Origin of the sequence: Kaistella pullorum, assembly GCF_014837035.1 — a bacterium.
Lineage (GTDB): Bacteria > Bacteroidota > Bacteroidia > Flavobacteriales > Weeksellaceae > Kaistella > Kaistella rhinocerotis.
In genome coordinates, this window is sequence record NZ_JACSPS010000002.1 from 1 (window position 1) to 56724 (window position 56724).

Here is a 56724-nt window from a genome sequence, read left to right on the forward strand (position 1 = left end):
TTCGCTAATACTTCTTTTTGTTATATTTAGAAAGACCAGTTATCATAATCCCCGCCAACAGAAATACCCAACCGTTAACTGCAAGCATTAAAAAACAGAACCTACAAACCATCTGAACTTTATCAAATATGCAAGGGATTGGAAGAACACTTGAAGACCAAAAGAATGAATTTAAACGAGGGAAATTATTAGCAACACCAATTGCGGGTTTGATCGCCTGGTCAGCAGTGGCAATTTCAGGAATGTTTTTTAGTGATCAAATTACTGTTTGGGTTTTGTTCATTTCAACAGGATCGATTGTGTATTTAGGAATGGGAATCTCGAAACTTACTGGAGAAGATTTCCTCGATAAGAGCAAACCGAAAAATACTTTTAATACTCTATTCTTCTATACTGCTGCCCAAGCAATACTAGTGTATTCAATTGCAATTCCGTTTTTTATTGAAAATTATACATCTTTACCGTTAACCGTTGGAATTTTGACTGGTTTAATGTGGTTGCCCTTAAGTTGGATCATTGACCATTGGATTGGAATATTTCATTCGTTAGTTCGAACAATATCTGTTCTAACACTTTGGTATTTGTTCCCCGAAGAAAGATTTGTTTTTATTCCATTGGCAATTGTAGTGATCTATGTTATTTCAATTATCATTTTATCAAATCGATATAAAAAAGAAAAATTGAACCAATAGCGGAGTCGAAAATTATGCCTGCAGTTAACTATGGCTATAAAAATTGCTGGTTTCCAACTCTTTAAGACAATACTCAGGTGATTGAAAGTTTGCGATGTTTTACTATCTTTCCGGTTCAATGCCGCAACTTCTCATAGCCGAAACCGTTACCGCCCATACTACCTTCCGCCGGTCCAAGATCCGTTTTTGTAATTAATTCAGCATTGGAAATCCGGGCTTTTTCCGAGAGCATGACAACGGGTTCCGGCATTTCGTGATCACTAAGTCGCTCCGGTATTATGTTCCTCGCGCGTACGGGCGGTAACATCGAAGTAATTCCGTTAAACTTTTGTTTGCATGGTTTTAAACTATATCGTAATATTGCAATATTATAAACACGAACGATGGGAGCCACAAAGACAGATCATTTTACAGACAGCCAAAACCAAATTGCCAAAATGGCTAAAGCGCTCGGCCATCCCGCAAGAATCGCCATAATAGAATATCTGATGAAGGTCAACCAATGCATCTGCGGCGACATCGTAAACGAACTCCCTCTGGCGCAGCCTACCGTTTCGCAACATTTAAAGGAACTCAAAAACGCCGGAATCATCAAAGGAAGCATCGAAGGTAATTCAATCTGCTATTGTATCGATGAAAATGCCGTGAGCCTGCTGAATTCTTATTTTTCGAATATACTGCAAACCGTCATAAAAGGGAACTGCTGCTGATTCATTGTCTGGAATATTTCTTACTACAATTATTAAAACTAAATAAGATGAAACTGTCAGACGTAAAACAGATCTTGCCGACATTGCAAAATGTTGAATTTCAACTCGAAAACGGAACTTTTGTTCCCGAGCATTTCCACGTCACTGAAGTGGGGATTCTCCTTAAGAATTTCATCGATTGTGGAGGTGTGATCCGCTCCGAAAAAGTGGTCAACTTCCAATTGTGGAACGCCGACGATTTTGAACACCGTTTGAAGCCGGGCAAACTGCTCCACATCATACAGCTGTCGCAGGAAAAACTGGGTATTGAAGAAGATTTGGAAATTGAAGTCGAATACCAGGATCAGACAATAGGTAAATATGACCTCGATTTCAATGGTGAAACTTTTGTACTTAAAAACAAAACCACCGCCTGTCTGGCCCAGGACTCCTGCGGAATCCCGGCTGGGAAACCGAAGAAAAACTTAGCCGAATTGACGGTGAATACAGGTACTTGCGAGCCGGGTAGTGGCTGTTGCTAAATCTTAGGAGATGCAGCCAAAACTAAAATTTCTGGACAGATACCTGACTTTATGGATTTTCCTCGCCATAGCACTCGGTGTAGGCTTGGGTTATCTGTTTCCAAATATAGCCGGAGTGATGGACGGTTTTACGGTTGGTACAACCAATATTCCGCTCGCCATCGGGTTGGTATTGATGATGTATCCGCCGCTTGCAAAAGTAGATTATTCACTGTTGCCCAATGCCTTGAAAGACCGGAAAGTAATAGGGATCACACTCGTTTTAAACTGGGCGATCGGCACGGTGCTTATGTTTGCGCTGGCCGTTTTGTTTTTACGCAACGAACCTGAATATATGTCGGGTCTGATACTGATCGGCCTGGCCAGATGTATTGCAATGGTGATCGTCTGGAGCGATTTGGCCCAAGCCAACAGAGAGTACACTGCATTGTTGGTGGCACTGAACAGTGTCTTTCAAATCTTAACCTACAGTTTTTTCGTTTGGCTCTTTATTAATGTATTGCCGGCCCAGCTCGGAATCGCCAATTTCAATATCCGCGTCCCGATGAAAGATGTTACCCAAAGCGTTCTGATCTATTTAGGCGTTCCGTTTTTAGCCGGTTTTCTCAGCCGTTATTTCCTGGTAAGATCAAAAGGAATTGAGTGGTATAACAGAAAATTTGTGCCAAAGATTTCGCCCATCACTTTATACGCGCTGCTGTTTACTATTGTACTGATGTTCAGTTTGAAAGGCGATAAGATATTGGAGTTGCCGCTGGATGTGGTGAAAATCGCAATACCGTTGATCATCTACTTTGTAGTGATGTTTTTCGTGAGTTTCTTTATCAGCCTCTATCTGAAAGTGCCATACGATAAAAACGCATCCATTGCATTTACCGCCACCGGCAATAATTTCGAGTTAGCCATCGCCGTGGCTATAGCCGTTTTCGGAATTCATTCTCCGCAGGCCTTTGTGGGCGTAATCGGGCCTTTAATTGAAGTGCCGGTTCTTATTTTGCTGGTTAGGATGAGTTTATTTTTAAAACAAAAATATTACAGCGTATGAAAAAAAATGTACTGGTGCTTTGCACTGGAAACAGTTGCAGAAGCCAGATCGCGGAGGGATATTTGCGGCATTTTGCAGGAGAGAAAGCCAATGTTTTCAGTGCAGGGATTGAAACGCACGGTGTAAATCCAAAAGCCATTGCAACGATGGAAGAGGACGGAATCGATATTTCGAACCACACCTCCAACCATATTGACGAGTACCGCAACATCGATTTCGATTTTGTAATCACTGTGTGCGACAATGCCAAAGAGCGGTGCCCATTCTTCCCATCGGAAGCGCAAAAACTTCACCATAATTTCCCGGATCCCGCCAAGGCGGCAGGCACGCCGGAAGAAGTGACAGACCAGTTCAGGCAGGTCCGGGAGCAGATCAAAGCTTACTGTAAAACATTTGTCGAACGCCAGCTTTAAACGGCGGAAAGACGAAGACACCTGTTTCAGTTAAAAAAATGAACACAAAACAGGGTGCGACCGCTGTATTTGCTTCTGTTTTTCCTTACCTGCAGAATTTACTCTAATTGCAGTTTTATATTGTTCTTTTAACTAAATTAGGACATGCGGAAAATGTATCATTAAATACACTTCGACGCTATATTTTTTTTAGACATTGCGCATAATGCAGGTCTTCATTGGCTGTGAAATTTATTTGATTTTTAAAGCTATGGCGCACAACATCCCCCAACACCTTACCGGACTTTCAAATGAGGAGGTTCTGGCTTCTCAAAAGAAATACGGCTACAACAGAATTCATTCAGCCCCAAAAAGTTCCTGGTTCAGCTTACTTCTCGATATTCTAAAAGAACCGATGTTGCTGCTGCTTATTGCCGTCGCCATTATTTACCTCATTGTGGGAGATTATGGCGAAGCTGCTTTTATGCTCGCTGCAATCGTGGCGGTGTCGGGGATTTCCTTTTATCAGGACAACCGCAGCAAGAAAGCACTGGAAGCGCTCGAAAAACTCAATGAGCCTTTAAGTACCGTCATCCGGAGTTCTAAAATGATACAGATTCCCACACATGAAATTGCCGTCGGTGATCTGTGCATCACCGAAGAGGGCAAAATGATCAGTGCCGACGGCCAAATTGTTCACAGCAATGATTTTTCGGTAAATGAGGCATCGCTGACTGGTGAAACGTTTTCAGTTTTTAAAAGTCTGGAAACCGAGGACAGGAATGTGTACAGCGGAACGCTGGTGGTTTCGGGGCTGGCTGTTTTTGAAGTGCAGAATATCGGCGACTCTACAAAATTAGGTAAGATAGGAGAGTCAATTCAGTCTATTCAGGAAGATCAGTCGCCATTGCACGCCCAAATCACCAAATTCGTTAAAGGCATGGCAGTCATTGGAATCGTGGTGTTCATCATGGTTTGGGGTTACAGTTTTTGGCAGAGCGGTGATATTATCGAAAGTCTCCTGGTTGGTCTTACGCTGGCGATGTCAATTTTACCCGAAGAGATTCCGGTTGCATTCACCACATTTATGGCTTTGGGAGCCTGGAAACTCATGCGCGAAGGCATCATCATCAAACGAAGCACAGTAGTGGAAACTTTGGGAAGTACCACCGTGATCTGTACCGATAAAACCGGCACGATCACCGAAAATTCGATGCAACTGAAAGCGCTGTATGACTTTCGGACGCACCGTCTTTATGAGGACGGCCAGTTCAATGATCCTGTGCTGGCAGAACTGATACAATTTGCGATGTGGAGCAGTGAGCCTGTACCGTTCGACCCAATGGAAAAATCCCTGCACAAGATTTACGAACAGACCCAGAACACAGATGTTCGGCAAAATTTCCGAATGATCCATGAATATCCGCTGGAAGGCAAGCCGCCGATGATGACGCACATATTTGAAAATAAAAAAAACAAAGAACGTCTCATTGCAGCCAAAGGAGCGCCTGAAGCGCTTTTGGGTGTGTCAGATTTGTCGGAAAACGAAAAAACACAGTTACGTGCGCAAATTAAACAACTCGGCAAGCAGGGTTACCGGCTTTTAGGCGTAGCCAAATCGAATTTTGAAAGAAATGATTTCCCCGAAAAACAGCAGGATTTTAACTTTGAGTTTTTAGGTTTTACTGTGTTTTATGATCCGCCAAAAGCCGGAATTGAGGATGTTTTTAGGCAAATCTATGATGCGGGCATCAAAGTAAAAGTGATTACCGGTGACAGCGAAGAAACTACAAATGCCATTGCGCTACAAGCCGGAATTATCAACAGTTCACCCGCAGTGAATGGCGCGGAAATCGTAGATCATACTGAACAGGAACTTACTGAACTTTCCAGGAAAACCACGCTTTTTACACGGATGTTTCCGGAAGCCAAACTGAAGATGGTCAACGCTTTAAAGAAAGATGACGCAGTAGTGGCCATGCTCGGCGACGGCGTGAACGATGCGCCGGCACTTAAAGCCGCTCATATTGGTGTGGCGATGGGAAACAAAGGAACCGAAATTGCGAAGGCCGCCGCTTCCCTGGTCATTATCAACGACGACCTTAATAAACTGGTGACCGGCATTGCGGCGGGTAGAAGGATTTACAGCAACATAAAAAAAGCCATTCAATACATCATCTCCATTCATATACCGATTATCCTTACGGTTTCTCTGCCATTGTTTTTAGGATGGATTTATCCGCAAATCTTCACTCCTGTTCATGTCATTTTCCTTGAATTGATCATGGGTCCTACCTGTTCCATCGTGTACGAGAATGAGCCGATGGAAAAAGAAACAATGAAACAGAATCCCCGCCGAATGACCGAAACTTTCCTGAACTGGAAGGAATTGAGCATCAGTATCATACAGGGTTTAATGATTACCGGCGGAATTCTTGTTATCTATCAGTTTACGATGCAGCAGGGTGGTGACGAAGCTACCACACGCGCAATGGTTTTTACGACGCTGATATTTGCAAACATTTTGTTGAGTTTAACGAACCGGTCATTCAAATACAGTATTTTTGAGACACTGAAATACAGGAACAATCTCTTCCCGATCGTCATCAGTGTTACTTTACTGTTGCTGGCTGCAATACTTTACATACCTTCTTTTGCGGCGTTTTTCCGATTGGTTGGATTGTCTTTGCGGGAATTGCTGACTGCATTTCTGGTAGCCGCGGTTTCCGTTCTGTGGTTTGAAATCTACAAATGGGTGAAGCGGAGAAGTTCCATTGACAATGCGCCTTCACAAACCAAAAGACAAATTTTCCAGTCTTAAGTTCAGCAAAAGAGCGACCGGAAAAATATCAGAAACAGAGCATTTGAATCTGCAGAATTAAAAAATCCAGCGGTGAAACAGGTAACTGATTCCAGGATATCTTTGTATTTTTAATGATTGGCAAAGCGGTCTTCTCAGCTAGCGGTAACCGGCAACATATAAAATATATTATAAAATGAAAGCTGTATTGATTTTTACTTTCCTTGCTGCTGCTTCCCTCATTTTTGGGCAGACTGAGAAAGATAAGACGAGTTTGGGAACAAACCCCAATTACGACAATGAATTAGCCAAGAGAATGGGCGCGGACGATTATGGAATGAAAAATTACTTCCTGGTTATTCTGAAAACTGGCGCCAACACATCCGCGGATAAAGCGCTTGTTGCTGAAAGTTTCAAAGGCCACATGACCAACATCAACCGCCTCGTGGCCGAGGACAAATTGATTGTGGCAGGACCTTTCGGTAAAAATGAGAAAAATTACCGGGGCATTTTTATCTTAAATAATTTAAAGACGCGGGAAGAGGCAACGCAATTGTTACAAACCGATCCGGCGGTAAAAAACGGACTGTTGGACTACGAAATTTTCCCTTGGTACGGCTCTGCCGCGCTCCCTCAGTACCTGCCTTTTTCCGATAAAATATGGAAGTCAAAACCTTAAGCCATGGATAAAGCTACACAAACGATGATCGAAAACCTGTATAAAAATACAGGCAAAACTTTGGCGCAATGGATTGAGACCGTAAAGGCTCAAAACATCGCGAAGCACGGTGAAATCATTAAATATCTGAAAGAAAATCACGCTTTCACGCACGGATTTGCCAATCTTGTGGCGCATAAAGCCAATGAAACTGATGCCGGTTCGGCCGAAAATCAGGATGAACTGATCACCAGGCAATACAGCGGAAAAGAACATTTCAAACCGGTTTACGACAGGCTTCTGTCGGAGATTAAAGCATTTGGCAACGATATCGAGGTTGCGCCAAAAAACGCTTATGTAAGTTTGAGGCGGAAGAAACAGTTCGCAATTCTGAACCCTGCCACAAAGACTCGCTTCGAAATTGGCCTCAACCTGAAAGGACAGGAGACGACCGGAAAACTGGAAGCTGAAAAACCCAATGCAATGTGTTCGCATAAATTAAGCATTTCCGGCCTGCAGGATATTGACGAGGAAGTAATCGGCTGGCTTAAAAAGGCATATGACGCTGCCGGCTGAAAGGTTTTATCACTACGCCAATTGCAGATCGTTATTCTACTTCATTTTAAATCTTACCGAAAACATTTTAAGGAAGACTCGGCGCGCAAATTTCAAGGGGTTTCTCTGTCCGGATTGTGGATGGCAAGTGCAATAAAATCGCGAGCGTCAGCGGCATTTTCTCTCCAAAATTCTGCGAAAACCCTTATCTTTAGCCTGATATAATTATTAAAACATCAACACCAATGGTCGGAATCATCATGGGGAGCCAAAGCGACCTGAAAATAATGGAGCAGGCAGCTGATTTCCTGAAATCGCTTGACATTTCTTACGAACTTACGGTGGTTTCCGCGCACCGCACGCCAAAACGTATGCTGGAGTATGCCGAAACCGCGAAAAACCGCGGGATCAGCGTGATCATCGCCGGAGCAGGTGGTGCCGCACACTTGCCGGGAATGGTCGCAAGCTGTACGACATTGCCGGTGATTGGTGTACCGATTTTATCCTCAAATTCCATCGACGGATGGGATTCCGTACTGTCTATTTTGCAAATGCCGTCGGGGATTCCTGTTGCAACGGTTGCGCTGAACGGCGCTGCGAATGCCGGGATTCTAGCCGCTAAAATAATCGGTACTTTTGATGACGGTGTTGCGCATAAACTGCAGCAGTATCAGAATTCTCTGGAGCAAAAAGTTTTGGGTACGGTGGATGAAATAAAAAACAGCCATCCAAACGCTTTCGACCGCTAAAACCAATTATTTAAGCCAAAGAAAAGCTGCCGGAAACTCGCCCCGCCAGTACATTTCGTTGTGTTTGCCGTCCTCATCTGAGCGGTTGTAAATGTTTTTTGCCTTCACACTCCTAGATTTCAGCGCGTCGATTATTTTCTGCGTCTGCGCCACCATTTCAGCAGATTCGTTCTTACCCTGTACGAAATAATATTTTTGGTGACGTAGGTTCTGTTTTGAATTTTTAATGAAATTTTCAAGTTCAGACTCATTGAACCAAAATGCGTTGCTGAACGCCAAAATTTTTCCAAAAGTCCCAGGGTGTTTTACGCCGCCATATACCGAAATCAATGCTCCGAGCGAACTGCCGCCTAAAATCGTGTGCTTGCGTCCCGGTTTCGTGCGGAAGTTTCCGTCAATGTAAGGTTTCAGCGTTTCGACAATGAACCGCATATATTCTTCGCCGTGGCCGCCACCGTATTTTTCGTTTTTGAATGGTGAAAGTTCATCCATCCGCTTTTCGCCGCCATTATCGATGCCAACGACAATTGCCGATTTTCCGGTTTCTCCGTAAATTTTATCAAGCGCCTCGTCTATCTGCCATTCTCCGGCAAACGAAGTTTTGTCGTCAAACAGATTTTGGCCGTCATGCATATACAGGACCGGATATTTTTTTCGGGATGAAACGTAATCGGGCGGAAGGTAAATCCAGATTCGCCGGGTTGTGTTTAGCTGCGGTGCCGAAAAGTTTTCACTTAAAATTTTCACATTAGCCGACCGCGTACTCTGTTTTTCGGGTTCTGAACCTGCTGCCTGTCCGTGGACCTGAATCTGGATGGAAAGCAACAGAAGTAAAATCGAAAGCCTTTTCATTTGGTTAATAAATTTATTTACGCAAAAAGTCCATCAGGTCCATGTAGTTTTTCTGGTTGACGCCGTGTCCGTTCATGTATTCGCGAAAACTGAAAAAACAGCTAAGGTCGTATAACAGATCCGCGGCTTTCCGGCCCCATTCGAGCGGCACTGTTGCATCATCAGTTCCGTGTGAAATGAAGAAGCGCAAATGCTCGAGCTTCTTCTTGTCTTTCACCATGTTGGGCATTATCTTTTCTTCGGGATATGCGCTGAGACAGGCCACTTTGTTAAACAACTCAGGATATTCTAGCGCGAGTGCATAAGATATGATGCCGCCCTGTGAAAAGCCGATGAGGTGCGTCTGGTTGTCCGTAAGACCGTACCGGTTGCTGACACTCATGATATTGGCCAAAATATTTTCTAATGATTGCCTCGCCTGCGGTACATCTACGCGGTTTTCCACATTCATCAGGTCAATATCATACCACGAATAGCCACCATAATGCGAGTTGTGGGGCGCACGGAAGCTGACGATGAGCCAGTCTTCCGGAATTGTGGGCGCAAATGAAAAAAGGTCTTCTTCATTGCTTCCGTAACCGTGAAGCAGGACAAGTAGGGTAGTAGAAGGCGTGATTGTTTCGGGCTCGCGAACGAGATATTGTAATTCCATACGCAAATATATTGCAATTTTCCGGGTCAGGGCGCTTTAAAGGAATGTGCGACATCCTATGAGAGGAATGGCAGCGGCGGCCTGTCACTTATAGATTTGTTTATTTTTAATGCCTTCAGATCACGCTGATCACGCAGATTTCTTGCGCATTGGTGTCTCTGCAGCATATCCAAAGATACGACTTGGGACCATTGTGTAATTCTTTCTGTACTTTGTAGTTAAATAAAAAAACCGGATCAAAAATCCGGTTTTATTTTTTAAACTTCCCTTTTTACCACCGCGACCGGCTTCAGTTTGATCAGTTTCATTTTGTCTAAAAGCAACATGATCAGATACGTAACGTCAATCTCATGCCATCTTACGCCTCCAAAATTCGCTCTTCCACCGTATTTGTGATGATTGTTGTGATAGCCTTCGCCCATCATCAGCCAATCAAAACGGAACAGGTTTTTTGAAGTATCTGAAACTTTAAAGTTTACATAACCATAGATATGTCCGAACCAGTTGATGATCACGCCATGAATTGGCGCCATCATATAAGCAACCGGAAGCAGGATCCACTGCCACCACGCCGTGGCGAAAAAGTAAAAGAAAGCGGTATACGCGATTGCCCAGCCAATTCTGGAACCCCAGGAACTCGCGAACTTATCAAAAGCTTCCCACTGCGGAACATTTTTGGTGAATTTCTCTTCGATGATTACCTTTTGCTTGTTGATCTGCTGGTAAATGCTTTTTGTGCGCCACATCATAGTGAACAGATTGTGGTCGTACTTCGGTGAGTGCGGATCTTTCTCGGTATCTGCGTAGGCATGATGCATGCGGTGCATTACACCGTAGCCGTAGGCCGAAAGATAATTGGATCCCTGTGTAACCCACGTTAGTACATAACACAGTTTTTCGCCGAATTTCGACATTTTGAAAGTTTGGTGCGCTGCGTAGCGGTGCAGAAAAAAAGTCTGGAAAAAAAGCCCTGAATACCAGAGCACAATGATGAAAATGATAACTGCCATTAAAATAAATTAGGTGTAAAATTACAACTTTAAAAGTTAAACAGCTGTTTACAAGTGTGGCTATAGGCCTGAAACTATATGCTAGTAATAACAAAAAATCCGGCTTGGAGCCGGATTGTTGTAGTTTAAACAGCCTTTACGATGAAGTAATTTTTCTTTCCTTTTTGAAGCAACAGGAACTTGCCGTCGATCAGATCAGATTCCTTTATCTGAAAAGTGTCGTTTATTTTTTCTTTATTTATGGATATCGAGTTGCTTTGAAGCTCTCGTCTCGCCTCGCCCTTTGATTTAAGAAAACCGGATTTTTCTGATATCAGATCAATCACACCGCCTTCCAGCACTTCTATTTTCGCGATTTCCTTCTGTGGAACACCTTCAAAGACCTCCAGGAATGTTGCTTCATCCAGATTCACCAAATCTTCAGCTGTGGAACGACCGAACAGTATTTCCGAAGCCTTCACGGCTTTTTCAAATTCTTCGCGGTTATGAACCCAAACGGTTACTTCTTCAGCCAGTTTTTTCTGTAGTTTACGCTCGTGCGGTGCCGTTTTATGTTCTGCGATTAACGTTTCGATTTCTTCTTTAGTCAGGAAGGTGTAGAATTTAATAAAACGTTCAGCATCTTCATCCGTAGCATTCACCCAAAACTGGTAGAATTTGTACGGCGACGTCTTTTTCGGATCGAGCCAGTAGTTTTCGCCGCTTTCAGATTTGCCGAATTTTGAACCGTCTGCTTTTGTGATCAGCGGGACAGTGAGCGCGAAGGCCTCGCCCTGGACTTTTCTGCGGATCAGTTCGGTGCCGGTGGTGATATTTCCCCACTGGTCGCTGCCGCCCATCTGCAGTTTCACGTTTTTCGCACGGTAAAGATGCAGGAAATCGTAACCCTGCAACAGCTGGTAACTGAATTCGGTAAAACTCATGCCTTCTGCACCGCCTTCACCGGTGATCCTTTTCTTCACCGATTCTTTGGCCATCATGTAGTTCACCGTGATGTTTTTGCCGATATCGCGGATGAATTCGAGGAAAGAAAACTCTTTCATCCAGTCGTAATTGTTTACCAGTTCCGCGCTGTTGGCTTCGCTGCCGTCAAACTTCAGGAACTTCGTAAGCTGACCTTTAAGACAGGAAACATAATGATTCAGCGTTTCTTCGTCAAGTGCGTTTCTTTCGGTAGATTTTCCGGACGGATCGCCGATCATGCCGGTAGCACCTCCCACCAAAGCAATTGGTTTGTGGCCGTGCTGCTGAAAATGCGCCAGAATCTTGATCTGAACCAAACTCCCGATATGAAGCGAATCTGCCGTAGGATCAAACCCGATATAGGCTGTTGTCAATTCTTTGTTCAGCTGTTCATCGGTTCCGGGCATCATGTCTGCGTACAGACCGCGCCATTTCAGTTCTTCAATAAAGGGATTCATTTTCAGTAAAATTTTAAGCCGCAAAGATAGGGTTTTTGGATAATTTTTTCAGGAGCTTTATCCGGCTCTCCGCTGTATCTTTCTTGGTGGCTTCGGCGGCCTCAGCCACCAAAAAAGGATGCCGCTTCGATCCGGGCTAGGTTTTCGCGCGGTCTCCGCAGTTTGTTATTAGTACAACTTTTATTTTTATCGCGATCTGTGTTTTTACCGTGGACCCGCGCCCCGACCTGAGTGGAGCTCTCCGCCGGCACGGCGGAAGCGGGAACGGAGGGCATAAACGAAAGTAAAGCGAATGCTTTAGTTGAAGTTTACGAACGTAGTTCAGGGAGCCTAAAAATTAAAAAATGGGCCTTAAATTTTAAAAGCCTAATTTTGCACCCCGAAATTCAGGTCGAGAGTTTTAACCGTTGAATTTACGATACTTAAACCAAACAACAGAACGATATATGAAAAGAATTGGCGAACACAGAAAACTTCTTGGCGTCGACAAAACCGCCACGCTGAAAGACCTGAAAACCATCTACCGCAACACCATGAAGGATGCACATCCCGATAAATTCGTGAATGATGAAGCCGGAAAGCTGGAAGCTGAGGAGAAAAGCAAATCGGTGATTGAAGCGTATCATTTCCTCGTCAGCATTAACCCCGAGACACAAGAGAAATATAAGGAAGAATACACGGAAACCACGACCAAATCGAATATTCAGGATTTCGATTATGAAAAGCAGATCCTCAAAATCCAACATCTGAACGGTAAAATGTTCGAATACATCGGCGTGCCGCGGAATACCTACATTAAAATGGTTAACGCAGATTCGCCAAGCCGTTTTGCGCGACGCCATATTTACGGAAACTTCACCTACCGCAAGGCCGGCGAAGCGATGGTTGATTAAGATACAAACAAAGAAATGCCCCGCATCTGCGGGGCATTTCTTTTTTAAGGCCGTGTTACTTGCTGAAATATTTTCCGATCCCGGCAGAGTCGAAAGTGTATTTGTTTTCTGTTTGGGTTTTATCGAGTTTTTTATTGGCTGCTAATGCCCACAATATAAGTTCTTTGCAGAAACTGCGGTCACCGTCACCGAGGTCGGCGGTATTTTCGTCAATCAGCACATCCAGCGGTTTTACTTCATTCAATTTGCCGTTGAGTTCATCATCGCTATCGTTATAATTGAGTTCGAGTTGGTTGTCATCAAACCATTTGATAAGATCGGTGTACGGCGTTTTTATGCTTTCTTTCTCGAGCTTTGGGATCCGCGGGAAAATCTGTTCGAACTGTGTCATAACTGCTTGATCGATAAGCAACTTCGCCACGTGGTCGGCGCCTTCCTGCTCACCTTCATACACGAGTTCAATCTTACCGGTAATCGAGGGAATCACGGACATAAAATCCATCAGACGTATCGAGGTTTTCTCCGAATCTGTTTCAAGCAACCTTAATTTTGCAGCTGCGACCAGATTTTCCATCGCACTGATGGTAAGTCGTGCACTCACGCCGCTTTTGGCATCTACAAATTCGCTGTCACGTGCAGAAAATGCGATTTCCTCGAGAAGGTCTCTGGCCATATCTGGAATCGAAATCTTAGCACTGTCACCGGCCGAAATGTTGGCTTCCTGCTCGGTGATCTGCCGGGCGAGCGGAATGGTTTTCGGGTAGTGCGTGAAAATCTGCGAACCGATTCTATCCTTCAGCGGTGTCACGATGCTTCCGCGGTTGGTATAATCTTCCGGATTCGCGGTGAATACAAACTGGATGTCAAGCGGCATCCTCAACTGGAAGCCGCGGATCTGTATGTCGCCTTCCTGCAGAATATTGAACAGTGAAACCTGGATCCTGGCCTGCAAATCGGGCAACTCATTCAATACGAAAATACAGCGGTTTGCCCGCGGAATCATGCCGTAATGCAATACACGCTCATCGGAATAAGGAAGTTTGAGCGTAGCTGCTTTTATCGGGTCGATATCACCGATCAGATCAGCTACATTAACGTCCGGTGTGGCGAGTTTTTCAAAGAAACGGTCGCTGCGGTGAACCCACGAAATGGGTGTGTCATCACCTTTTTCTGCAATCAGGTCACGCGCATATTTGGAGATCGGCTGAAAGGGACTGTCATTGATTTCTGAACCTTTTACAATGGGCATGTATTCATCCAAAAGGCTCACCATGCTGCGCGCGATACGGGTTTTTGCCTGTCCGCGAAGTCCCAGAAGATTGATGTGATGTCCCGCCAGCAGAGCTTTTTTAAGCTGAGGAATCACGGTGTCTTCATAGCCCCAAAGTCCTTCGAAAATGGGTTCTTTGGCCTTAATTTTAGCAATCAGGTTCTGCTGAATCTCTTCTGAAATCGTCTTGTGTGCATAGCCTGATTCTTTAAGTTGTCTGAATGTAGTATCGTTTATCATTTTGTTTGTTGATGGTTGTTTGTTGATGGTTGGTGTTTGCTGGTTGAAGGTTTGGATGTTTTTGCACTAATGAGTAGCGAAACCAAAACATGGCTATTTTACTTTTGCCTTGGCTCTTATAATAAACTTAAATTCTCCTGATCCAGTTCCTTTCGTAATCCTCGAAAATCATTTCGCCAAGATTTGAAAGTCCGGTGAGGAAAGCTTTTCCTTTGTTCTGCGCCGTGAAAGCTTCCACAAACCGTCGGAGATAAGGATCCTGCGCGATCATAAATGTAGTGATAGGAATCTTCAGTTTCCGTGCCTGCGCGGCTTTGTTCAGACATTGGGCGACAATCATCTCGTCTAATCCGACACTGTTCATGTAAAATTCGCCGGTAGGCAGTTTGATGCAGCTCGGTTTGCCGTCCGTTATCATGAAAATCTGTTTATTTGTGTTCCGCTTGCGCCGCAAAATATCCATCGCGAGTTCCAGTCCGGCTACCGTATTGGTGTGATAGGGCCCAACCTGCAGATAGGGTAGGTCTTTGATTTTAATCGGCCAGGCTTCATTTCCGAACACGATAATATCAATTGAATCTTTCGGATATTTCCGCTTGATGAGTTCTACAAGGGCCATCGCAACTTTTTTTGCAGGCGTGATGCGGTCTTCGCCGTATAAAATCATCGAGTGGCTGATGTCAATCATCAACACGGTGCTCATCTGCGCTTTGTGGCGGGTTTCCTCCACGATCAAATCGTCTTCGGTCATGCGCAAGTCACTGATTCCGTTATTTATCTGCGCATTTTTCAGACTTTCAGTCATGTTCACAGCGGTTAGGTCGTCGCCAAACTGGAAGTTTCTGTTTTCGCCGTCACGTTCGTCGCCAATTCCGGTTTTGGAAGTGCGGTGATTGCCGATGCCGGTTTTTTTGAGTTTGCCAAAAATCTGATCGAGCGCAAATTCGCGCAAGGCCTTCTCAAGCTTTGGCGTCAGCAAGTTTTTACCTTTTCCTTCGCCTGTGTTGCCGTCTTCGGAGTCTTTTTCTTCTTTAATGTAGCCGCGTTTTTTCAGGTCTTCAATGAAATCTTCAAGCGAATAATCTTCATTAAAAATGTCATACTCCTTATCGAGCATTTCAAGCCACTCGAAAGCTTCATCCAGATCGCCGGAAGTGTGCGTCAAAAGATCTTTGAAGACATCAAAAATACGGTCGAAAGGCGAGATGTCTTCCGGTGTATGTTTTTTGAAAGTGAAACCCTGTCTGAAATTTATTAATCCGTCACTCATATTTCCTGCAGTTTGCAGCGACAAGTTATGGAAATTTCAAGCCAAAGGTGTGGTGGCAAAATAGATTATTCTAATCAGCCTGATAAGGTTTGAATAAAATGAAAAAATGTTTTTATTTCTCGCGCCACCTGTTTTCTCTCCAGCTTTTTTGCTCATTTTTATCGAGGAAAGTCCAGGCGATAATTCGGCTCGATTTGTTACCCGTGCCCATCTGAATTGTCTTCACATGGAAAATCTCCGCTTCGCCGAGCAGTTTATAGATTTTTTTAAGGTTTGATTCTTTTGAAATTAAAGTCGAAAACCAAAAACAGTTCTTGCCGAAATCTTTGCTTTCCGAAATCATGTTGCGGATGAACGCGATCTCCCCACCCGGATAGATCAGTTCATTAGTAACCCCTGAAAAATTCAGTTCGGTTTTAACCGTTTTTTTACCAGTGAGGTTGCGGATCTTACGCAGGCTTCCTTTTTCTGCATCTTCGGCTGACGCGTGAAAGGGCGGATTGCACATGGTGAAATCAATATGCTCATTTTGATTGATGACTCCTTTAAAGATGTTTTTTGCATCCTTCTGAAGCCTGATTTCGGCTTTGTCTTTCAGTTGATCATTCGCCGCGATATTGTCCTGTGCAGATTCAACCGATTTTGGATCAATGTCCGAGCCAATGAAGCTCCAGCCATATTCGGCGATTCCAAGAATAGGATAAATGCAGTTGGCGCCAACGCCTACATCGAGAACGGTAATGTTTGCCGCATTTGGAGGTGTGCCGAAATTGCTTTGTGTAAGCAAATCTGCCATCTGATGCAGGTAATCTGCACGACCCGGAATTGGCGGGCAAAGATTCTCATCCGGAAAATGCCAGCTTTTTATGCCGTAATATTGGTTCAAAATGGCCTTGTTGAGCAGTTTTACCGCTTGTGGATTGGCGAAGTCGACAGAATCTATGCCGTGTTTGTTGGGTTTGATGTGCAGGGCCAAATCCGGTTCAGTAGCGATAAGTGCCTTCAGATCATAAGGTTCGCGGTTTTTGTTTCGTGGGTGAAGACGTGTTTTCTCAGGCGTATTTTTGTTAGCGGACATTTTTAAATATTTAATAGGCAAAGATGCGGCAAAATAAACGGGAAAGCGTTTCTTTTCTCCAATGTTGATTAGCTTATTTCGAGTTATGCAGCACCACATACTCCCACGGCGCCATCTTTAAGGATGTAGTTTTTGGGATTTTCTGTTCTTTTCCGCTAAAGAGATTCGTATACGTGCCTTCATCGAAATGCGTGTCGATGTTTACCTGCGCTGGATCTTTGCTCATATTCAGAATTGCGATAACCTTATCCCCATTTTTTTCACGAACAAACGAAATGACCTGATCCATCTTATCATTCATGATCCTGACCATTTCACCGCCATGTTGGCCGTTCCAAAGTGCCTGGTGTTTATGCTTTAAAGTGAAAAGTGCCGTATAAAGTTTCGCGATTTCATGTTCTTTCCAATCGATGGGATCGCGTTCGAAAAATTGCAGCGAGCGGTCTAGTCCGGCTTCCTGACCACTGTAAACAAGCGGCATACCGTCCATTAAAGCAGAAAAAACGATGGAAGCATTCAAAGCAGCGCCAAAATTGGTGAATTGAGTTCCTTCCCACGAATTTTTGTCGTGATTGTCGATGAAATTCATTCGGATTCCTTCTTTTGGAAAGATAGAGACATGTTCTGCGATGTAGGCTTCACCGAGGGACTTTACACTTTTACCGCTTATGGCAATTTGATGAAGGATGTTCCACAATGTCCAGTTATAAGTTGCGTCGAACGCCTTTCGGTGAAGTTCTTTGTCTTCCGCTTCCGCCAGCATGAAAACAGGTTTTATAGCGTCAAGTTCTGTGCGCACATTTTCCCAGAAATCGATAGGGACAAAACTGGCTACGTCACATCGATAACCGTCAATGTCATATTCTTTCACCCAAAACTTTAAAGCATCCGTCATGTATTTCCGCAAACCAGGCTGGCTGTAATCAAAGTCGATGATATCATCATAATCCCGCCACGGCGTGGACTGGAATTTGCCGTCACGGGATTTCGTGTACCATTCCGGATGTTTTTTAACCAATTCATTATCCCAGCTGCTGTGATTCGCCACCCAATCAAGGATCACGTACATGCCGTGCGCGTGGATGGCTTTTACCAAACTGCGGAAATCGGCTTCTGTACCGAATTCAGGATTGATGCCCAAATAATCTTTCACAGAATAGTAACTGCCGAGACTGCCTTTGCGGTTTACCTCGCCGATGGGTTGCACAGGCATCAGCCAAATAATATCGATGCCCATTTTCTTCAGGCGGGGAAGTTGTTTTTCGACAGCTTTAAAACTACCTTCCGGAGAAAACTGACGAATATTCAGTTCGTAAAGTGTAGCATTTTTAACCCACTCCGGACTTTTCATTTCGACGTAGGGTTTGGGTTGATAAGCTGATGTGGTTTGTTGGGATTTCATAGTGAGGTGAAAGAGAAAGAATAGCAGGATGAGCGCACGTATCATTTGGTTCGCATTTTTTAATTCATTAAAAATAGCACTTATTTAAAAATTGAAATAAGACACTTTAGGTTCAATCTTTGCTGAAAAGTTATTAAAATTCAAATCTTCAATCATTTATGATTCCTAAAAAAATACATTACTGTTGGTTTGGTGAACAGCCAAAATCTGAACTCGCCGAACATTGCATCGCCTCCTGGAAACGCATCCATCCTGATTTCGAAATTATAGAATGGAACGATAAAAATTCGCCACTGAAGGATAATGCGTATGTGAAAGACGCCTACGCACAGGGGAAATGGGCTTTTGTTTCCGATTATGTGCGATCGAAAGTGATGTACGAGCACGGTGGAATTTATATGGACACCGATATGGAGCTCAAGCTTCCACTCGATGAATTCCTGGCAGAAAAAGCAGTTTGCGGCTTCGAGGTGAAAGGCGTGCCGTATTCCGCTTTCTGGATGGCAGAGCCTCAACATCAGTTATCCAGGGATTTTATGGAATGGTACAACCGCCAGGATGGGTTCTTTGAGCGCATCAATACTGACATTTTTTCTGAGATGCTTGAAAAAGAATATGGCGCCAACCGCTACAGCGACACCATACAGGAACTGAAGCATGGCGTGAAACTTTTTCCGTCGGTCTATTTCTCGCAGGATTTACCCAAAAATTATGTAAGTCACCATTTCAACGGCTCTTGGTTTGGCGGCGATGCAGAGAATACGCACAAGAAAATGGTAAATGTTTATGGACTTCTCGAAAGGCTCGTGAATTATCCGGATGCGCAAAAAGCGGTAGAGAGCATCATCAACAAACACAAAATTATCGATGTGAATGCGTTGCTTGATTTAATTCCGAAGGAAAAAATTGAAGCTTATTTGAAGGGTTAGGAAAACTGTATCATTCTAAAATTCAGTCTCTAACATCATTTTTCTCCGGAATAAATTCCAACAAATCTCCAGGCTGGCAGTCGAGCACTCTGCAAATGGCTTCCAATGTAGAAAAACGTACGGCTTTTGCTTTTCCGGTTTTTAATATCGACAAATTCGACAGCGTTAAATCGACTTTTTCCGAAAGTTCGTTTAAAGACATTTTGCGTCTGGCCATCATGACGTCGAGGTTTACTATTATCGGCATAGCTCAGACGGTTAGTTCGTTTTCATTTTGCAGTTCAATCCCTCTTTTAAAGATATTTCCGATGACGTAAATCACCGCTGCCATCAGTATAAAAGCCTCGCTGTCTACCCAGAATTCGTGTACGCCTACGGTTTCGAATCCGCGTTTAGTGAGTTGCTTTGCAGTTTCACGACCGAAGTAACTCAGCATCCCAATTGTGAAGGTAAAATAGCTGACCGTGTAAATCTGTTTTGAAATGAGATCTTTAAATGGTTTTTTCAAATCGATTTTGGTGGTAAGTTCGATGAGTTTATAAAAGAGGAAGGCTTTCAGAACCGCAACGGACAAAATTAAACTGTAAATGCTGTAAAATGCCATCTGGCTGCGTGCGTACATGGGGCTGAGATCCAGTTTTTGGTAAAGTAGAGGTACGGTTTCAGGCTTAAATATGCTGAAAGCAAACGTCACAAGCAGTGCGCCGGCCTCGATGCTAAGGCCTACAAAGATAATCCAGGCAATTACATGCAGCGCTTTGAATACGAAATCATCTGTGTTTTTCATGATTGATAAGTTTAAATGTTTATTCAAATGTAATAAATAATTATTGATAAACAATAAATATTTATTTAAATAAAAATTTAATCACATAAGAAATCCATCCTTCAAAAGAAAGATGGATTGTTTATGTAAAATTTCTGTCGTTGCTTTTTATGCGTCAGAATATTTCAATACAGTTTCTTCAAACTGCTGAATGTCAAAAGGTTTTGCCAAATAATCATCTGCGCCTGCAAGTGAGGCCAATTCACCGATATTGCTGTTCGCCGAAAAATAAATCACGGGAATGTGGCAAAGGTCTTCATGGGCTTTAATACGTTTTGTAGCTTCCACGCCGCTGATGTCCGGTAGCCAGTTGTCCATAAATATCAGGCTGGGCATGAACTCCAGGACCTGTTCTTCTACATCGGTTGTAGTAGGTGAGGTCTGTACCTCGTACCCCAGATCCTGCAGAATCTCGGTGCAAAGCTCGAGGATTTCCTCATTATCATCAAAAATAAATACTTTCTTATCCATATTATATTGTTGTCATTTTGCTAAATTATTAATAAATACGGGCATTTCATCCGGTGTAAGTATGGCGGTTGGAGTCAAGATTTCCAGTGCATGGGCCGGCATATAGCTCACCACCGCTGTGGCCGGATCCTGTACCAGCGCCATTCCTTCTTTTTCCTTCACTTTCACCAAACCTTTGCTGCCGTCACTATTGGCACCGGAAAGCAGAAGGCAGGCGAGTTTGTCTTTGAAAACATCAGCTGCACTTTCGAAACTTACGTCCAGCGAAGGTCGGGAAAAATTCACTTTCTCGGAAGCGTCCAGTGAAAAAGTTCGGTTGCCCTCGATGAGCAGATGATAGCCGGGTGGCGCAATGTAAATCGTGGCCGGTCTTAGTTTTTCTTTTTCTTCTACTTCCTTTACCGAAAGTTTGGTTTTGGCTGCGAGAAGATCGGTAAGTACATTGTCTTTACCCGCCATACGGTGCAGCACCAGGATTATAGGGAAGGGAAGTGCAGCATCCAAACCGGGAATAATTCTGAGCAGAACTTCCAGGCTGCCGGCAGAGCCGCCAATCATCAGCGCATCACAGTTCATCATCAATTTATTTTTCGCCAGATCTTTTCGCCTTTCAGCCGTTCAAAATTTTTAGCTACCGGTGAGAAGTCGAGGGATTCCTTAGTTCCAAGGGCCAGATAACCGAACTTTTCGAGGCTGTTGTCAAACAGTTCAAATACTTTATTCTGCAGCGGCCGGTCAAAATAGATGATCACATTTCTGCACAGGATAAGCTGGAACTCATTGAATGAATTATCCGTAACCAGATTATGACTTGAGAAGATGATTTTCGAGCGGAGTTCATCTTTCAGTTTGCCAAGGCTGTAATTTGCCGAATAATAATCTGAAAAATTTTCTGTGCCGCCTGCTGACAGGTAATTTTCGGTGTATAGCTGCAGCTTGCTCATCGGGATCATCGCCTGCGACGCATTTTCGAGCACGGTATTATTGATGTCTGTGGCGTAGATCAGCGATTTGTGCAGGAGTTTTAATTCTTTAAGAAAAATTGCGACTGAATAGGCTTCTTCGCCCGTGCTGCAACCCGCGACCCAAATTCTGATGAAAGGATACGTCCCGAGTCGTGGCAGGATCTCCGTCCGTAAAGTGCTGTAGAAAGCCGGATCGCGAAACATTTCGGTGACATTAATGGTAACCTGTTCCAGAAATCTTTTAAAATAAGCCGCATCGGTTTTTATCCTGTAGCGGTATTCGGCAAAACTTACGAACCTGTCGAGTTCATAAAGCCTCACGATGCGCCGTTTGAGCGAGGCACGTGAATAGCCCGTGAAATCGTATCCATAGACTTCAAGCACGTCAGAAAGCAAAGTTTCCAGGTATTCGTCGCTGCGTTCAGAGAGCACCTTTATTAAATATTTAATTGTTTAAGCACCTGCAAAAGTTCGTCCACATTCACAGGTTTCGAAATATAGCCGTCAGCACCTGCGGCCAGGCACTTTTCGCGGTCGCCGGTCATCGCCTGCGCCGTCACAGCAATCACCGGAATCTGCTTCAGGTTGCCGGCGTTTTTCATCACGCTTATGGCTTCGTAACCGTCCATTTCCGGCATCATCATATCCATCAGCACCACACCTATTTCGGGTTGGGCCTGAAGAATATCAAGGCCTTCGCGGGCACTCTGCGCGGAAACGCATTCGTACTTCTTGGCCGTCAGCACCGCGCTCAGCGCAAAGATATTCTTGCTGTCATCGTCTATGATCAGTATTTTTTTCTGTTCGCTCATTTTTGCGATGTTTATTTAAAGTTTATCATAAAGCCAAACCCGCAAAAGTGAGATCAGCTGGTCTATGTCCACAGGTTTCGATATATAGTCTGATGCGCCTACGGCGATACATTTTTCACGGTCACCCATCATGGCTTTGGAAGTGACAGCCAAAACCGGCAGATTTCGGTATTGCGCCATCGAGCGGATCTCCCGAATGCTTTCATAGCCGTCCATTTCCGGCATCATCATATCCATCAGCACTACATCGATTTCAGGATTTTTGTCTAATGCTTTCAGCGCTTCTTTCCCATCCATCGCCGCAATCACCGTCATGCCATGAATTTCGAGAGCTTTTGTAAGCGAAAAGATGTTGCGCACATCGTCGTCAGCAATCAGTACTGTCTTCCCTTTCAGGATATTACGCAACTCGCCGGTGAGACTCAATGTACCAGCAGGCTGAAGATTCTTTCGGTTTTTTTCCTCTACAAGGTGCAGAAACAGACCGGCTTCATCCAAAATACGCTGATAAGAGTAGGCGGTTTTCACCACGATGGAGTCTGCGTACTTCTTGATACGGTTTTCCTCGCCCTGCGACAGGTTTTTCCCCGTAAATACGATGATAGGAAGCTGCTCTAAACCTTCGCTCTGCTTGATGGTCTCAAGTGTGTCGTACGCATTACGGTCGGGCACGCCCATATCCAGTATCACACAGTCGATTTCACGGCTGCGGAGTGAATTGATACTGTCACTTACATTCGTAGCGATATCGGTGGTAATGTTATTCGCGCTAAGGAAATAGCTTAAAGCTTTTGCGTGCTGCTCATTCTCTTCTACGATCAAAACCTTCTTTGGGCCTTTATTCAATGCGTTTTCAAGCTTTTTGAATATCTCCTGCATCTGCTCGAGTGCGAAAGGCTTATTGATGAAATCTACCGCGCCGCGCAGCAGGCTTTCCTGCTTGAATTTCATCGATGACATGATGTGCACCGGAATCGGCTTGGTTTCAGGATTCGATTTTAAGGCTTCCATCACTTGCCAGCCATCCATCACCGGCAGCTGAATATCAAGCAAAATAGCGAGCGGTTTGTAATGCTGAGCCATCTCGAGACCCACATCGCCGCGCACTGCGACAATTGCCTTATAATTCTTGCTTCGGGCATAATCTAAAAGTATCTTCGCGAAAGGCGTATCATCCTCAATGATGAGAATCACTTTGTCACCTTCGGAAATCGTATCACGGTCATCAGCAACAGGCTGCGGAATGTGGTCGGCAATGTAACGTTCAGGCTGCTTTTCCGTTATTTTTTCGGTAATGCCAGTTGGCGCGGTTTCTTCCACCTTCTCTGCGGTGTGCAGGTTTTCACCATCCAGCGGAATTGTTAAGGTAAATTCACTGCCTTTACCTTCGGTACTGTTCAGCGTGATGTTTCCGCCCAGAAGTCTCGCCAGTTCGCGACTGATCGAAAGGCCCAGACCGGTACCGCCATATTTGCGTTGCGTGGAGCCGTCTGCCTGCTGGAAGGCTTCAAAAACAAGGCGCATTTTGTCTTTTGCAATTCCAATTCCGGTATCGATAACTTTAAAGACGATATTTTCTTTCTCACCGGAAACATTAAGCGTAATGCTGCCTTCGCCAGTGAATTTGATTGCATTAGAAAGCAGGTTTTTAAGGATTTGTTCCAGTCTCAGTTTATCGGTACGCAGCGTCGTAACCGCGTTTTCCTCCACATTAATATTAAGTGCGAGGTTTTTTTCTTTTGCTAAAGGCGAGAAAAGCATCTGCATATCCCGCGTGATCTCACTTAACGGTACTTCGCCGAATTCAAGAGTCATTTTCCCCGATTCAATCTTGGAAAGATCTAGAATTTCATCGATGAGTTGAAGAAGTCCCTGACCCGAGCTTTGCATCACTTCGGCATATTCCACGTATTGTGGGTCAAGATCTTCACTTTCAGACATCAGTTTGGAAAGGAGCAGGATGGAGTTGAGCGGTGTGCGGAGTTCGTGCGACATATTAGCCAAAAACTCAGACTTGTACTTGGTGCTTTGCTCAAGTTCAATCGATTTTTGCTGAATGTCAAGATTCCTTTGTTCAATCAGAACATTTTTTTCCTCGAGCAGAGCGGTTCTTTCTTCGAGTTCCTGGTTGCTCTGCAAGAGTTCTTCCTGCTGCACACGAAGTTCTTCCTCTGATGCCAACAGCTTTTGAGACTGTGCCTCGAGTTCAGCATTGATGTTTTCAAGCTCCGAGTGCTGCGACTGCAGTTCTTCAGACTGTGCCTGCGTTTCTTCCAGAAGTTCCTGCAGCTTGATCCGGCTTTGCGCACTGTGGAATGCCAGTCCAATGTTCCCTGCAACGGTTTCTAAAAACTCCAGCTGACGTGGTGAATATTTCCGCGTACTGCCAAGTTCGAGCACGCCAAGCGGAATATTATAACGCGTAATCGGAAGCGCCACGACATTTGTAGGTTTGGTGCCACCGGCGGCGTAATTAATCGTAATATTTGATTCAGAAATATCATCCACAAGCTGCATTTTTCCTGTCCGGAAGCTTTCACCCGTGATGCCTTCCCCGATATTTAGCGAGGTCGGCCCGTTTTCACGTGACATTGCAAAAGAGCCAGACAGGTGTAGGAAATTATCCTGCTGAAGATAAAGTGCTGCTACACTGCTGCCCGTGATTTCGGTAATTGTCTCAAGCACTGCTGAAGCCAGGTTTTCGATGGTTTTGTCACCCATCATGCGGTCGTTCAATGTGGCCACAGATGAACTGAGCCATTCTTTGGTTTCCAGTGTATTGAATGAATCTTTAAGCGATGCAGCCATTCTGTTCAATGGTTTTGCTACATTCCCCAGATTTTGCTGTGCGTTTTCGTCAGATAATATGTCGTAATCACCGTTTGAGATTTGGCTTGTGACCTTTTCGATTGCTTTCAGGCGGTTTTCCGTTTCCAGGTTCTTTTCCTCAAGTTCGCTCGTCAGATTGGTTTTCTCAAGGAAATCCTGATTTACACGGCGGAAGAATACCAAGGTAATGGTAATTGCTAAAATTGCCGAAAAGATAATCAGGATCGGCGTGTAGGAAGCAAATTTGTTCATGCTCTCCGTGCGGGATGCGAGCACATTCTGCTCCGCAGACTGCATGATTGAAACCATATTGCGGATTTCGTCCATGTATTTTTTGCCCTCCAGCAACTGTTCCGCTGATACCGGATTATTGACGCGCTTGTAATTAAGGTTTCTGTCCAGAATCTGGATGCGCGTATCGATGCTGTGGCGCAGCTTTTCCATGTTGCGGCTCTGCTCCACAGAATGCGTAAGCTGGACCGAAAGGTTGGTAATTGCCTCGTCTATCCGGCCCTTCGAGCGGTTGTACGGCTCCAGGAAACGTGAATCACCGGAAAGGAGATAACCACGCTGTCCGGTCTCCGCATCTTTCACCAAGGAGAAAATTGTCTCAAGATCCCTGATGTTTTTATTGGTCTCGCGAACCATCGCGGAACTGTCTATAAGGTTTCTGATGCTTATAAAGGAGGCGGCTGAACTCACCAGTAATAAAAGGAGCGAAATGCCCAGCCCAAAAAGTAGATTTCGGTTAAAACTCATATTTATAATATTTCAGATTGCGCATGCACAGGATGCAGCGGAAGAGTAAAGTAAAATTCGGATCCTTCGCCGGGTTGGCTGTTCACACCGATTTTGCCGCCGTGACGGTCAATGATTTCCTGGCAGATGTAGAGCCCGATGCCCAGACCCTGGAAACGCTCAGAGGTTTCTTCGATTCTGTAAAATTTGTCGAAAATCTTCTGTTGATGTTCTTCAGACATCCCGATACCGAAGTCGCGGACGGAAAAATAGACGCAGTCATCACGAAGTTCTGTCATGATCTCTATCTGGTCGCTGCCGGGAGCGTATTTGATCGCGTTTGTTATAAAATTGATGATGACCTGCTCAATCCGCATTTCGTCTCCAAAAATCTCAGCACTCACAAAACCGGATTTATGCATTTTCAGCTGCGGATGACTTTGCTGCATCACTTCCACAATATGATCAAGCACTTCATCAAACGAAAAATAACGTCTGTTGAACTTCAGCTTGCCACTTTCTATTTTTGAAATATCGAGCAGGTCGGCGACAAGCAGATTAAGTTTTTCTACCTGATTCTGCACTTTTGTAAGTCTCGACCTTGTCGTTTCGATATCATTTTTTTCAAGGCTCCTTTCAAGCAGCTGAATGTATCCTTTGATACTCGTCATCGGTGTTTTGAGTTCGTGACTCGCGATGCTGATGAACTCGTCTTTTTTGCGTTCCGCTTCTTTCCGGAACTCAATTTCTTCCTGCAGTGCAACCTGCATTTCGTGAAGTTTACGGCTCTGTTCGTAGATTCGGTAGAATGTTTTCACTTTCAGCAAAAGGATGTTCATATCTACCGGTTTGCTGATATAATCGAGCCCGCCGGAAGAATAACCTTTCGTAATGAGGTTCACATTCGCGCTTGCGGCAGACAGGAAGATAACCGCGGTTTCTTTCGCTTTGCTGTAGCCCGAAATGGCTTCAGCGACCTCAAAACCATCCATCCCCGGCATCTGAACATCAAGGATGATGAGGACGTAAGATTTCTTAAGGATTTTTTTTAATGCTTCCTCGCCCGACGAGGCCGTATCGACTTCAAAATCGTTTTTTTCAAGCACCTTTTTTAAGGAAATAATATTTTCGGGCGAATCATCAACGATTAAAATCATTTGCTTCAAATAAGTTAATAATATACAAAGTCACCAAAGATAACCATTTCAAATTTTGTTGCCAAAACGCGTGGCCATCGCAGCGTTGTGATCATAGGTTTATTTTGATATATTAAAAAAAACCTTCGCCAAAATATTTTGACAAAGGTTTTAGGTTAAATAGATGCAGCCGGAATATTGGTTATTCGGGACTGCTCGACAGTTATTGTTGATCTTCTTCCGCCGCTTCCCAATTGATGGAGTTGTATGCTGACTCGGTAAGTAATGAATCGGCTTCTTTTTCCTCGGCTAAAGTAGCTTCAAGCAGTTCCACAATTTCCGTCTCGCCGAGCGTGTTTGCGAATGCGGAAAGTGTTCCGTAAGATGCAATTTCGTAATGCTCAATTTTTTGTGACGCGGAAATGATGCCGGCATCGCGAACTGGTCCCGGTTCCGTTTCTTCCAGGATGCTTTCGCCTTCCTTGATGAGGCCTTCCATCGCATCGCATTTTTTGCCACGGCTGGATTCGCCTAAAATTTCAAAGATTTGCTCCAGGCGCTGTACTTGCCCCTCCGTTACCGCAATATGATCTTCGATGGCCATCTTAAGTTTTGACTCTGTGGCATTGTTGGCCATTTTGGGTAAAGCTTTCAGCAGTGCGCGTTCAGCATAAACGATGTCTTTCAGTTCATCCACGAAAAGCTCTCTCAGTCCTTCTGCTGCGGAGCTTTTTGGCTGTACCTTTCGTCCCTGTGATGTGTTTGTATTACTCATAATAATATTTTTTTTGTTTTTATGAAAATACAAATATCAGACCTCAACAACCCGAGCTGTTTTAAAATTATATTAAAATCTACTCTATAGACAATGCTGCTGAACTAAATTTACGACTATTCCAACCTTACAAAAGCGCCTGTTTCTGCACTTTTCAGTGCGGCTTCAATGATCCGCATATTCAGGATGACTTCCGATGCGGGAGAGGGTAGTGGTTTTGCTGCGACAAGATGATGCGCTATAGCGTCGAAATAATCCATATAATTACCGGGTTCACTTGTGGTGTTGACCCGATGCGCCCCGTTGGAGTCTTCATAGATTAAAATGCCGTCTGCAGTTTCCAGTATTTGCTGCCAGTCCTGTCCGAGTGGTGCCGCACCAGCTATTAGTTCCTGCTCCTGTGCATCGCTGCGCATCTGTAAAAAGGAACCGCGGGATCCGTGCAGTATGTAAGCGTAGGCACTTTCCTTTGCAAACACAGTAGATTTCAGCCGGACGCGCAGGCCATTTTTGTAACGAAGCAGAATGTCGAAATAATCATTTGCGGCCGCCTGCTCTTTCATCGTGAAAACATCGGCGAAAACGCTCGTCGGCGGACCAAACAGAACCATGGTCTGGTCAATAAGATGTGAACCCAGATCGTGCAAGGCGCCTGCTCCGGGCAATGCCGGATTCTCCTTGTGGTCTTTTGTGCCGGGGGTAGTACGAAAACGGTCAAAACGGATCTCAACTTCTTTCAAAGCGCCGAGTTTTTCACTGGCGATTACCTTTTTAACCTGCAGGAAATCGCGGTCAAAGCGGCGGTTTTGGTAAACACTGATGAATTTCTGATGTGCACGTGCCAGTGAACTGAGTTCTGCCGCTTCAGCCACCGAAACTGTGAAGGGTTTCTCCACAATGAGGTTTTTGCCAGCTTGAAGCGCTTTTTTCGCAAATTCAAAATGAGTCTGGACGGGTGTATTTACGACTACGATATCTACGTCCGAATCGCTCAGCATTTCCTCTACGCTTCGGTATATCGTAGCATCCGGATATTTTTCCCGTGATTCGTTTTTTGTGCGTTCTACAATTGCCGAGAGCAAAAAATTGGGGTGCTGTTTCAGGAAAGGCGCATGGAAGACTTTTCCGCTCATTCCGAAGGCGCAAAGGCCTACTTTAAACTGTTGCATAGCTTTTAGTATTCAGATTTTTTCGCTTCATCCCAAAGTTCATCCATCTGTGATAGCACCAGATCTTCGATTTTTAAATTTTTAGCCAAAGCCAAATTTTCCATTTTCTGGAAACGGGAGATAAATTTAAGATTGGTCTTTTCAAGCGCAGAATCGGGATTTAACCCTGAAATCCGGGCATAATTAATTAATGAAAAAAAGACATCGCCAAGTTCCTGTTCTTTCTTTTCAGGATCGGTTTCTGCGTGAAACTCGCTGAGTTCTTCATCCACTTTCGTCCAGGCATCATCAGCATTAGCGAATTCAAAACCAATTCCTTTCACTTTATCCTGGATTCGAAAGGCTTTCACAAGAGTCGGCAAACCTTTCGGTACGCCGGATAGGATCGATTTGTTGCCTTCCTTCAGTTTGAGTTTTTCCCAATTCTCTTTTACTTCGTCTTCATTCTGAACCTCTACATCGCCGTAGATGTGCGGATGGCGGTAGATGAGTTTTTCGTTCAGCGCATTGATAACATCTGCGATATCAAAACTCTCTTTTTCTGAACCCAACTTCGCATAGAAGACCAAATGAAGCAGTACGTCGCCCAGTTCCTTCTTTATTTCGGGTAAATCTTCTGCCAGAATAGAATCTGAAAGTTCATACACTTCCTCGAGGGTGAGGTGACGCAGGCTCTGGAAATCCTGCTTACGGTCCCACGGACATTTTTCGCGTAGATCATCCATTATATCGAGCAAACGCCCGAAGGCTTCGAGTTTTTCCTGTCTTGAATTCATTTAGTTTTTAGGTTGAGGTTAAGGTTAAGGCAAAAAAAAACTTTGCCAGACCGGTGACCTGACAAAGTTATTCAATATTACAAAATGGCTTAGCCCATTTTTCGGTGTGTGCTTTTTGGAGCGCCTTTCGCAGCAGAAGATGATGCTTTGGCTTTTGGTGCAGCCGGTTTTTCTGCCTTCGGAGCTGGTTTTTTAGTCTCCACTTTTTCAGTAGAAACTGCGTCAGCTGGTTCTTCTTCCGTTGATTCAGCTTTTACAAAAGATTCCGCTGTGATGTAGCCGGCTTTGTGCAGGATGTTGTACCACTGCGCAAGTTTTTTGATGTCTGAAACGTAAACGCGGTCTGTATCGTAGTCTGGAAGTGCTTTCAGCATGAATTCGCGCAGTTCTGCATCAGTAGATTTGTGAGAGATCGTCTCCGTATAACCTGAATCTTTAGCAATGTTCTCAAAAACTTCAAAAAGCGGAACCTCTTTGTCAAAAGTGAACATCGCGATATTGTCAAGCAGGCTCACCTGCGATGTATTACCGATGCTGAGCTTCTTTTTTGTAAGTACATCTTCAATGATGAAGCCGTTTTTCAGCTGAGAGACGAGCTTGTAAAGACCCGGTTTTCCCGAAATTGAAATTATTTTTTCTAACTGCATTTTTTTCTTATTTTTTAGTTTAATTTTTATTCTTAAAGGCGGGTAATCTACTTAGGAAACCTCATTTTGTAGTTGACGGCAACGTCTCCGTTTGAGATTTTCATCAGTTTTCCTTTCACCAGTTTTTTCTTCAGGCTGCTGAGGTGATCCGTAAACAGAATTCCTTCAATATGGTCGTATTCATGCTGAATCACACGTGCGCGCATATCTGAAAATGTGTCTGTATGCTTCACGAAATTCTCGTCGTAATACTCAATGACAATGGTTTCCTTACGTTTTACATCTTCGCGGACGTCGGGAATAGAAAGGCAGCCTTCATTAAATTTCCATTCTTCGCCGGACTCTTCGAGGATTTGCGCGTTGATAAGCACTTTCTTAAAATCCTTCAGTTCATCTGCAATGTCTGCATAATCTTCATCTTCCGCCAGCGGCGACAGATCTACCACGAAAAGCCTGATATCAAGGCCAACCTGAGGTGCTGCCAGCCCGATGCCATGCGCGGAATCCATTGTTTCAAACATGTTAGCAATCAGTTCGCTGAGCTCAGGATAATCTTTGTCTATCTCCTGACATCTTTTCCTTAAAACGGCGTCGCCAAATGCGCGTATCGGTAGTATCATTTTTGTTGTTGTTCTAAAAAATTCTGCAAAATAAGCGTTGCGCTCACTTTATCCACCAATCCTTTTTCCTCACGCTTTTTCTTGTTTTTTCCACTCTGCGAAATGTAGAACGAGGCCATTTTGGAGGTGAAGCGTTCATCAAAACGGTTTACCGTAATATCCGGAAACTGTGTCCTGAATTTTTCTAAAAATTTCAAAATCTCAGTTTCAATCTGCGACAGATTTCCTTTCAGGTCTGTCGGGAGTCCAACTACGATCGCTTCCACCTGGTTCTGCGCAAAATACTTCGCTAAAAACGGGAAAAGGTTTTTGGTTTCTACGGTTTCAAGACCCGACGCGATGATCTGGAAATCGTCTGTTGCAGCGAGGCCGCAGCGCGCTTTTCCGTAATCTATTGCGAGGATTTGAGCCATAGTGCGCAAATTTAAGAAAATTTACCGAACATAAATCAGGTACAGCGCGCGGTAAATATTTGATGAAATTTAAAAATATTCCATAATTTTATTCCGTAAACTATAAGCTATGAAGACACTTTTACTTGTTCGGCACGCAAAAAGCGACTGGCCTGAAGATACAGAAGATTTTGACCGGCCTTTAGCGGAAAGCGGGATTCTGGATGCGCAACGCATGGCGGCGCACCTGCACGAAACCGGAATAAAAGTGGATCGGTTAATCAGCAGCCCGGCGCTGCGTGCACTGAGTACTTGTAAGATCTTCAATCAGCATTTCCAGGCGGATATGGAGACGAACAAGAAGCTTTACAATGCCAATGAAGGGAACTTTGTGTCGGTGATTTATGAATTGGCAGATGATACCGAGTCGGTGGCGATGTTTTCTCACAACAACGGAATCTCCAATTTTGCGAATACGCTGTGTGACAGTATTTTCGCGTTTTCCACCTGCGGTGTTGCCGCTTGGGAAATCGATTGTGATTCCTGGACTGATTTTGAAGGTGCGCCGAAAAAACTGCTGTTCTACCTGGAGCCTAAATATATTTAGCGCATACATTTAAACAAAACAAAACCCTTTCAAAAGTTAGTAGAAAGGGTTTTTATTTTGGTGTGAAGTGATTCTTAATCTACGCGCTGCAAATCCAGATCTTCAAAATCAAATGAGAAGTCAGTGATATCAGAGATCGGTTTCATTCTGGCAGAGGTTGCTTTTCCCTTTTCGTCGTAATTCAGGATCACAAATGCATCCGCATCATAGCTGCGGTCATCCCATTTCGCGATGAATGTATTGTGGCTGTAAGGAAGCAGATCTCCTTTCAGACGCGGCGAATTTTTGCAGCGGATGCGCAGTTTGCCGTTTTCCTGGCTTAAAATTATATCACCAAACCAGTTGTCACGGTAGGTCCCGATATACTGTTCAGGTTTTGGTTGAAGTTTTTTATCTTTTTTAAAGGCATCAGACTTGGCAAAAACTTCCTTCTTACCCTTTTCGTAATCTGCATTTACCTTCGCCATGCGGTCGCCGTATGTTTTGAGCCAGTTTTTATCTGCTATGCCGAGGTATGAATCTCTCACTGTGTTGGTAATGGTGCTGAAAGCCGCACCGCTCTGCTGATTGGTCAGCACCACAATGCCCAGCTTCATGTCGGGGATCAGCGTAAACTGCGTCACTGTTCCGATGAGACCACCGGTATGGTAAACCTGTTTGTGACCCTTCACATCGGTCAGGAACCAGCCCAGGCCGTAGCCCGCAAAATTGGAGTCATTCGCATTTTTGAGTGCTACCGGTGTATTGATATGTAGGTTCCAAAGCTGCTGAATCTGCTTGTCCGAAACCAGTTTTTTGCCGTCTTTCGTCGTGAAACCGTTCATCAGAAATTCCGCCCATGTATTCATGTCGGTGATGTTGCTGATGATTCCACCGGCTGCGTTTGCTGTTTCATTCCAGTCGTGAGGCACGGGAACAGCTTGGCCGTCCACGGGCGCGTGTGCTTCAATAATGTTTTTTACGTTGGCCTTTTTTGCGCGGCTATAGCTGCCGTAGCTCGCATTCATACCGACAGGTTTCAAAATTCTCTGCTCGATGAATTCGGCCCAGGTTAATCCCGATGCGCGGTGAATCACTTCGCCCGCGACAATGAACATGATGTTATTGTAGTCGAGTGTAGTACGGAAGGTATTTTCGGGTTTCAGGTAGCGCACATTGTGCACGATATCGTTTACCGTCAGGTTTCCACCTTCTGGGAAAAACATTAAATCGCCCTGACCCAAACCCAGACCTGCGCGGTGCGTAATAAGGTCTTTGATGGTGATTTCCTGCGTTACGTAAGGATCGTACATGCGGAATTCCGGAATATGCTTAATGACTTTGTCATCGAAACTTAATTTACCTTCATCTGCTAGCATCGCGAGTGCGGTGCCTGTAAAGCCTTTAGAATTTGATGCGATCCCGACAAGCGTATTTTCGTCCATCTTGGCTTTGGTATTCAGTGAAGCGACGCCAAAACCTTTTGCATAAACGGTTTTTCCGTCTTTAATAATGCCGACGGACATGCCCGGAACATCGAATGTTTTCAGCGTGTTTTGAATGAGTTCATCGAGTTTTTTTTCATCGATTTGGGCCAGCGCAAATACCGAAAACATTAGCAAAAGTGCGGAGAGATGTCTTTTCATTTGAAAAATTGTTTGATTTTCTACGAAGATAGAATTTTTTATACTTTTTTAATTCAGATCCAGCACGAACGTTCCGGTTCCTTTGGCACAGTTGCTGTTGCTCTCAGGCAGTCCCTTTAATTTTTAAATAGGGAAATTCTGCATCTGAAACAGCGGAAAACCTTAAATTTGTAACAAACCTTAAAGTAAATGGAAAGCAAAAAGAAATTCTTTCTCGAGTGCTATGAGCTCGGTATCATCAAATTTGGTCGTTTCACCCTGAAAAGCGGTATTGAAAGTCCGTTCTATGTGGATTTGCGGCCGCTGGCCTCGGACCCGAAAATCTTGAAACGGCTTGCCAATTACCTTTTGGATATGCTGCCGCTCGATAATTTTGATTTGATCTGCGGTGTTCCGTATGCGGCGCTGCCTATGGCCACAGCAATGTCTTTGGAAAGTTATCTTCCGCTGATCATTAAACGAAAAGAAGCCAAAGAACACGGCACCAAAAAACTAATTGAAGGTATTTATAAAAAGGGACAAAATTGCCTGCTGGTAGAAGACGTAATCACCTCCGGCAAATCTTTGCTCGAAACCATTCCGGAGATTGAAGACGAAGGCATCACAGTTTCTGATATTGTGGTGGTTCTCGACCGCGAACAGGGCGGAAAAGAGCTGTTGGAAGCTAAAGGATACCGTGTACATACCTTATTTACCATTTCTGAAGTCTGCAAAATGTTGCAGGAAGAAGAGCATCTTTGCGATGAGGATGTTTTAAGGATCAATGATTTTTTGCGCGGAAACCAAATTACTTTTAAGGAAGATGTGCGCCTGACTTACGAGCAGAAACTGGAAGTGGCGGAGCATTCTGTAGCTAAAAAGCTGCTGGAAACCGCTATTGCAAAAAATTCAAACCTGATCGCTTCGGCTGATGTGCTTACCACGCAGGAGTTGCTTGACTTGGCCGATAAAATCGGACCTCATATTGTCGCCCTGAAAACCCATATCGATATCATCACCGATTTTGACCCCGATACCACTATCCTTCCGCTCAAAGACCTCGCGGTGAAGCACAATTTCCTGCTGATGGAAGACCGCAAATTTGCCGACATCGGTTATACGCAAGAGCTGCAGTTTTCGTACGGTATGTATAAGATTTCAAACTGGGCAGACTTTGTTACTTCCCACGTGATCGGCGGTTACGAATCTTTGGACTGTTTCCTTAATGTTGGTGTTGTCGCAATCCTCGGAATGTCTTCAAAAGGAACACTGACGGACAGAAACTATCACGAGCAGGCGCTGAAAGTAGCGCAGGATCATCCGAACGTAATCGGCGGTGTTTCGCAGAAGCAATTGCCGGAGAACCTTTTGCTGTTCACGCCGGGCATAAGTTTATCTGATTCGGGTGACGGGAAAGGTCAGCAGTATCACTCACCGGAGCATGCGATAAAAAACCTCCGGACAGATTTCATCATCGTAGGTCGCGGCATTTACAAATCCGATGACGCCGAAAGCGCTGCCTTACAATACAAACTGGCTGGCTGGAACGCTTATTTGGCAGAAACGGGTAAAAGTGCCAGGTAAAAAGTAAAAACAGCCCGTTGGGAGGTGTGTTCGAAGCTGTGCATATGGCGAAGAAATTCGCGTACGTGTTTTCATCTTCAAAAAGCGTAATTTTGCAGGCTATAATTTTATTTAATCATTTTTAATGGAACTCATTCACCGAAACCTACTCATTGGAATTCACGACGCACTGGAAGAAACATTTTTTCAGGACAGAAAATACGCCGACAAGGTCATTGAAAGGCTTTTGAAAGCCAACAGAAAGTGGGGCAGTGAAGACCGGAAAGTGGTTTCACAGATCTTCTATGATATCATCCGCTGGAAAAAACGCCTTGAGTATTACATGAGCGAAGGTGTGAAACCCAACAATATCTATAAAATGATTCTTACGTATTGCCTCTGGACCAAGACGCACTACAAAAAATTTGAAGAATTCGACGGTATTAAAATCGCGGACATCTTAAATAAACTTAAGAAGAATACAGTTCCTACAAAAGCCATTGAGCATTCGATCCCCGACTGGCTCGCTGAAACACTTGAAAAAGAACTTGGGCCAAAATGGGAACGTGAGATGAATGCGCTCAACGAGCAGGCGCCGACGATTCTGCGGGCCAATACCCTTAAAACATCCACTAAAGAACTCATCTCTGACCTTAAAGATGAAAATGTAGAGAGTTTCCCAATCAAGAATTATCCGGACGCAATACAGCTTGAGGAAAAGAAAAATGTGTTTCTCACATCGGCTTTCAAAGACGGTTTGTTCGAGGTACAGGATGCCTCTTCACAAAAGATTGGTGAACTTTTAGACGTTCAGGAAGGTATGCGCGTCGTGGATGCGTGCGCGGGCGCGGGTGGAAAAACTTTGCATTTGGCGGCTCTGATGAAAAACAAAGGACAGATCATTGCGCTTGATATTTACGAATGGAAACTTGCAGAACTGAAACGCCGTGCAAAACGAGCCGGTGCACACAACATCGAAGCGCGCTTCATAGAGGATAATAAAGTCATCAAAAGACTTCACGAAAAGGCCGACCGTGTGCTGATTGACGCGCCGTGTTCAGGTTTGGGCGTATTAAAAAGAAATCCCGATTCCAAATGGAAAATTGACCAGGATTTCATTGACCGTATTAAAAAAGAACAGCAGCAAATCCTGCAGGATTACAGCAAGATGCTGAAAAAAGGCGGAAAGATGGTTTACGCGACATGTTCTATTCTGCCAAGCGAAAATAATGAGCAGGTAGAAACATTCTTGAAGGAAAATGAGGGCTTCAAACTGCTTAAAGAAGAAAAAGTAATGCCGAGCGAAGGTTTCGACGGCTTTTACATGGCGCTCATTGCCAGGAAAGCCTAAAGGAATATTGTCGATAACAGAAGAAGCCATTTCAAATGCTGAAATGGCTTCTTTGTGTTTATTGATTTATACCTATTTCTTGATGAATTTGGAATTTACAACTCCGTTTTCGGTATGGATAAGGATGAGGTAGGTTCCCTTGTTCAGTTGCGCGACGGAAACTTTCTTGTCTTTGCCGTCAGCGGTTTTCAACAGTCTTCCGCTCATATCGAAAATCTCGATTTTGGAAATTCTCTGTTTTGTATCGATATATAAGATATCGGAAGTCGGATTCGGATACAGCGTGGTAACAAACGTCTTGTTTTCACCGGAGGCCAATACCGCAGACTGTGTGATTGCGATGGTTTTAGGTGAAACACCGCTGTCGCCGGAGACCAAAACATTGGCCGTGCGGTTCACGCCTGTTGTATTGGTTTGCGCGGACATGATCAGTTTCGCATCACCGTTCCCCGAGATTGAATTCTTAAAGTCATGTTTCCCTGTTAAACTCAGGTAGGAAAGATTGAGCCAGCTGGTGTCGCTGTTTGCGGTCCAGTTGACATTGTTGATGATGTCAAACGAAAAAGTATTGGCATTATCCGGATTATTGCTGATTTCGAGATTGGTCAGCTCCAGATACTCTTTGGTCGGGGTGAGGTACTTGGTATCTAAGTTGCCGAAAGTAGCGATATAGAAATTGGATGCCCGGTTGAAGTTTACCGGATAGTTTAAGATAGTACTGGCAGAGGTAAAACTTGAAACGTTTACTTTATCATTGCCGAACACCGAAAGCATGGGGTAGTTGTTCATACCGCTATCAACCACTTTGCTGTATTTAAGACTTCCGTCTGTATCCAGTTTCAGCAGTATTTTATTTCCGGTATTTGCATCAAAAAGATACTCTGTGCCATTAACCGACATTTTATCCTTTACGTATCCATACATATAGATGTTTTTATTCTCATCCAAACTGATGTTTGTATAAGCTGAGGTGTTGGAGTTGTTGGAATGCAGGGGTATCTGCCACATTACACTTCCGTCCGTTTTTACTTTGGCTAGAAACGGAATGTGTGTTTCGGGCGAATACACTTTCGGAACTGCAGCCATATCCAGACCATTGAAATTGGTGTCCGTATTGCTGATGCTGTAATAGCTGCCCATTAAAATGAAATTTTCCCCGTCAAATACAATGTCGTTCGGCCATGAATACCCTGTAGAACCGGCAGGTTGGTTTGCGTAGAAATTTTTTCCCGCGGTCACGTTGCCGCTGCTGTTAAATTTTAACATGAGATGATCCATATAATCTGGATTTGCAGGAATGGTAACACCGTCAAATACATAATTATTTCCCGTGTGATTGACTGGTTCTGTTAATAGATAAAGCGTATGCTGTGCGTCCAAAACAGGGAGTAAGGAATACGCACCAACATTCGGATAAGATTTGGAATACAGCAAATTTCCTGATGCCGAAAATTTCAATATAAATATATTGCCAGAAACAGTGCCCGACACGGTATTCCCATCCACTGTAAATGATTGATTGGTAATCCCGACCACATGTACATCGCCATTGCCGTCAGCTGTAATGGCAGCGCTGATAATTGCCGCCTGTGCCGGAATGAGCTGTTTGCTCCACATGAAATGACCATCCTTATTGGTTTTGATGATCACTTTTGTGCTTATCAGCGCATTTTGGTTAAAGCTTGCCGTATTTCCTGCGGCATCAGTGAAAATAGAGGTGGCGCCGCTTGTGTTCGCCAGCATCAGCAGGTTGTCGTCTTTATCAACAGCTGCAAAATCACTTGAAACGTTTAATTCCCGCGTCCCGGAGTCAGGATGGAACTGCGCATGCCACATCGGCAGTCCGTCTGCACGCAGCCTTGCGAAATGTCGTGCCGAGACGCCGGAACCGTTATCTACCTGTTTTCCGAAGAAATTGGCTTTGCCTTCAACGACGGACGTAACAAACAGTTGGTCTTTTGATAAATTGAGATTTTGCTGAAAAACGTGCACAAGCGAGCCGGAAATTGAGTTTGTTTTCTCTTTTGACCAGATTGCTGCTCCGGATAATCCATCATGAACAGTCGTGCTGAAAAGTCTGGCTGTAACGATGGATAAGGAATAATTATTCCCCACGCTGCTTACCAGTCCGTTTGTGAAAGGCTGCAGGGCGGAGGGTGCGGCGCCCGAAGAGTTGAAAGACAGCAACACTTTATACACATTGCCGCCTGTGGAGGACTGTGTTAATGTAGTCGTTGTCCCATTGGCATTGGTAAAAGTGTTAATGGTATTTCTACCGTCGAAATGATTGTCTGTGTAAATGACCCGGAAATTGCCTGTTGTCCCGTACGGTTTTACTGATGCGTGCGTTATACGGCTTTGTATACCGTAAATATAATCTGAGCTTAATGCTGAGGAAGTTTTGAAAAAAGCAACTGCACCCAGATTGGCATCGATCTTCGCCACGTAATTAAAAATTCTGTTATTTTCCTGAGAAGGGTTTGGATTGTACGTGTATCCATAGTTCGATGTTTCTGATATTAAGCTGGTGGAACCTTTGCTGAAACCTGAAAAGACCACTGCTCCGTCGGAAGAAATGGCAATGTCACTGACGTCTGTCCATCCCCCGAAATAGTTGGTGTCACTGTTGGCGGCTGCTTTCAAAGATGCAGTAAAGGAGCCACTTTTGTCTCCCTTAAGTATAAATCCCGTTTTTGCGGGAATGGTCTCCGTGCCGGCCATCACGCCATTGTCAGTAGTTGCTCCCGCAAGGTACAGGCTGTTGTTCAGCAGAGCCACAGATTTTACCTCGGTTTGGTTAAACTGGTTGTTGTACACGAGGTTTCCGTTGGTATCATTGATCCTGGCCACATAATTCTGATTGTAAACAATAAAAGTGTCAGTGCCGTCGGTTACACATTTTACCTTGGGGTACACCACATTGTGACCACCGGTTAACAGATTAACCCAGGCTGCGCTTCCGTTGCTGCTGATCTTCATTAAAAAAGAGGATGAGCTACCGGTAGCCGTGGCTGAAGTGCTTCCCGCAGTAATAGTGCCGCTAAACTGCCCGTAAACATACAGGTTTTCAGACGAATCAACGCTGACGTACCGCGGTGTGATGATCCCGCCGTTTCCCGCATTAAAAGTTTTAAGCCACATATTACTTCCTGTGGATGCATTTGACTTTAAAATAAATAAATCATCAACGCCTATGTTAGTGGCAGAAAGGCCGTCGACTCCAATCTCACCTGAATTGGCAGTACCTACATGGTAGGTGAAATTTGCAGTGGATTCTACAATTGATAGTGCGCTTCCCTTGACCGTATTAAGCTGTACCAGTCTGGTGTTGGGCAGTGTAACTTGTGCATTAAGCACCGGTTGGGCGAGCAGCAGAGAGGCAACTGCATTCCGCAGGCATCTGCGAAGAAGTAAATTTGTTTTCATGATCGGTGTATTAGTTTAATGTAAATATAGTCTTAATATAATAAGCGGAAAAATTTTAACCTTTTTCAGCAAAGTACGGTATTTTATTGAAAAGTTTTCTTTGTAAAAATTAATTGTAGGATGTTTTTCTTATAATGTAAAAAATTGTTTTGTTTTTTAAACTTTTGAGATAAGTTTGTAACCGACTTTTAACCATAAGCAAATATTTAATTAAAATTATAAACAAATGTGCGGAATAGTATGTCTTTTAGATGCAAAACAGAAAACGGAAGCACTCCGTCCTCAAATATTAGAAATGTCTAAAAAAGTCCGTCATCGCGGACCGGACTGGAGCGGAATCTTTCAGGATGAAAAAGTAATTTTCTCCCACGAAAGACTCGCGATTGTAGATCCAACCTCGGGTAAACAGCCACTGTTTACGAAAGACCGAAAAGTGGTATTGGCGGTGAATGGCGAAATCTACAACCATCAGGAGCTGCGTGCGGAGTTTCCAGACTATGAATTTTTAACCCAGTCAGATTGCGAAATCATACTTGCTTTGTATCGCAGAGACGGCAAAGATTTTCTGGAGAAACTGAACGGGATTTTTGCATTTGCACTTTATGATATCGAAAACGGAATTTATCTCGTGGGCCGCGACCATATGGGCATTTGTCCACTTTATCAGGGTTGGGACAGGAACGGAAACTATTATGTAGCGTCCGAACTTAAAGCATTGGAAGGCGTCTGCAAGACAATTGAAACCTTCCTGCCCGGACATTTCCTTTACAGTTTAGACGGCTTTGAGCTGCAAAAATGGTATCATCGTGACTGGGAAGATTTTGAGAATGTAAAAGATAACGTGACGGATATTTCCGCCATCAGAAAAAGTTTGGAAGCCGCGGTTCACCGCCAGTTGATGAGTGACGTGCCGTATGGTGTCTTGCTTTCGGGTGGTTTGGATTCTTCCATTATCGCGGCTGTTACAGCCAAATATGCGCGAAACAGAATCGAAAGTGGCGACACACAGGAGGCATGGTATCCAAGACTTCACAGTTTTGCGGTAGGACTGGAAGGTTCGCCCGATTTAGTTGCCGCTCAAAAAGCTGCTGATCACATTGGCTCTATTCACCACGAAGTTCATTTTACGGTTCAGGAAGGTCTGGATGCGGTGCGTGATGTAATTTATCATTTGGAGACTTACGATGTAACGACTGTTCGCGCATCGACGCCGATGTATTTGCTGGCGAGAGTCATCAAATCCATGGGGATAAAAATGGTGCTCTCAGGTGAAGGAAGTGACGAACTTTTCGGCGGCTATCTGTACTTCCATAAAGCACCGAATGCCAAAGAATTTCACGAAGAAACAGTGAGAAAACTAGGTAAGCTTCACCTGTACGACTGTCTGCGGGCCAATAAAGCCCTGATGAGCTGGGGAATTGAAGGCCGTGTTCCGTTCTTAGATAAAGAATTCATGGATGTCGCAATGACGGTAAATCCTAAAGATAAAATGATCAATAAAGCCGAAGGAAAAATGGAAAAATGGGTTCTTCGGAAAGCCTTTGAAGATTTGTTGCCGGAATCCATTGCGTGGCGGCAGAAAGAACAGTTTTCAGACGGCGTGGGATATTTGTGGATTGATTCGCTGAAGGATTTAGCTGAAAAAGAAGTATCGGATGAAATGATGTCGAACGCACATTACCGTTTCCCGCTGAACACGCCTCAGAACAAAGAAGAATACCGCTACAGAATCATTTTTGAAGAACATTTTCCGAGTGAGACCGCTGCCGCAACAGTACCGTCTGTTCCTTCCGTCGCGTGTTCAACACCGATTGCCTTGGAATGGGATGAAGCTTTTAAGAAAATGAACGATCCGAGCGGCAGAGCAGTGGTGAGCGTGCATGAGGATAGTTATTAAGGATGGAGTAGGGAGTAGGGAGTATTGAGTATAGAGTATGGAGTTTGAGAGATTGAGGGTTTGCGGGTCTGAGAGTTTGACAATTGGAGAGTGGAGGGTTTGACTGAAAGTGGATTTAAGTGTAGGATTTTAATATGTGGCAGTTTGGGTAATTAAGAACTGATTACCACTGTGATTTTTCTTAAAAACCTCAAATTCATCCACACAAACGCTCAACAACTCAAATACTCCAAACTCAACTACTCTCAAACCCCAAACTCCCCAACTCCCACTTGGGTGTGCTTTTTGTTAGCTAAGCAATATGCCTAAGCTTTCCCAGACTTTTGACACGCCCACAAAGAAAATCCTGCCGTTCATCCTTGCCACTGCCATTTTTATGCAGATGCTGGATTCCACAATCCTGAATACCTCGCTGCCCTCCATCGCGAAAGATCTGAATGAGTCACCACTCGATATGCAGAACGCGATTATCAGCTATGTTCTCACACTCGCTTTGTTCATGCCGGTCAGCGGATTTTTGGCCGATAAGTTCGGCACGCGCAAAGTCTTCATTTTCGCGATTGCCATCTTCAGCCTCGGATCAGCATTTTGTGCAGCTTCCCAAAGTCTGACACAACTTGTTATTTCACGCGTCGTACAGGGAATTGGCGGCAGTTTGATGACTCCGGTGGGGCGGCTTGCTTTAATAAAGACTTACGATAAAAACGAATTGGTGCAGGCCATGAACTTTGCCATTGTACCGGCGTTGATCGGTCCCGTGTTGGGACCGCTTGTAGGCGGCTATATGGTTGACTATCTGTCGTGGCACTGGATTTTTTTAATCAATATCCCGATAGGGGTGGCCGGAATTATCCTGAGTATTAAACACATGCCCGAATACCGCTCCCAAACCATTAAATTTGATTTTAAAGGATTTGTAATTTTTGCTTCAGCATCCCTGTTGCTTTCGGTTTCACTCGAGTGGCTGGGAAATGCTTCAAATATTACACCTGTATTGCTGATCTTTACGCTGGGCTTCGTGATGATCTACTACTATTACAGACATGCGAAGAAGACGGATAACCCAATATTTCCGTTGAATCTTTTTCAGGTGAGAACTTTCCGCGTCGGTATTTTGGGGAATCTTGCGACAAGGCTTGGCATTAGTTCAATACCACTTTTGCTTCCGCTGATGATACAGATTGCGTATGATAAATCGGCAGTAGTTTCAGGCTGGATTGTCGCTCCAATGGCGCTCACCGCAATGTTCGGGAAGTCATTTGTGCTGAAAATCCTGAACACAGTGGGTTACCGGCGCACTTTGATGGGTAATACTTTCATCATCGGATTCCTGATTTGCTGTTTTGCCATTCCGGGTATTGAGACCAACATTATTTGGTTTGTACCAGTTATCGCGGTCCTCGGTTTTTTTAATTCCATACAATTTACAGCGATGAACACCATTACCATCGCAGATCTGCGCTCGTCACATACCAGCAGCGGAAATTCGCTTGTAGCCGTTAATCAGCAGCTTGCTATTGGTTTCGGAATCGCTTTTGGACTTATTGTTTTAAAACTTTTCGAAGCGAACACGATGGGGCAGACGGATCCGCACGCGGCTTTCCGCTACACTTTTCTGGTGGTTGGGCTTCTTACAATTTTGTCCGGATTTGTCTTTCGCAGATTGCATCACCGCGACGGCGATAATATGAAGACGGAAAATCTGCATTAGGCAGTAATCAAGCATAATTAACCTAAATCAATGTGTTCCATCATTTCTTAGCGTAATTTTGAGATATAAATTAGCTGCATTTAAACAACGAAAAGCTAAGAAGTAAACCATTTAATAATGATTTAAAAATAAGAAAGATGAGGAATATAGAATTCGGCTTGATGACATTTGCTGATATGGAGCCCGAAAAAGAACTAGGAAAAGGTACCAATGCGTACAGAAGGATACAGGATTTGCTTGAGGAAATAAAACTCGCCGATCAGCTGGGAATTGATATGTTCGGCATCGGTGAGCATCACCGTCCCGATTATGCGGTTTCTTCGCCCACTACCGTATTGGGCGCCGCATCTGCGGTCACAAAAAACATTAAACTTTCCAGCGCGGTCACAGTTTTGAGCTCAGATGATCCTGTGCGTGTTTACCAGCAGTTTGCGACGGTGGATGCTATTTCAGGAGGTCGCGCAGAGATTATGGCGGGTCGTGGCTCCTTTATTGAATCTTTTCCTCTTTTTGGGTTTGATCTTAATGATTATAACGAACTTTTTGAAGAAAAACTGGATTTGCTTTTAAAAATAAATAGATCCGAAAAGATTACCTGGAGCGGAAATTTACGCGCACCTATTCACGGCTTGGGTGTGTATCCACGCGCCGTTTCCGGCGAGATTCCTATCTGGCTTGCGGCCGGAGGTACGCCCGCGTCTGCAGTTCGGGCGGCGAAACTTAAACTACCGCTTATGTTAGCCATAATAGGAGGTTTACCACGGCAGTTTACACCGTTCTTTGATCTTTACCGGAAGTCAGCCCATGAAAACGGAATCGCCGCCGAAGATTTACAGGTGGGCGTAAACAACCATATGTATGTAGGTGAAGATGCTGAAAAAGTAGCATCGGAATTTTTTCCGCATTACGCAAAAATGATGGATCGCGTGGGCCGAAGCCGCGGCTGGCAGCCAATGTCGCGCCCACAATTTGATTTCATGCGCGCGCCTGAAGGCTCGCTTCTGGTAGGCAGTGTAGAGCAGGTGGTGGAGAAAATCCTGTATCAGCATCAGCTGTTTGGTTTCACGAGATTCGTAGCACAATCGAGTCTGGGAACGCTTCCCCATGAACTTACAATGAAGTCTATCGAGATTTTCGCGTCGCAGGTGGTACCCGAGGTTAAAAGAAGGCTAGGCGTTGGTTAATGGTTTTTTTAAAATTAATTAAATGATTTTCAGACCATAAATTTAATAATCCCGAATCTTCATATTTCTTAACTTTAAATAAACCTGCTATGTCAAATATTGGCTTAATCATCGAAGAACGTGCAGCAAACATTGGTAATTTCCTGGTAGGAAGGCTGTTGCCGTTCCGCGAGAAGAGAGCGGTAGGACCATTCGTGTTTATCGATCATATGGGTCCGGCCGCGCTGAATGATTTTCAGAATTTGGATGTCGCGCCGCATCCGCATATTGGGCTTTCAACACTCACTTATCTACTTGAGGGTTCCATTCAGCACAAAGATTCGCTCGGTAACGACATCGAAATAAAGCCCGGTGCCGTGAACTGGATGACGGCCGGGAAAGGAGTGGTACATTCAGAGCGTACACCGGAATATTTGCGAAAAACCGATAAGAAGCTTCACGGTTTCCAGATTTGGGTAGGTTTGCCGAAAGAACTGGAACAAAGCGAGCCCACTTTCCATCATACGGAAGCCTCCGGAATTCCGCAGTGGGAAGTGGATGGTTTGCAATACAAACTTATCGCAGGCGACCTTTTTGGCAGAAAATCGACAGTTCCGGTGCATTCTAAACTCTTTTTCCTTGAAATTAAAAATACCAAAGCGGAAAGAATAAATATTGGATCTGAACTTTTCGGTGAAGTAGGCATGTATATCCTGGAAGGCAGCGTGCAGATCGAGAATAACACGTACAGCAGCCGCCAGCTTCTTATTGCGAAAAACGCGCGGTTATGCGAATTTGAAATGGCTGAAAATTCAACGGTTTTCCTTTTTGGCGGCGAACCTTTTGAGGAAGAACGCTTTATTTTCTGGAACTTCGTCAATTCAGACAGGGAAATAATCGAGAAAGCGAAGAAAAACTGGCATGAACAAAATCATGATGCTTTCCCGCTGGTGCCCGGTGACACAGATGAATATGTGCCGCTGCCTAAAAATCTGCTTAACAGTAAATTGTCACGATAATCATCCTTTAAATAGGGACGTAAACACAATCACTGTTTTAGACAAAATAAATGATATGGTGACGTTTTAATGCGTAATTTAGTTACATACTAAAACACCTTTACCATGGACGAAAACAAAAAACTTACGCGGCAGACCGGTGCACCGGTGGCAGACAATCAAAATTCACAAACTGCAGGTCCGCGCGGCCCGCTGCTGATGCAGGATTTCTGGTTCTTAGAAAAAATGGCCAATTTTGATCGTGAAGTTATTCCGGAACGCCGGATGCACGCGAAAGGATCAGGCGCGTTCGGAACCTTTACCGTTACACATGATATCACCCAATACAGCAAGGCAAGCATCTTTAATACGATTGGCAAAAAGACCGAAATGTTTGCGCGTTTCTCTACAGTAGCCGGGGAACGTGGCGCAGCAGATGCCGAACGAGATATCCGCGGTTTTGCATTAAAGTTTTATACAGACGAAGGAATCTGGGACTTGGTGGGCAATAACACGCCGGTTTTCTTTTTCCGTGATCCTAAAAAATTCCCCGACCTGAACCATGCGGTAAAGCGGGATCCCAAAACAAACATGCGCAGCGCCAATAATAACTGGGACTTCTGGACTTTGCTGCCGGAATCCCTGCATCAGGTCACCATCGTGATGAGCGACCGCGGAATACCGCGAGGTTACCGCCACATGCATGGTTTCGGAAGTCATACCTACAGTTTTTATAACAAAGAAAATGTTCGGCATTGGGTGAAATTTCATTTCCGTACCCAGCAGGGCATCGAGAATTTCACGGAAGAAGAAGCCATTGAAGTGATAGGGCGCGACCGCGAATCTTCGCAACGCGATTTGTTTGACAATATCGAAAAAGGAAACTTCCCGAAATGGAAATTTTATATCCAGGTGATGACGGAGGAACAGGCAAAAACCTACCGCTTTCATCCGTTTGATTTGACTAAAGTTTGGTCTAAAAAAGATTTTCCGCTGATTGAAGTAGGGGAATTTGAGCTCAACCGCAATCCGGAAAACTATTTCCAGGATGTAGAGCAAGCCGCGTTCAACCCGACCAACATTGTGCCCGGCATTGGCTTTTCGCCCGACAAGATGCTGCAGGGCCGACTCTTTTCTTACGGCGACGCGCAGAGATATCGTCTCGGCGTAAATCATTTCCAGATTCCGGTGAACAAGCCTACCTGTCCTTACCACGCGTTTCACCGTGACGGGCAGATGCGCGTAGACGGAAACTATGGCGGTACTAAACATTATGAACCCAACAGCTACGGTGAATGGCAGGAACAGCCGCAATATAAGGAACCGCCACTGGATCTCTATGGAACGGCGTATGAGCATAATTTCCGCGACGATGATCAGGATTATTACACTCAGCCTGGCGATCTTTTCCGAATTATAAAAGCCGATGGTAAAGCAGAAGAACTTTTTAAAAACACCGCCGTGAACATTGGCGGCGCCGAAAAATTCATCCAGATCCGACATATCAGAAACTGCTACAAAGCCGATCCTGACTACGGAAAAGGTGTGGCATACACTTTGGGGTTGGATTGGGATGAGGTAGAAAATTTTGATATGACACCTTATGACCGCTGGGCACCGAAACCTACGCAACACGCTCAGCAATAGAACAAAAACGGCGGATCAAAATGATAATCCGCCGTTTTATTTTAGAAAATTTAAAACAAAAAAAATTTAATATATGACAGAAATAAAACATGAAAAAAACGGTTCAAAAGGCTCGTTTGATATTTACTATGACGGTAAAAAAGCCGGCAGCATGACGTACACGGGCGCCGATCAGGACACCATGATTATTGATCACACCGAGGTCAGCGAAGAATTCGGCGGAAAAGGTTTGGCCAAACAGCTTGTTTTTGCCGGAGCCAAATTCGCGCGGGAAAACGGAAAGAAAGTGATTCCGCTCTGCACTTACGCGAAAGCTACTTTTGAGAAGAATGCGGATATTCAGGATGTTTTAGCCTAAATAGCCATAAGTGCCAGACTGAAACCTTTCCGAGATGGAAAGGTTTTTTTGTAGTTATAGGTTTCCCTGCGCCCCGGATTGAACGGCATGTCTAAGCTCTTGCGCGGCAAAAAAAAGACTTTTTTGCCGCTCAAAGCGAGTAGTGAAAGCCGGAACAGGCGCCAAAAAAAACAGAATACGGTGGTTTGTAATGGCGAAACGTGTTGCAATACGCACAAAAAACTATATTTGCTGCACCAAAATTTTTTATAAAAATGAACCCAGCAACGGTCTTACTTTTATTCGTATTCGCCTACTTCATTGGGCTTCTTGTAATCTCTTATTTCACCAGCCGCAACGCCGATAACCAGTCTTTTTTCATTGGTAATAAAAAAAGTAAATGGTGGCTCGTAGCGTTCGGGATGATCGGTACCAGCCTCAGTGGCGTCACTTTTATCTCCGTGCCGGGTACTGTCGGCAAGATGACGGCGGGTGACTATCCTTTTGGCGGTTTCGAGTATTACATGATGGTGATTGGGTTTTTCCTGGGCTATTTCATTGTTGCCGCGGTGCTTTTGCCACTGTATTACCGGATGAACCTGACCTCGATTTACACCTATCTTGGCAGAAGGTTTAATGTGGAAGCACATAAAATCGGTTCTCTGTTTTTTATTATTTCAAGGTCAATTGGTGCTACAGCGCGACTTTATCTGGTGGTGAACGTGCTGCAGATCTTTCTTTTGGCAGATTTGGGAGTACCGTTTTGGCTTACCTCCGCTATTATCCTGCTAATGGTTTTGCTTTATACTTTTGAAGGTGGCGTAAAAACCATCGTGATTACAGATACTTTGCAGACTTCGTTCATGATATTGAGTTTGGTGGTTTGCATCGGTTTTATCCTTTCAAATCTGAATCTGTCAGCCGGCGAAGCTTATTCTACTCTTGCTGCAAAAGACTACACGCATCTGATCAATTTAGATGTGAACTCGAAGACTTTCTTCCTCAAAACTGTGCTGGGCGGCATGTTCATCACCATCGCGATGACCGGTCTGGACCAGGAAATGATGCAGAAAAACATTTCGGTCGATAACCTGAAAAATTCCAAAAAAAATATGCTCACGTTCGCGGCAACGCTGTTGGTCGTGAATCTTGCATTCCTTTTCCTGGGTGGGTTGCTTTACCTTTTCGCAATGGAGAACGGCGCGGTTTATTCGCAGATAGTAAGTGTTGTAAATGGAACTGAAAGCATCACGAATGTTTTTGGCTTTAAAGATGCGGCCGGAAATGTGACCAACGTGATGGGTGATGACCTGTTCCCGGCGCTTTCGCTGCAGGGTTATTTTCCGCTTTTCATTGCCGTGATTTTCATCATCGGTCTTATCTCGGCGCTGTTTCCGTCCGCGGATGGCGCGCTTACCGCAGTGACAAGCTCATATTGCGTGGATTTGCTGAATATGAACGAGGACCAAACCAAGACTGAAAAGCAAAAGAAAAGGCTTCGTATGAAAATCCACCTGATCTTTACGACAATTTTCTTCATTCTGATTATGATCTTTAAAGCCATCAATGACAAATCGATTGTTTACCTGATCATGGAAGTTGCGGGCTACACCTATGGTCCACTGCTCGGGTTATTTGCCTTCGGAATCCTGACGAAATTTCAGATCACCCGCAAATACGCGATCATTGTCATTACACTTTTGGCGCCGGTACTCACTTATTTGCTCAACTACCTAGTAACCGAAAATACCGCATACCGCATAGGTGTTGAACTGATTATTATCAATGGTTTACTTACTTTTATCGGGCTCTGGCTGATCAGAAATAAACACCACAAACAAGTGGTGTCGACACTTTAAAAAAAGAAAACCGGTTCAAAATGAATCGGTTTTCAAATTTATATCTAAAATGTAATTACTTCGCTGCGCTGGCTTTGATCAGGATCTGGAGGTTCATTTCATTTTTGATGAGTCCGTTTGCTACCGGCATCTGGAATTTCACACCAAAATCCTCTCGGTCGATGTCTTTTGGCTCCGTTGCGATCGTCACGATGCCTTCGCTCTCAGAAACATTTGCATTGAGCGTGATAGGTTTAGATATGCCTTTTATATTAAGATTTCCGTTGATTTCCGTGTTATAATCACCTTCAGGCTTCGCATTGACCGATGTGATTTCGAACGTAGCTGTCGGGAACTTTTCGGTGTCGAAAAAATCAGGGCTTTTTAAGTGACCAATGAGTTTGGCGTTTTGTTCCGAATCATCTTTTAGGTCTGTGGACGTCATTGAAGTCATGTCCGCCGTAAATTTTCCGCTTTCAAGCTTTCCTTCGTGCATTGTGATTTCGCCGCTTTGGAATTTGATGGTTCCAAAATGGCTTGCATTCTCAGATTTTACGATCTTAAAACCTTTCCATTCCACACGGCTGTTGGCCGTATCAATCTGGTAAACAGCGCCGTCTTTGGAAGTTGTAACGGCTGAAGTTTCACTTGTAGCCGGTTTGTCTTTCGCGCACGAAACGGCCGAAAGTGCGGAGAGCAAAGCGGTAGCTGCCATAAAACCTGATATTTTATTCATAAAAAGCTGGAATTTAATTGTTTTCGCTAAAATAATTAAATTATATTTAGGTTCAAAAATAATATGTTTGCAAGATGCTGCTAGAAATCCGCCACCTTTCTTTTTCATATTCTCCGGACAGGCCGCTGTTCCAGAATTTTAATCTCGCTTTGGAGCCCGGGCGCATCATGGCTCTCGCCGGTGAAAGTGGCTGCGGCAAATCTACACTTCTGAGTATAATTTATGGTTTGATAGATTGGCATGAAGGTGACATCATTTTCGATGGAAAAGCGGTTTTCGGGCCTAAAAAGAATATAGTTCCGGGTGAAGCTGGGATGAAACTCGTCGCTCAAAACTACGATCTGATGCCATACGCCACCGTGGCTGAAAACGTCGGTAAATTTATATCGAACATTAATCTTCAGGAAAAGCGGGAACGCGTCTCAGAACTGCTCGATGTGGTAGGTCTTTCCGGATTTGCTAATACACTGCCTAAGTTTCTGAGCGGCGGCCAGCAGCAGCGTGTCGCCATTGCGCGCGCACTTTCGGTGATCCCAAAACTGCTGTTGCTCGATGAGCCGTTCAGTAATCTCGATTACCCACGTAAACTGGAACTGCGTGAAAAGCTTTTCAGTTATGTCCGCAAGATGGATATTTCCCTCATTATTTCTACACATGAGATTCTTGAGATCATGCCATGGCTGGACCGGATCGTAGTATTGAAGGATGGAAGACTGATACAAAACGATTCTCCCGAGGAGACATTTAAAAATCCCTACAACGAATATGTTGCGCGGCTTTTTGGTGAGCTGAATGTTCTGACAGAACATCAAATGACCTTGCTAAAGGCGCAAAAAAAATTCTGTTATCCTCATGAGCTCCGCTTTGACGCGGATGGTACTAAAGCGGAAGTTTTGGAAAGTCGCTTTGCCGGAAGTTATTTCTGGAACAAACTGAAACTGGCAGACGGCCAGCTCCTGATGTATTCTGATGATCTCTTGGAGGGGCAAATTAAGGTTTCCAGGAAAAAAAATTAAGGAACTCGCCGTACAAATTTCAAACGGTAATAATTGGGAATGTATAAAATTTTTCGTAACTTTACTTTCCTGCATAAGGAAATCTTTGGTTAATTCTCTTTCTGCCTCTGAGACGAAGATTAGTCAGATTCTCTTTGACAATCGAGTTTTTTGAAACGGAACCCTGTCCAAATTTTTCCTTTTTCCTATTTTTGTATGCGCCGTTAGCCTTCCCGGGTTCGCGGCGTTTTTTTATGCTTTCTTCACAAATTCAGACTTAAGAGCCATCGCCCCGAAACCGTCTATTTTGCAGTCAATATTATGATCACTGTGCGGACGGAGCCTGATGTTTTTCACTTTTGTACCCGCTTTTACCGGTTTTGGTGCGCCTTTTACCGGAAGGTCCTTCATCACGATCACAGAATCACCGTTTTGCAGTTCGTTACCGTTCATGTCCAGAATCGTTTCGGCTGTATCGTTTTCGGCCGGATTCCATTCGTAAAAACATTGCGAACAAACCATCAGCTCATCCTGTTCATAGGTAAATTCGGATTGGCATTTCGGACAGATTTGGGTATCACTCATGATATTAAGTTTTTAAAAAATATACTTTTAGCGTTAGGCTAATTTAAAAATAAAAAACCACCCGCAAGCGGATGGTTTGTGGAGGATATCGGGATCGAACCGACCACCTTTAGACTGCCAGTCTAACGCTCTAGCCAGATGAGCTAATCCCCCAATTCAAAACGCAGAATAAGATCCTGAGATTTTTAGAACTGCAATGATACAAATTATTTGCCTGAAGTTGCAAGTGCTTTTGACATAATTTTTGAGGTGCGCTGAGCTGTACTTTGTGCTTATAAGCCGCTGCTAAAACCGTAGAAGACGGTCAGCTCTCTTTTTTTACGGCTGTGAGCGAGTAGACATGGGGAATTTTATTTCCATACTGTGGAATGCGATATTTTCCTTTTTCGAATTCTTCATTATGATGGAAACAGGCGTAGGGCGACCAATCATACTCGTTAAATTGCTGTATTTCCAGATTTGCGTTGATCAGGCTGGTGAGCACTGCAGAGGTCGGATGATTCCAAGTCACGTAATCAAGCACGAGCGGCGCTGTTTTTTCAGCGTAAGTCCCCGCAGCGGTTTCTACAATGGGTTTCTCGTTGAAGTAATTATATTTGATATGCGTAAAATCGTCATCAAAAATCCACACAAACGGATGAAATTCAACAAAAATAAATTTTCCGCCGGGTGAGAGGAAATGCGAGATCACTTTTGCCCATCTGCCGAGGTCTGGCAGCCAACCAATTGTACCATAACTCGTATAAACAATGTCGAATTTACCAGTAAGCAATTCAGGAAGTTGGTACAGATCTGCCACCAGAAAGCGGGTATTTGTACCACATTTTTCGGCCAGATCTTTTGCAGCTTCGATTGCTTTTTCAGAAAAATCAATGCCGGTGACAGTCGCGCCCATCCGCGACAGCGAGATAGAGTCCTGCCCAAAATGACACTGCAGATGCAGGATCTTTTTTCCTTTTACATCACCCAAAAGTCCGAGCTCGATACTGTTCAGTGACGTACGGCCCGATAAGAACTCGTCCACGAAATAAAAATCAGATTTAAGATGCGGTTCAACCCTCGCATTCCATGAATTTCTGTTGATATCGAGATAATTTTCCATGGCTTGCTGATTTCAATTGGATTTTGAAGATGTTTAGACGCCGTGCTTTTTTTATTTAAGAACGAAATAATAGAGTAGCGCCCAAACGGCAACGAAAAACAAACCTGGATACAAAACCGACTTCAGCGTTGCCGAATCTTTTTTCCACAAAAACAGGTATGCCAGGTATGCCGCGAAAACCACGGCGAGAAGTGCAGGTAAAAGCATATAGGCCATAATTGGGGATTTAGAAGGTGAAAAACGATCAGCTACAGACTTTGTTTATGTGTTTTTAGGTGCTGAACTACGTAAAGATAAGATTTTCAGTCTGAAAATCCGGAATTTTGAACCATTTAAATTCAACACCTACGCCGATTTATTTTGATGGAATGTTTTGTTTAAATTCGGCAGCTAAACAATTTGGATGAAACTTCTTTATTTGCTGATTTTGGTTTTTGGTTTAAATACGGGTGCTAACTATTATCAAGCAAGTGTTTATCTATGTGATAGCGCCGGTGGCAAGAAATATCATCTGACCAAAAATTGCCGCGGTTTATCGAACTGCCGGCACGAAGTAGTAAAAGTTACCTTAAAAAAGGCACAGTCGCTGGGTAAAACGCTTTGTGGACACGAAGATTAGTTCACCCCGATAAAAGATTCAATATTCATCGTCTCCTGTTCGCCATTTTCGAGGTTTTTAACAGTAATTTGTCCCTCTTCAATTTCCTGCGTCCCAAAGAAAACAATATTCGGAATTCCTTTCTTCTCTGCGTAAGTAAACTGTTTTTTAAGTTTGGCAGGTTCAGGATATAGTTCCGCGGCGATTCCCTGCTCACGAAGTTTACCGATGACTTTCATCGCTTCCAGTGATTCGGTTTCGCCGTAGTTTGCGAATAGGTACTGCACAGCAGAAGCATTAGTTTCCTGAAATAAACCGAGCTCTTCCATAACGAGATAAATTCGGTCCAATCCGAAAGATATACCGATTCCCGGTATATCTTTAACACCAAAAACTTCGGTGAGATTATCATAACGTCCGCCGCCACCGATGGATCCCATTGCGACGCCGTTTGCCTTCACTTCGAAAATAGCGCCGGTATAATAATCGAGTCCACGCGCGAGCGTAATGTCGAACTTCAGATTTTCCGCTGAAATGCCGAGGTTCAGACAACTTGTTAGTACAAATTCGAGCTCGCTCACGCCAGCTGTACCAATTTCGTTGCCTACAAATTTTTCTTTCAGCTCATTTAAGTTGTCTAACGCATTTGGGCTTTGAGCAAAAAGGAAATCAAGTTTGTTTATAGATTCCTGCGCAATGTTTTTTTCAAGAAGTTCTTTAATTACACCATCTCTTCCGATCTTGTCCAATTTATCCAGTCCTACAGTAAAATCAATCAGTTGCTCTGTTATACCTGCATATTCGGCTAAACCTGAGAGTATTTTTCGGTTATTCAGATGAATCGTGACCGGAATTCCAAGCTGGCTGAATGATTTCAAATATAGCTGAACCAATTCTACCTCCTGCCAAAGACTCTCACTGCCCACAACATCTGCGTCACACTGGTAAAATTCGCGGAAGCGTCCTTTTTGTGGACGGTCTGCACGCCAGACGGGTTGAATTTGATACCGTTTAAACGGAAACGTAAGCTGCCCGTGGTTCATCGCCACGTACCGTGCAAAAGGAACCGTGAGGTCATAACGCAAGGCTTTTTCCGAAATCTGGGCAATTAATTTCTGTGAGTTTTTATCATTCCAATCTGCTTCGTTAGCTTTTGATGCATAATCGCCAGAGTTTAAAATTTTAAAAATCAATCTGTCACCTTCTTCTCCATATTTCCCTGTCAACGTGGATAGATTTTCAAAACTTGGTGTCTCCAAAGGCTGAAAACCAAAAAGTTCAAAATTATTTTGAAGGACATTAATTATTGAACGGCGGTTGATCACTTCCTGAGCGGTAAAATCTCGTGTACCTTTGGCTAAACTTGGCTTCATTAAATATTGTAGAATGGTAGTTAGAATTCCTGCAGCTATCCTGCACAATCAATATGCAAAAATAAACATTTATGCCGACGTTTTTGGTGCCAGTTTTAAAACTGCTTCGATGTCAGCGAAAAACTCTAAACTTCCTCCAACAGGTCAATAATCTCAGCGCCGTAATTTTCGATCTTGTGCTTGCCGAATCCTTTGATACTGCACAGTTCCTCTTTTTTTGCAGGTTTAAACTTTGCGATAGACAGCAGTTCATTATTGGTCGCGATGAAGTAAACGGGAAGATTCTGGTTTTTCGCTTTCTCGCTGCGCCATAGTTTCAGGGATTCCAGGATTTTTATTTCATCAGGATTCAGTTCTTCGTTTTTCGTCGCTGCATATTTTTCGGTTTTTGCTTCATTCACGCTCATCTTCGTTTCTTCATAGTAGAGGATCACAGACCAGTAAGCTTCGTCATCGCGAACGAAAGCAGATTCATATTTTAGGACGTTGTTCTGCTGCAGAAATCGGTCGAGAACGCTCTGATCAGCATGGATAAACTCTTCCGAAAGGCGGATTTTCAGGATCTTTACTTTCATGACATTGTGTTTTGGTTTCATTGCACCGCTCGCTTTGAAGGAACGGTGCAACGAAAGTGAATAAAATTGTATGGATTTCAGTGTTATTTGCCGAGCAGTACAAGTTCTTCTACGCGGATTTCCGTCATGTAGTGCTTTGCGCCGGACTTATCATCCCAGCTTTTATACTGTACTTTCCCTTCCACTGCGATCTCTTTGCCTTTGTCGACATATTTTTCCATAATGTCTGCCAGTTTTCCGGGCACTACCAAATTGTGCCATTGGGTTTCCTCTACTTTTTCGCCCAGGCTGTTCGTGTAATGATCAGACGTTGCGAGACTTACTTTAGCGATCTTTCCGTTCTCGAAATTCACGATTTCGACATCTTTTCCTGTTCTACCGATTAAGGTAATTTTGTTTCTGAGTGACATAGCTTTAAAATTTAAAAGATTTAACATTAGTTCCGGATCTCACTGTTCATATCCGAAACTCTGTCGCAAAGGTTGCTCCGTTCTGAAAAATTAATCGGTATTGAAATAATTATTGTCGTTTGTAGTCGTTTGCATCGAATATGCGGTTGATATTCAGTTAGAAAACTATTAAAAAAAAAGGTCCAGCATCGCTAGCTGAACCTTTACATTTACTTTTATTCGAAATACCGATGGAAACTTTTGAATGAATCTTCGAGTTCATCTGCTATTTTTTCAGTTTCTTCCGCCCTAGTTGATTTGCCTAAACGGCTTATCAGATTCATATGATTTGTAAGCCAAACGTGCAGCACATCGTGAGATTTGCCCTTCATGGTGCAACTTTTAATCAGTTGCTCATTCGCGGCTTGAAGATCTGCGGCCAACTTTTTAGCGTCGCGCGTGTCAGAATCAAACGCGTCCAGTAAACGTTTTTGTTCATTAATGAAAGGCGTCATTTCCGCGTTGATTCGCCATTTTTTACCGTTGTCAAGTTCCAGTGCAACTGAATTGTCCGCATGATCATCAGATTTTTCAGTAGCGCGACTGCCGGACGAATCGTGCTCTGTCTGCGCAGCGGCATGATCGTGTGTTTCCAAATTATCATGTTGTTTTTCGCAGGAGATTACAAACGCTATTGCAAGCGCAGTAGCGAGTATCGCTTTTTTCATTTTCTTAAAATTTTTATGGTGGTTAAAAGGAAAATTCCTGTTAAAATTAATCTGAAGGCGAGTGCCATGAAGGTTTTGATCTCGTAAAGAACTCCGGATTGTATGTGGATGAACAGATAAACATAGCCAAGAAGAATGAAGCCCAATGCGACTGAAAGTGTGTTCTTTGCGGCCAAATTACCTTTAAATATAAAGTAAGCCGAAAT

Annotated in this window: 57 protein-coding genes and 1 tRNA gene (1 of these 58 only partly in view); 23 read left to right on the forward strand and 35 right to left on the reverse strand. The window is 44.0% G+C overall.

Going from position 1 to position 56724, the window contains the following annotated elements; all coding sequences use genetic code 11:
- Nucleotides 1–128 precede the first annotated feature (128 nt).
- Complete coding sequence (locus H9628_RS04425; RefSeq protein ID WP_251832919.1) at nucleotides 129–692, forward strand: DUF7010 family protein; 564 nt, start codon at nucleotides 129–131, stop codon at nucleotides 690–692.
- A gap of 115 nt (nucleotides 693–807) precedes the next feature.
- Here the strand turns inward: H9628_RS04425 and H9628_RS04430 are convergent, their stop codons facing one another.
- Nucleotides 808–999, reverse strand: coding sequence for a hypothetical protein (locus H9628_RS04430; RefSeq protein ID WP_251832920.1), 192 nt, complete (start codon nucleotides 997–999; stop codon nucleotides 808–810).
- Between the two features lie 76 nt (nucleotides 1000–1075).
- On the opposite strand from H9628_RS04430, the gene H9628_RS04435 reads away from it, so the two are divergent.
- The 8 genes from H9628_RS04435 (at nucleotide 1076) to purE (ending at nucleotide 8122) form a co-directional block, all read left to right on the forward strand.
- The gene (locus H9628_RS04435) at nucleotides 1076–1402 is read left to right on the forward strand and encodes an ArsR/SmtB family transcription factor (protein ID WP_251832921.1); all 327 of its coding nucleotides are present in this window, start codon (nucleotides 1076–1078) and stop codon (nucleotides 1400–1402) included.
- A gap of 47 nt (nucleotides 1403–1449) precedes the next feature.
- A complete protein-coding gene (locus H9628_RS04440; RefSeq protein WP_251832922.1) occupies nucleotides 1450–1923 on the forward strand; it encodes a DUF6428 family protein in 474 nt (157 codons plus the stop codon).
- 10 nt (nucleotides 1924–1933) lie between these two features.
- Nucleotides 1934–2968 (forward strand): ACR3 family arsenite efflux transporter, encoded by a 1035-nt coding sequence (arsB, locus tag H9628_RS04445; RefSeq protein ID WP_251832923.1) that lies wholly within the window; start codon nucleotides 1934–1936, stop codon nucleotides 2966–2968.
- Nucleotides 2965–3381: an arsenate reductase ArsC gene (locus H9628_RS04450; RefSeq protein WP_251832924.1), complete on the forward strand. Its 417-nt coding sequence runs from the start codon at nucleotides 2965–2967 to the stop codon at nucleotides 3379–3381. Before arsB ends, H9628_RS04450 begins: the two co-directional genes overlap by 4 nt.
- A 250-nt stretch (nucleotides 3382–3631) precedes the next feature.
- Nucleotides 3632–6181, forward strand: coding sequence for a cation-translocating P-type ATPase (locus H9628_RS04455; RefSeq protein ID WP_251832925.1), 2550 nt, complete (start codon nucleotides 3632–3634; stop codon nucleotides 6179–6181).
- A 175-nt stretch (nucleotides 6182–6356) separates the two neighbouring features.
- Complete coding sequence (locus tag H9628_RS04460; RefSeq protein WP_251832926.1) at nucleotides 6357–6839, forward strand: YciI family protein; 483 nt, start codon at nucleotides 6357–6359, stop codon at nucleotides 6837–6839.
- 3 nt (nucleotides 6840–6842) lie between these two features.
- Nucleotides 6843–7394, forward strand: coding sequence for a DUF5655 domain-containing protein (locus tag H9628_RS04465; protein WP_251832927.1), 552 nt, complete (start codon nucleotides 6843–6845; stop codon nucleotides 7392–7394).
- Between the two features lie 224 nt (nucleotides 7395–7618).
- Nucleotides 7619–8122, forward strand: coding sequence for a 5-(carboxyamino)imidazole ribonucleotide mutase (gene purE, locus H9628_RS04470; protein ID WP_251832928.1), 504 nt, complete (start codon nucleotides 7619–7621; stop codon nucleotides 8120–8122).
- Between the two features lie 6 nt (nucleotides 8123–8128).
- On the opposite strand, the gene H9628_RS04475 is transcribed toward purE, so the two are convergent.
- The 4 genes from H9628_RS04475 to tyrS all read right to left on the reverse strand — a co-directional run bounded on the left by H9628_RS04475 (nucleotide 8129) and on the right by tyrS (nucleotide 12057).
- On the reverse strand, nucleotides 8129–8974 hold the full coding sequence (locus tag H9628_RS04475; RefSeq protein WP_251832929.1) for an alpha/beta hydrolase: 846 nt from the start codon (nucleotides 8972–8974) through the stop codon (nucleotides 8129–8131).
- Nucleotides 8975–8987: 13 nt separating this feature from the next.
- Nucleotides 8988–9626, reverse strand: coding sequence for an alpha/beta hydrolase (locus H9628_RS04480; protein ID WP_251832930.1), 639 nt, complete (start codon nucleotides 9624–9626; stop codon nucleotides 8988–8990).
- Between the two features lie 257 nt (nucleotides 9627–9883).
- On the reverse strand, nucleotides 9884–10636 hold the full coding sequence (locus H9628_RS04485) for an acyl-CoA desaturase (protein ID WP_251832931.1): 753 nt from the start codon (nucleotides 10634–10636) through the stop codon (nucleotides 9884–9886).
- Between the two features lie 125 nt (nucleotides 10637–10761).
- Nucleotides 10762–12057: a tyrosine--tRNA ligase gene (gene tyrS, locus H9628_RS04490; protein WP_251832932.1), complete on the reverse strand. Its 1296-nt coding sequence runs from the start codon at nucleotides 12055–12057 to the stop codon at nucleotides 10762–10764.
- A 446-nt stretch (nucleotides 12058–12503) separates the two neighbouring features.
- Here tyrS and H9628_RS04495 point away from each other — a divergent pair, with 446 nt between their 5' ends.
- Nucleotides 12504–12950: a KTSC domain-containing protein gene (locus tag H9628_RS04495; protein WP_251832933.1), complete on the forward strand. Its 447-nt coding sequence runs from the start codon at nucleotides 12504–12506 to the stop codon at nucleotides 12948–12950.
- A 55-nt stretch (nucleotides 12951–13005) separates the two neighbouring features.
- Here the strand turns inward: H9628_RS04495 and H9628_RS04500 are convergent, their stop codons facing one another.
- From H9628_RS04500 to H9628_RS04515, 4 genes are all read right to left on the reverse strand, one after another.
- Nucleotides 13006–14460, reverse strand: coding sequence for a sigma 54-interacting transcriptional regulator (locus H9628_RS04500; protein ID WP_251832934.1), 1455 nt, complete (start codon nucleotides 14458–14460; stop codon nucleotides 13006–13008).
- Nucleotides 14461–14587: 127 nt separating this feature from the next.
- Nucleotides 14588–15730, reverse strand: a complete 1143-nt coding sequence (locus H9628_RS04505) for a vWA domain-containing protein (protein ID WP_251832935.1) — start codon at nucleotides 15728–15730, stop codon at nucleotides 14588–14590.
- A 112-nt stretch (nucleotides 15731–15842) separates the two neighbouring features.
- Nucleotides 15843–16808 (reverse strand): 23S rRNA (adenine(1618)-N(6))-methyltransferase RlmF, encoded by a 966-nt coding sequence (gene rlmF / locus H9628_RS04510; protein WP_251832936.1) that lies wholly within the window; start codon nucleotides 16806–16808, stop codon nucleotides 15843–15845.
- Between the two features lie 73 nt (nucleotides 16809–16881).
- On the reverse strand, nucleotides 16882–18255 hold the full coding sequence (locus tag H9628_RS04515) for an alpha-amylase family glycosyl hydrolase (protein WP_251832937.1): 1374 nt from the start codon (nucleotides 18253–18255) through the stop codon (nucleotides 16882–16884).
- A gap of 113 nt (nucleotides 18256–18368) precedes the next feature.
- Between H9628_RS04515 and H9628_RS04520 the strand changes: the two genes are divergently transcribed.
- A complete protein-coding gene (locus H9628_RS04520; protein ID WP_251832938.1) occupies nucleotides 18369–19139 on the forward strand; it encodes a glycosyltransferase family 32 protein in 771 nt (256 codons plus the stop codon).
- 22 nt (nucleotides 19140–19161) lie between these two features.
- On the opposite strand, the gene H9628_RS04525 is transcribed toward H9628_RS04520, so the two are convergent.
- The 14 genes from H9628_RS04525 to ruvX form a co-directional block, all read right to left on the reverse strand.
- Entirely contained in the window at nucleotides 19162–19386 is a 225-nt protein-coding gene (locus tag H9628_RS04525) for a helix-turn-helix domain-containing protein (protein ID WP_251832939.1), read from the reverse strand.
- A gap of 3 nt (nucleotides 19387–19389) precedes the next feature.
- On the reverse strand, nucleotides 19390–19926 hold the full coding sequence (locus H9628_RS04530) for a DUF2975 domain-containing protein (RefSeq protein ID WP_251832940.1): 537 nt from the start codon (nucleotides 19924–19926) through the stop codon (nucleotides 19390–19392).
- A 147-nt stretch (nucleotides 19927–20073) separates the two neighbouring features.
- On the reverse strand, nucleotides 20074–20436 hold the full coding sequence (locus H9628_RS04535) for a response regulator (RefSeq protein WP_251832941.1): 363 nt from the start codon (nucleotides 20434–20436) through the stop codon (nucleotides 20074–20076).
- 12 nt (nucleotides 20437–20448) lie between these two features.
- Entirely contained in the window at nucleotides 20449–21015 is a 567-nt protein-coding gene (locus H9628_RS04540) for a chemotaxis protein CheB (protein ID WP_251832942.1), read from the reverse strand.
- A complete protein-coding gene (locus tag H9628_RS04545) occupies nucleotides 21015–21833 on the reverse strand; it encodes a CheR family methyltransferase (RefSeq protein WP_251832943.1) in 819 nt (272 codons plus the stop codon). The genes H9628_RS04540 and H9628_RS04545 overlap by 1 nt, the downstream gene beginning before the upstream one ends.
- A gap of 5 nt (nucleotides 21834–21838) precedes the next feature.
- Nucleotides 21839–22213, reverse strand: a complete 375-nt coding sequence (locus H9628_RS04550) for a response regulator (protein WP_251832944.1) — start codon at nucleotides 22211–22213, stop codon at nucleotides 21839–21841.
- Nucleotides 22214–22228: 15 nt separating this feature from the next.
- Nucleotides 22229–25801, reverse strand: a complete 3573-nt coding sequence (locus tag H9628_RS04555; RefSeq protein WP_251832945.1) for a response regulator — start codon at nucleotides 25799–25801, stop codon at nucleotides 22229–22231.
- Nucleotides 25802–25803: 2 nt separating this feature from the next.
- Entirely contained in the window at nucleotides 25804–26937 is a 1134-nt protein-coding gene (locus H9628_RS04560; RefSeq protein ID WP_251832946.1) for an ATP-binding response regulator, read from the reverse strand.
- A gap of 202 nt (nucleotides 26938–27139) precedes the next feature.
- A complete protein-coding gene (locus H9628_RS04565) occupies nucleotides 27140–27691 on the reverse strand; it encodes a YciE/YciF ferroxidase family protein (RefSeq protein WP_251832947.1) in 552 nt (183 codons plus the stop codon).
- Nucleotides 27692–27807: 116 nt separating this feature from the next.
- Nucleotides 27808–28860 carry a Gfo/Idh/MocA family protein gene (locus tag H9628_RS04570; RefSeq protein ID WP_251832948.1) on the reverse strand — a complete coding sequence of 351 codons (1053 nt, stop codon included), beginning with the start codon at nucleotides 28858–28860 and terminating at the stop codon, nucleotides 27808–27810.
- Nucleotides 28861–28865: 5 nt separating this feature from the next.
- Complete coding sequence (gene mazG, locus H9628_RS04575; protein ID WP_251832949.1) at nucleotides 28866–29636, reverse strand: nucleoside triphosphate pyrophosphohydrolase; 771 nt, start codon at nucleotides 29634–29636, stop codon at nucleotides 28866–28868.
- 89 nt (nucleotides 29637–29725) lie between these two features.
- Nucleotides 29726–30283 carry a DUF5606 family protein gene (locus H9628_RS04580; protein ID WP_251832950.1) on the reverse strand — a complete coding sequence of 186 codons (558 nt, stop codon included), beginning with the start codon at nucleotides 30281–30283 and terminating at the stop codon, nucleotides 29726–29728.
- Between the two features lie 47 nt (nucleotides 30284–30330).
- Nucleotides 30331–30903 carry a peptide deformylase gene (gene def, locus H9628_RS04585; protein WP_251832951.1) on the reverse strand — a complete coding sequence of 191 codons (573 nt, stop codon included), beginning with the start codon at nucleotides 30901–30903 and terminating at the stop codon, nucleotides 30331–30333.
- Nucleotides 30900–31316 (reverse strand): Holliday junction resolvase RuvX, encoded by a 417-nt coding sequence (gene ruvX / locus H9628_RS04590; RefSeq protein WP_251832952.1) that lies wholly within the window; start codon nucleotides 31314–31316, stop codon nucleotides 30900–30902. The genes def and ruvX overlap by 4 nt, the downstream gene beginning before the upstream one ends.
- Nucleotides 31317–31425: 109 nt before the next feature.
- On the opposite strand from ruvX, the gene H9628_RS04595 reads away from it, so the two are divergent.
- Nucleotides 31426–31902 (forward strand): SixA phosphatase family protein, encoded by a 477-nt coding sequence (locus H9628_RS04595; RefSeq protein ID WP_251832953.1) that lies wholly within the window; start codon nucleotides 31426–31428, stop codon nucleotides 31900–31902.
- A 74-nt stretch (nucleotides 31903–31976) separates the two neighbouring features.
- Here the strand turns inward: H9628_RS04595 and H9628_RS04600 are convergent, their stop codons facing one another.
- Nucleotides 31977–33527, reverse strand: a complete 1551-nt coding sequence (locus H9628_RS04600; RefSeq protein WP_251832954.1) for a serine hydrolase — start codon at nucleotides 33525–33527, stop codon at nucleotides 31977–31979.
- 189 nt (nucleotides 33528–33716) lie between these two features.
- Here H9628_RS04600 and pyrF point away from each other — a divergent pair, with 189 nt between their 5' ends.
- Nucleotides 33717–35090: an orotidine-5'-phosphate decarboxylase gene (gene pyrF / locus H9628_RS04605; RefSeq protein ID WP_251832955.1), complete on the forward strand. Its 1374-nt coding sequence runs from the start codon at nucleotides 33717–33719 to the stop codon at nucleotides 35088–35090.
- A gap of 124 nt (nucleotides 35091–35214) precedes the next feature.
- Nucleotides 35215–36420, forward strand: a complete 1206-nt coding sequence (locus H9628_RS04610; RefSeq protein WP_251832956.1) for an RsmB/NOP family class I SAM-dependent RNA methyltransferase — start codon at nucleotides 35215–35217, stop codon at nucleotides 36418–36420.
- A 72-nt stretch (nucleotides 36421–36492) separates the two neighbouring features.
- Here H9628_RS04610 and H9628_RS04615 read toward each other — a convergent pair whose 3' ends face one another.
- Complete coding sequence (locus H9628_RS04615) at nucleotides 36493–39846, reverse strand: T9SS type A sorting domain-containing protein (protein WP_251832957.1); 3354 nt, start codon at nucleotides 39844–39846, stop codon at nucleotides 36493–36495.
- Between the two features lie 226 nt (nucleotides 39847–40072).
- Between H9628_RS04615 and asnB the strand changes: the two genes are divergently transcribed.
- The 7 genes from asnB (at nucleotide 40073) to H9628_RS04650 (ending at nucleotide 49458) form a co-directional block, all read left to right on the forward strand.
- Nucleotides 40073–41743 carry an asparagine synthase B gene (asnB, locus tag H9628_RS04620; RefSeq protein WP_251832958.1) on the forward strand — a complete coding sequence of 557 codons (1671 nt, stop codon included), beginning with the start codon at nucleotides 40073–40075 and terminating at the stop codon, nucleotides 41741–41743.
- Between the two features lie 301 nt (nucleotides 41744–42044).
- Nucleotides 42045–43454: an MFS transporter gene (locus tag H9628_RS04625; protein WP_251832959.1), complete on the forward strand. Its 1410-nt coding sequence runs from the start codon at nucleotides 42045–42047 to the stop codon at nucleotides 43452–43454.
- 137 nt (nucleotides 43455–43591) lie between these two features.
- Complete coding sequence (locus H9628_RS04630; RefSeq protein WP_251832960.1) at nucleotides 43592–44638, forward strand: LLM class flavin-dependent oxidoreductase; 1047 nt, start codon at nucleotides 43592–43594, stop codon at nucleotides 44636–44638.
- An 89-nt stretch (nucleotides 44639–44727) separates the two neighbouring features.
- On the forward strand, nucleotides 44728–45636 hold the full coding sequence (locus H9628_RS04635) for a pirin family protein (RefSeq protein ID WP_251832961.1): 909 nt from the start codon (nucleotides 44728–44730) through the stop codon (nucleotides 45634–45636).
- A gap of 105 nt (nucleotides 45637–45741) precedes the next feature.
- Nucleotides 45742–47262 carry a catalase gene (locus tag H9628_RS04640; RefSeq protein WP_251832962.1) on the forward strand — a complete coding sequence of 507 codons (1521 nt, stop codon included), beginning with the start codon at nucleotides 45742–45744 and terminating at the stop codon, nucleotides 47260–47262.
- A 73-nt stretch (nucleotides 47263–47335) separates the two neighbouring features.
- Complete coding sequence (locus H9628_RS04645; RefSeq protein ID WP_251832963.1) at nucleotides 47336–47620, forward strand: GNAT family N-acetyltransferase; 285 nt, start codon at nucleotides 47336–47338, stop codon at nucleotides 47618–47620.
- Between the two features lie 254 nt (nucleotides 47621–47874).
- Nucleotides 47875–49458: a sodium:solute symporter gene (locus tag H9628_RS04650; protein ID WP_251832964.1), complete on the forward strand. Its 1584-nt coding sequence runs from the start codon at nucleotides 47875–47877 to the stop codon at nucleotides 49456–49458.
- Between the two features lie 55 nt (nucleotides 49459–49513).
- Here the strand turns inward: H9628_RS04650 and H9628_RS04655 are convergent, their stop codons facing one another.
- Nucleotides 49514–50173, reverse strand: coding sequence for a YceI family protein (locus H9628_RS04655; RefSeq protein WP_251832965.1), 660 nt, complete (start codon nucleotides 50171–50173; stop codon nucleotides 49514–49516).
- A gap of 74 nt (nucleotides 50174–50247) precedes the next feature.
- On the opposite strand from H9628_RS04655, the gene H9628_RS04660 reads away from it, so the two are divergent.
- Nucleotides 50248–51189 carry a sulfate/molybdate ABC transporter ATP-binding protein gene (locus H9628_RS04660; protein ID WP_251832966.1) on the forward strand — a complete coding sequence of 314 codons (942 nt, stop codon included), beginning with the start codon at nucleotides 50248–50250 and terminating at the stop codon, nucleotides 51187–51189.
- 231 nt (nucleotides 51190–51420) lie between these two features.
- On the opposite strand, the gene H9628_RS04665 is transcribed toward H9628_RS04660, so the two are convergent.
- The 4 genes from H9628_RS04665 to H9628_RS04680 form a co-directional block, all read right to left on the reverse strand.
- Nucleotides 51421–51753, reverse strand: coding sequence for a zinc ribbon domain-containing protein YjdM (locus H9628_RS04665; protein ID WP_251832967.1), 333 nt, complete (start codon nucleotides 51751–51753; stop codon nucleotides 51421–51423).
- 79 nt (nucleotides 51754–51832) lie between these two features.
- A tRNA-Ala gene (locus H9628_RS04670) sits at nucleotides 51833–51906 on the reverse strand.
- A gap of 151 nt (nucleotides 51907–52057) precedes the next feature.
- A complete protein-coding gene (locus H9628_RS04675; RefSeq protein ID WP_251832968.1) occupies nucleotides 52058–52855 on the reverse strand; it encodes a class I SAM-dependent methyltransferase in 798 nt (265 codons plus the stop codon).
- A gap of 51 nt (nucleotides 52856–52906) precedes the next feature.
- Complete coding sequence (locus tag H9628_RS04680; RefSeq protein WP_251832969.1) at nucleotides 52907–53071, reverse strand: hypothetical protein; 165 nt, start codon at nucleotides 53069–53071, stop codon at nucleotides 52907–52909.
- 187 nt (nucleotides 53072–53258) lie between these two features.
- On the opposite strand from H9628_RS04680, the gene H9628_RS04685 reads away from it, so the two are divergent.
- Nucleotides 53259–53474, forward strand: coding sequence for a hypothetical protein (locus tag H9628_RS04685; RefSeq protein ID WP_251832970.1), 216 nt, complete (start codon nucleotides 53259–53261; stop codon nucleotides 53472–53474).
- Here H9628_RS04685 and hisS read toward each other — a convergent pair.
- From hisS to H9628_RS04710, 5 genes are all read right to left on the reverse strand, one after another.
- Nucleotides 53471–54826 carry a histidine--tRNA ligase gene (gene hisS, locus H9628_RS04690; protein WP_251832971.1) on the reverse strand — a complete coding sequence of 452 codons (1356 nt, stop codon included), beginning with the start codon at nucleotides 54824–54826 and terminating at the stop codon, nucleotides 53471–53473. The genes H9628_RS04685 and hisS overlap by 4 nt on opposite strands.
- 125 nt (nucleotides 54827–54951) lie before the next feature.
- Nucleotides 54952–55401, reverse strand: a complete 450-nt coding sequence (locus tag H9628_RS04695; protein WP_251832972.1) for an HRDC domain-containing protein — start codon at nucleotides 55399–55401, stop codon at nucleotides 54952–54954.
- Nucleotides 55402–55484: 83 nt separating this feature from the next.
- Nucleotides 55485–55811, reverse strand: coding sequence for a single-stranded DNA-binding protein (locus H9628_RS04700; protein ID WP_251832973.1), 327 nt, complete (start codon nucleotides 55809–55811; stop codon nucleotides 55485–55487).
- A gap of 215 nt (nucleotides 55812–56026) precedes the next feature.
- Complete coding sequence (locus tag H9628_RS04705) at nucleotides 56027–56518, reverse strand: hypothetical protein (RefSeq protein ID WP_251832974.1); 492 nt, start codon at nucleotides 56516–56518, stop codon at nucleotides 56027–56029.
- On the reverse strand, nucleotides 56515–56724 hold the 3' portion of the coding sequence (locus H9628_RS04710; RefSeq protein ID WP_251832975.1) for a hypothetical protein. Its footprint extends 162 nt past the window's final position; the window shows 210 of its 372 coding nt (coding positions 163–372); the start codon falls outside the window, past its right edge; it ends in the stop codon at nucleotides 56515–56517. The genes H9628_RS04705 and H9628_RS04710 overlap by 4 nt, the downstream gene beginning before the upstream one ends.

Excerpts from the sequence above, each read along its gene's own strand:
- H9628_RS04650 (WP_251832964.1), top strand. The coding sequence starts at position 47,875 with ATGAACCCAGCAACGGTCTTACTTTTATTCGTATTCGCCTACTTCATT.
- H9628_RS04665 (WP_251832967.1), bottom strand. The coding sequence starts at position 51,753 with ATGAGTGATACCCAAATCTGTCCGAAATGCCAATCCGAATTTACCTAT.
- H9628_RS04495 (WP_251832933.1), top strand. The coding sequence starts at position 12,504 with ATGAAAAGAATTGGCGAACACAGAAAACTTCTTGGCGTCGACAAAACC.
- H9628_RS04570 (WP_251832948.1), bottom strand. The coding sequence starts at position 28,860 with ATGCAACAGTTTAAAGTAGGCCTTTGCGCCTTCGGAATGAGCGGAAAA.
- H9628_RS04550 (WP_251832944.1), bottom strand. The coding sequence starts at position 22,213 with ATGAGCGAACAGAAAAAAATACTGATCATAGACGATGACAGCAAGAAT.
- H9628_RS04465 (WP_251832927.1), top strand. The coding sequence starts at position 6,843 with ATGGATAAAGCTACACAAACGATGATCGAAAACCTGTATAAAAATACA.
- H9628_RS04640 (WP_251832962.1), top strand. The coding sequence starts at position 45,742 with ATGGACGAAAACAAAAAACTTACGCGGCAGACCGGTGCACCGGTGGCA.
- hisS (WP_251832971.1), bottom strand. The coding sequence starts at position 54,826 with ATGAAGCCAAGTTTAGCCAAAGGTACACGAGATTTTACCGCTCAGGAA.
- H9628_RS04635 (WP_251832961.1), top strand. The coding sequence starts at position 44,728 with ATGTCAAATATTGGCTTAATCATCGAAGAACGTGCAGCAAACATTGGT.
- asnB (WP_251832958.1), top strand. The coding sequence starts at position 40,073 with ATGTGCGGAATAGTATGTCTTTTAGATGCAAAACAGAAAACGGAAGCA.
- H9628_RS04485 (WP_251832931.1), bottom strand. The coding sequence starts at position 10,636 with ATGGCAGTTATCATTTTCATCATTGTGCTCTGGTATTCAGGGCTTTTT.
- H9628_RS04600 (WP_251832954.1), bottom strand. The coding sequence starts at position 33,527 with ATGAAAAGACATCTCTCCGCACTTTTGCTAATGTTTTCGGTATTTGCG.
- H9628_RS04700 (WP_251832973.1), bottom strand. The coding sequence starts at position 55,811 with ATGTCACTCAGAAACAAAATTACCTTAATCGGTAGAACAGGAAAAGAT.
- H9628_RS04685 (WP_251832970.1), top strand. The coding sequence starts at position 53,259 with ATGAAACTTCTTTATTTGCTGATTTTGGTTTTTGGTTTAAATACGGGT.
- H9628_RS04525 (WP_251832939.1), bottom strand. The coding sequence starts at position 19,386 with ATGCCGATAATAGTAAACCTCGACGTCATGATGGCCAGACGCAAAATG.
- H9628_RS04705 (WP_251832974.1), bottom strand. The coding sequence starts at position 56,518 with ATGAAAAAAGCGATACTCGCTACTGCGCTTGCAATAGCGTTTGTAATC.
- H9628_RS04555 (WP_251832945.1), bottom strand. The coding sequence starts at position 25,801 with ATGAGTTTTAACCGAAATCTACTTTTTGGGCTGGGCATTTCGCTCCTT.
- rlmF (WP_251832936.1), bottom strand. The coding sequence starts at position 16,808 with ATGTCCGCTAACAAAAATACGCCTGAGAAAACACGTCTTCACCCACGA.
- H9628_RS04440 (WP_251832922.1), top strand. The coding sequence starts at position 1,450 with ATGAAACTGTCAGACGTAAAACAGATCTTGCCGACATTGCAAAATGTT.
- H9628_RS04610 (WP_251832956.1), top strand. The coding sequence starts at position 35,215 with ATGGAACTCATTCACCGAAACCTACTCATTGGAATTCACGACGCACTG.
- H9628_RS04560 (WP_251832946.1), bottom strand. The coding sequence starts at position 26,937 with ATGATTTTAATCGTTGATGATTCGCCCGAAAATATTATTTCCTTAAAA.
- H9628_RS04660 (WP_251832966.1), top strand. The coding sequence starts at position 50,248 with ATGCTGCTAGAAATCCGCCACCTTTCTTTTTCATATTCTCCGGACAGG.
- H9628_RS04435 (WP_251832921.1), top strand. The coding sequence starts at position 1,076 with ATGGGAGCCACAAAGACAGATCATTTTACAGACAGCCAAAACCAAATT.
- H9628_RS04425 (WP_251832919.1), top strand. The coding sequence starts at position 129 with ATGCAAGGGATTGGAAGAACACTTGAAGACCAAAAGAATGAATTTAAA.
- H9628_RS04675 (WP_251832968.1), bottom strand. The coding sequence starts at position 52,855 with ATGGAAAATTATCTCGATATCAACAGAAATTCATGGAATGCGAGGGTT.
- H9628_RS04480 (WP_251832930.1), bottom strand. The coding sequence starts at position 9,626 with ATGGAATTACAATATCTCGTTCGCGAGCCCGAAACAATCACGCCTTCT.
- purE (WP_251832928.1), top strand. The coding sequence starts at position 7,619 with ATGGTCGGAATCATCATGGGGAGCCAAAGCGACCTGAAAATAATGGAG.
- H9628_RS04645 (WP_251832963.1), top strand. The coding sequence starts at position 47,336 with ATGACAGAAATAAAACATGAAAAAAACGGTTCAAAAGGCTCGTTTGAT.
- pyrF (WP_251832955.1), top strand. The coding sequence starts at position 33,717 with ATGGAAAGCAAAAAGAAATTCTTTCTCGAGTGCTATGAGCTCGGTATC.
- H9628_RS04540 (WP_251832942.1), bottom strand. The coding sequence starts at position 21,015 with ATGATGAACTGTGATGCGCTGATGATTGGCGGCTCTGCCGGCAGCCTG.
- tyrS (WP_251832932.1), bottom strand. The coding sequence starts at position 12,057 with ATGAATCCCTTTATTGAAGAACTGAAATGGCGCGGTCTGTACGCAGAC.
- H9628_RS04625 (WP_251832959.1), top strand. The coding sequence starts at position 42,045 with ATGCCTAAGCTTTCCCAGACTTTTGACACGCCCACAAAGAAAATCCTG.
- H9628_RS04535 (WP_251832941.1), bottom strand. The coding sequence starts at position 20,436 with ATGGATAAGAAAGTATTTATTTTTGATGATAATGAGGAAATCCTCGAG.
- H9628_RS04655 (WP_251832965.1), bottom strand. The coding sequence starts at position 50,173 with ATGAATAAAATATCAGGTTTTATGGCAGCTACCGCTTTGCTCTCCGCA.
- ruvX (WP_251832952.1), bottom strand. The coding sequence starts at position 31,316 with ATGGCTCAAATCCTCGCAATAGATTACGGAAAAGCGCGCTGCGGCCTC.
- H9628_RS04630 (WP_251832960.1), top strand. The coding sequence starts at position 43,592 with ATGAGGAATATAGAATTCGGCTTGATGACATTTGCTGATATGGAGCCC.
- H9628_RS04530 (WP_251832940.1), bottom strand. The coding sequence starts at position 19,926 with ATGAAAAACACAGATGATTTCGTATTCAAAGCGCTGCATGTAATTGCC.
- H9628_RS04515 (WP_251832937.1), bottom strand. The coding sequence starts at position 18,255 with ATGATACGTGCGCTCATCCTGCTATTCTTTCTCTTTCACCTCACTATG.
- H9628_RS04500 (WP_251832934.1), bottom strand. The coding sequence starts at position 14,460 with ATGATAAACGATACTACATTCAGACAACTTAAAGAATCAGGCTATGCA.
- H9628_RS04565 (WP_251832947.1), bottom strand. The coding sequence starts at position 27,691 with ATGAGTAATACAAACACATCACAGGGACGAAAGGTACAGCCAAAAAGC.
- H9628_RS04455 (WP_251832925.1), top strand. The coding sequence starts at position 3,632 with ATGGCGCACAACATCCCCCAACACCTTACCGGACTTTCAAATGAGGAG.
- H9628_RS04580 (WP_251832950.1), bottom strand. The coding sequence starts at position 30,283 with ATGCAGTTAGAAAAAATAATTTCAATTTCGGGAAAACCGGGTCTTTAC.
- H9628_RS04520 (WP_251832938.1), top strand. The coding sequence starts at position 18,369 with ATGATTCCTAAAAAAATACATTACTGTTGGTTTGGTGAACAGCCAAAA.
- arsB (WP_251832923.1), top strand. The coding sequence starts at position 1,934 with ATGCAGCCAAAACTAAAATTTCTGGACAGATACCTGACTTTATGGATT.
- H9628_RS04615 (WP_251832957.1), bottom strand. The coding sequence starts at position 39,846 with ATGAAAACAAATTTACTTCTTCGCAGATGCCTGCGGAATGCAGTTGCC.
- mazG (WP_251832949.1), bottom strand. The coding sequence starts at position 29,636 with ATGAATTCAAGACAGGAAAAACTCGAAGCCTTCGGGCGTTTGCTCGAT.
- H9628_RS04430 (WP_251832920.1), bottom strand. The coding sequence starts at position 999 with ATGTTACCGCCCGTACGCGCGAGGAACATAATACCGGAGCGACTTAGT.
- H9628_RS04680 (WP_251832969.1), bottom strand. The coding sequence starts at position 53,071 with ATGGCCTATATGCTTTTACCTGCACTTCTCGCCGTGGTTTTCGCGGCA.
- H9628_RS04460 (WP_251832926.1), top strand. The coding sequence starts at position 6,357 with ATGAAAGCTGTATTGATTTTTACTTTCCTTGCTGCTGCTTCCCTCATT.
- H9628_RS04595 (WP_251832953.1), top strand. The coding sequence starts at position 31,426 with ATGAAGACACTTTTACTTGTTCGGCACGCAAAAAGCGACTGGCCTGAA.
- H9628_RS04695 (WP_251832972.1), bottom strand. The coding sequence starts at position 55,401 with ATGAAAGTAAAGATCCTGAAAATCCGCCTTTCGGAAGAGTTTATCCAT.
- H9628_RS04450 (WP_251832924.1), top strand. The coding sequence starts at position 2,965 with ATGAAAAAAAATGTACTGGTGCTTTGCACTGGAAACAGTTGCAGAAGC.
- def (WP_251832951.1), bottom strand. The coding sequence starts at position 30,903 with ATGATACTACCGATACGCGCATTTGGCGACGCCGTTTTAAGGAAAAGA.
- H9628_RS04505 (WP_251832935.1), bottom strand. The coding sequence starts at position 15,730 with ATGAGTGACGGATTAATAAATTTCAGACAGGGTTTCACTTTCAAAAAA.
- H9628_RS04475 (WP_251832929.1), bottom strand. The coding sequence starts at position 8,974 with ATGAAAAGGCTTTCGATTTTACTTCTGTTGCTTTCCATCCAGATTCAG.